Origin of the sequence: Effusibacillus dendaii (assembly GCF_015097055.1) — a bacterium.
Taxonomy (GTDB): Bacteria; Bacillota; Bacilli; order Tumebacillales; family Effusibacillaceae; genus Effusibacillus; species Effusibacillus dendaii.
Genome location: NZ_AP023366.1, coordinates 2,755,001 through 2,812,671, shown reverse-complemented (window position 1 = coordinate 2,812,671; position 57,671 = coordinate 2,755,001). Strand labels below are relative to the sequence as shown.

Below are 57,671 nucleotides of genomic sequence, written 5' to 3'. Positions count from 1 at the left end.
TTCCTCTACTTCAACCAGTGTTTCTCTTTCTTTCAGAAGAGTTATGATGCCCTGTACCGTCTTTTCCTGACCTTTATAAAGCGTCAGCAGTTCCTGCAATGTCGGCGGCTGATATAAATCGGACTGGAACCTGCCCACGATTTCCTGCAGCAACTGCTCTTCTTTCGGATTTAGCGGGACCTCATAACCAGCCAGTTTAATTCGATCCTGCCTGACTTCAATCCGTTCCGCCCGTTCGCCAAGCTCAAGGATCCCATCGTAAATTTTGGGCTTCAATTTCTTCGTCAATTGCGACATCACCTGCGCTTTGGCGACAAATGTATGAAACCGCTCCCGTTCATAATGCGCCTGAATCTTCAGTTCAATTTCATTCAGTACCCGATTCAGCGATTTAAAGGAAATAAATCCGTTTGTTCCGGGGATCTCACAAATCCCCTCCCGTTCCATCAGTTCTGTCAGCCAGGTTTGCGTTTGCTCTACAGTGGCTTTTAAACGGGTTGACAGCTCAGCCGCCGTCAGACCGATCTCTTCATCCAACAGTTGGAGAATCCGTTCCTGCGGCCCGCCTTTTTCCTTCGATTCCAGCTCTTCAATCACATATTGCCGATTGCGGCGGTACAGGCGAGCCGGGTGAGGGTCAATTACGACACCGCCGCCGATTGTCAACATGGGCGAGTAGGTCCGTAAAATAAAATGGTCTTTCGTTTCACAGACGATCGGCGACTCCAAGTCGAGCTGCAGAAATCCCTCCTGACCGGGCAGCAGTTCATCGCCTTCAAGCAGAACGACACGTCCTAAAACTTCGCTGGTACCGATATACAAACGAATTCGCATACGATTTTTTAACGTCCACGGACTGTCCGACAGCAGACGAAACCGTACGTCAAGCAGTTCGGATGGTTTGAAAAGCTTCGGTTTCGCAACGACATCACCGCGACCCAGCTCCGTCCGCTCAACGCCGACCAGATTAAGCGCCGTTCGCTGTCCGGCTTGCGCCCGTTCAGTCGTTTCCCCATGCACCTGGATGGATCGAACGCGGACCGGTTCGCCGCCCGGCAACACTTCCAGCGCATCTCCCACCTTCACTTGACCTGCCAAAATGGTTCCCGTCACAACCGTACCAAATCCCGGCAACGAAAATACGCGGTCAATCGGCATTCGAAACGGCGCGCTGACTTCCCTTGGCTGGATGTCTTTCGCCAATTCGCTGATTTGTTCGCGGAGTACATCTATTCCTTCGCCCGTATAGGCAGAAACCGGCACAATCGGCGCGTCCTGCAAAATCGTGCCTGCCAGTCCCTCTCGTATTTCTTCGGTCACCAGCGACCTCCATTCCTCATCCACCGTATCGATCTTGGTAAGCACCACGATGCCTTTTTGCACATGAAGCAGTTCCACGATATGCAGGTGTTCCTTCGTTTGCGGCATGATTCCTTCATTTGCGTCAATCACCAGCAAAATCAGGTCAATTCCGGCCGCCCCCGCCAGCATATTCTTAATGAACCGCTCATGGCCGGGCACATCAATAACCCCGATGCGTCTGCCATCGGGGAGCGTCAACGGGGCAAAGCCGATATCGATTGAAATGCCCCGCTCTTTTTCTTCTTTATGCGTATCCGTATCGAGACCGGTCAACGCCCGCACCAAGGTCGTTTTTCCATGGTCGATATGACCGGCCGTACCCACAATAATAAAATGATCCTGTGTCACCGCGTTCTCACCTTTCATTGCGAGACCGTCACATCTGCCTCAGTTTCTGCCGAATCCGCCAGCGATTCAATGTAATGATAAGCTGTCATGGCGGCGATTGCTCCGTCTGAAGCAGCCGTAATAATCTGACGCAACCCTTTATCCCGTACATCCCCGGCTGCAAATACACCCGGAATTGCAGTTTTCATGCTTTCATCCGTCACAATATAGCCGCCCTCGTTTAAAATCCTGGAACCGGACAGAAAATCGGTGTTCGGCTTCATACCGACATAGATGAACAGGCCGTTCGCCGGTTTTTCGTAAGTTTCTCCGGTTTTCAGGTTTTTGATGGTAACCGACTGCATCGCGTTTTCACCGTTCACCGCTTCCACAGTGCTGTCCCAAATAAAATCAATACGGGGATTCTCAAATGCGCGCTTCTGTAAAATCGGTTGCGCCCTTAATTTGTCTCTCCGGTGCACAATCGTCACTTTGTTGAACCGAGTGAGGAAAGCTCCCTCTTCGATCGCCGAGTCGCCGCCACCGACAACGATAATCCCTTTGTCCATACCCGGCCGTTTTTCGTTAAAAAATGCGCCGTCGCAGGTCGCGCAGTAACTGACGCCCCTGCCGCGAAATTCTTTCTCGCCTGAGGCGCCCAGCAATTTGGGCTCCGCTCCGGTGGCAATCAAAACCGTTTTGGCTTCCATGATCTCCTTGTCTGTGTGGATTTTCTTGATCGGCCCCTCTAATTCCGCTTTTTCTACTTCACCCGTTTTATATTCCACACCAAAATGCAGGGCATGTTCATACATCACCTGTGATAATTCCGGGCCCATGATCATTTTGATGCCAGTGTAGTTTTCCACTTCGGTCGTATTTTGCATCTGTCCGCCGGGAAGCCCCTTTTCCAAAACGGCCACTTTCAAATTGGCCCTAGCCGCATATACGGCAGCCGACAATCCGGCTGGACCAGCCCCGATAATAAGTAAATCGTACATGTTATCACCTCGTCTTTAGACTTCTTTCGCAGTAGCTAAACTTCTCCCAACAGTATATGAAAAAAAGAGCAGAACCAACCGATTCTGCTCTTAGTATACCTGCGCCGTTCAAGATCGACTGTGAGTCAGCTTACGTATCAATTGTATCCTTGATAGCACGTGAAATCTTTCCAACAGCAGAAACAGAAACCTGAAAAAGGTCGGCAATTTGCCGTTGTGTAACAGGTTTATTATATTTCTGCAATACAAAGTATGTCAATCCAGCCGCCCAAACTGCCGGTTTTGTCATTTTAGGCAGACGCGCTCCGCTTCTCATCAGAAATTCGGTCCACTGATCGCTTAATATCTGATACATATCGGAACCATGGGACTGTACAGCCGCCCAGGCCTGTTCCAGTACAGTCTGCCAATCGGTCGGCAGGTCCGACAATTCTGTATCCGACGAATAGGCAATATGGTGCAGAATATGGATGGCCATCAATTTCAACTGTACAATCTCATCCGGCCGAATGACAAACTGACGCAATGCTTCGACTACTTCATCGTCAGCAATCAAGGCAAATGTCTGCAGCACTTGAATTTTTGTTTCGATGTCGCCATTTTGCAGAGCCCAAAACAACGAAGAGCGAATCAACGGGTCGTTTCGCCAATTTCCCGATTTTCCGTTTTCCAATTGCTCCTGCATCTTTTTAAACTGCTCGTGGAAAGGAATCTGGTAGTAATAAGAAATGGTTCCCATCTTCTTGCCGCTTGCTTCACATTCGCCCAGCGCCTTCAGATAAAAGGGCGCCACTTCTCCCTTTGGGTCCAAAATCTGAATGTCTTGCCAGATTCGCTTGGCCAATTTGCTATTGCCGATATTGTTGGCCGATGCGGCCACACAATGCAGCAATGCAGGCTCCGCATCTTCACTCCAGCGGGAAAGCAGCAAGAACAGTCTGTGCGCCGTCCGGTGTTCTCCCAGAATCCCCATCGTCGTCGCCAATTTGTAACATTGGTCAAAATTAAGCGGGGTCACGTTGCGCAAACTGTCCAACAACTGTTTCAATTGTGCCCGATCACCTAAATGTTGGTAATAGACGGCCAAATTGCAACGCGCATGAATATTGGTCGGGTCTTTTCGCAAAACCTCCTGGGCAATTTCGATTGCCGTATCCATCTGGCCCAGATAGTAGTAAGCCAGCGACAGGTTGTTGCGCGGTGCCGTGAGGTCCGGATGTTCTTCAATGGCGTTTTTCAGGTAGGCAGTCGCTTCCAGAAACTTGCCCTGTTCAAGCAGTCTCCTGGCCTTGTCCTGTTCTTTCCGTTCCAATTCACGCTCTTTCACCCGTTGCCGAAGAACCTCACCGCCGCCGAACTCTTCGATCAGAATATCGAGCATTTCTTCCGCATCTTTGGAAAACTCGCCATTCGGATCCAGGTCGAGGTATCTGGCCGCATACTCTTCTGCTTTCTGGTAGTTGCCGAGATTCGCCCAGTTATTTGCCATATAAAAATAACATTCGTACATATTTGGATCGATCGAACGAACTACGTTTTCCAGCAGTTGGTTCGACTCTTCGAACAATCCCATTTCAGATAATACCCCGGCCAAATTGCAGTGGTTGACAGGATTGTCCGGTTCGTATTCCATCGCTTTCCGAAAATACTTCAAAGCACTTTGCAGGTTGTGACGGTCCAGATGTCTGACGGCGCGTTCGAAGAAAAAGGCTGCATCTAAACGAAACGGGATCACATTACTGCCCTGACGAGTACGCTTTAGTTGCTGATGCCGGTCCAATCAGGTCACCCCCCGCAGGAAATTGTCAACGCTTTGTTCCAGTATATCATATATGGCCCTGCGAATAAAAAAGGCAAATCCCTCATAAGATGGAGATAAATGACGACACAATCATACAAAATTCCGCCTTGCATACCTTGCTTCCTGCTGTCAAACCTTGAGTCCGTCAGCTCAGATCGATTTGTCGAAAAATCTCCCTCAAACAAGAACAGGTCTGGCCTCTCGCGAGAAATGTCACACCTGTGACGGTTAAAATTCCGATTCGCTGACAAATTCTTGAACGCAGCGATTGAAATCCTCGTCTGTCATCAAATTGTACTCCCGCTCTCGCATCGCTTCCACGAACCGGTCAACCAATTTCCGGTCGAAACGGATATCGGCGCTTCCGTAAAGACGGTCAATCGCCTGCTCAGCAGCCATTTTGGCGCGATAGGGCCGTTCCGATGTCATCGCATCGAACGCATCTGCAATCGCAATAATCCTGGCCGAGATAGGTATCTGCTTCGCTCGCATGCCATACGGGTAACCCGTTCCGTCAAGATTTTCGTGATGAAACGCTATCGGTTCAATTACATATTCCAAACCCGGGACGGCTTCCAACACCATTTTTCCAATGGAAGGGTGCAGTTGCATTTGAACCCATTCATCTGGCGCTAACTGGCCTTTTTTCAAAAGCACCGCATCAGAAACCCCGATTTTACCAATATCGTGCAGCAAAGCCGCATAGAAAAGCTGCTTTTGTTCTCGCCAAGTCAATTCGATTTCTTTCGCCAACAGGACGGCATAAGCGGCTACCCGCTGAGAATGCCCTCTTTTAAAGGGGGCCTTCCATTCGATTGCATTTGACACAGCCACCATTAAGCCAGCCAACGAACGCTCCGACTGGCGGGTTTTTTCTGCCATGTGCTGAAGCGATTTTTCCGTTTTCTCTGCCGCCTGCCATGAATTTCGCAGGATTTTCCCGATATATGCTGACCACAACAGAAAGAAAATCGGCAGCAGAATGCCTTCCATGACAATTCCCGTAAAATCCTCCCGCCTCTGTTCCATCAGATGTTGGAACAAAGGCAGTTGAAACAGCAGATAGGAAACGAACGCCAGCCAAATCCCTTTTTTGGGGCCATACACCGTGACAATATACGTAACCGCCATGCCGTAAAGGACAAACAAAGTTTCCAACAGCGCCATAGAATGAATGGTGAAAGCGATCGCAAGCAACAACAGAAAATAAATCCCAATGATCCATGGCGTCCACTTGCAGGGTTTTGCCAGCTTGAATATGGTTACAGTGAGCATTTGTTGAATCGCTTCCATTCGGGCCCCTCCTGCGGCTGTTTTAACATACATAATTCACAGCCCAGGAAGTATTTCCTACATTCTGCAAGCCGTACATTATTTCGTTTTATTGGGGATGTCCTTGCTACCATGCCGTCGCTGCAATTCGGCCAACACCGCTTGAAACGGAATCGATTGCTGTTTCAGCAAGACGAGCAGATGATAGATCAGATCTCCCGTCTCCGCCACCAGTTCTGCCGCATCTTGATTCTTTCCCGCCACCACGACTTCGGTTGATTCCTCTCCGATTTTCTTTAAAATTTTATCGAGACCTTTCTCAAACAGATAGGTTGTGTACGCGCCTTCCGGCCGCTCACTGTAGCGGCGGTCAATCGTTTCGATCAATTCTTGCAACACCGCAAAATTGAGCGGTAAACCGTTTGCTCCCGTTTCACCGTCTGCCGCGTCACCACCTGTTGAGACGTCTGCCGCCCGATTCGTGAGCGATTGGGCATTCGCGGGACTAAGCGGCGCCTCCTCAAAAAAACAGCTGTAAGCGCCCGTATGACACGCAACGCCTGTCTGTTCGACCATCACCAGAATCGTATCGCGGTCACAGTCGTACGAGATGTTTTTGACTTGTTGAACATGGCCGGACGTGGCCCCTTTGTTCCAAAGTTCATTGCGGGAACGGCTCCAAAACCAGGTGAACCCCGTCTCAATCGTTTTCTGCAACGACTCCCGGTTCATATAGGCAACCATCAACACTTCTTTGCCAGCCGCATCCTGAACCACTGCCGGTATCAGTCCGCGCTCGTCATATTTTAACTGGTCGATCCAATCAATAGGTCCCGTTATCCGTTTGGTTGCTGGCTGTTGGTTCATCGGATCGCCACCCCTTTTTTCTTCAAATAGCTTTTCACTTCGCCGACCGATGTTTCTTTAAAGTGAAAAATCGAGGCAGCCAAAGCCGCATCCGCTTTGCCCTCTGTAAACACTTCATAAAAATGTTCTTTTTTGCCGGCGCCGCCCGATGCGATGACCGGAATTGACACAGCCTCCGACACCAGCCGGGTAAGTGTTACATCATACCCGTCTTTTTGCCCGTCCTGATCGAATGAGGTCAGCAATATCTCACCCGCGCCCAGTGATGCCACCTTTTTGGCCCATTCGATGACGCTCATGCCAGTACCTGTCCGGCCGCCGTTAATCAGGACTTCCCAATCCCCTTTTGAGCGGTCATAGCGGCCGTCGATCGCTACCACGATGCACTGTTGTCCGAACCGTTTTGCACCCTCGCTGATCAGTTTCGGATTTTTTACAGCCGCCGTGTTAATGGATACTTTGTCGGCACCCGCCTTGAGAATTTCGCGGATATCCTCCATAGCCGAAATGCCGCCGCCGACTGTAAACGGAATAAATACTTGATCGGTGGTGCGTCTGACAATATCCATCATGGTCGATCGGCCCTCCACGGAAGCGGTAATATCGAGCAGCACCAGTTCATCCGCGCCCGCCTCTTCATAGTAAGCGGCCAGTTCCACCGGATCTCCGGCATCCCGTTCATTTGTCAGGAAGGAAACGTTCTTTACGACACGTCCGTTTTTTACGTCAAAACAAGGGATAATCCGCTTTGTCAACATTGCGCATTCCCTCCCTCATTCGACAGACCCTGTTTAATTCTCGCAAGCGCGTCTGCCAACTCAATGTTTCCCGCATACAGCGCTTTCCCGACAATCGCTCCCGCCACGCCATCAATTCTGTACTTGGCGAGTTCGATCAGATCGTTTGTGTCTTTCACACCGCCGGAGGCAATCACTTTCAGCCCCGTTTGCCGCGCCATTTCGATATTCGCTGCCAAGTTCGGACCCGTCAACGTTCCATCGCGGGCGATATCAGTAAAAATAACGCGGGTTGCGCCATGCGACTTCAGCTCTCGTCCCAACTCAACAGCGGTAACGTCGGACGTTTCCAGCCAGCCGTTGACCGCCACATAGCCGTCTTTCGCGTCGATTCCGATTGCGATTCTTTCCCCATATTCAACCAACGCCTGCTTTACAAATTCAGGTTCACGCACGGCTGCCGTGCCCAGTATGCAGCGGGCTACCCCGATCGAGAAAAGAGCTTCCAGCGTTTCGCCTGTCCGAATGCCGCCGCCCACCTGCACAGGCACCGGCACATGTTTCACGATCGATTCGATAACGGGGCGATTTTGCTGGGAACCTTCTTTGGCTCCATCGAGGTCCACCACATGGATAAAATCGGCCCCCTGCTCCACCCATTTCTGCGCAACAGCAGCCGGTTCGTCGCTGTAGACCGTCTTTTCCCCATAATCGCCGCGCAGTAAACGAACGGCTTTGCCTCCTAAAATATCGATGGCCGGATAGATAATAAACTCTTGCGCGCTCAAGATCGTACCCCTTCCTTGCACATCCGCCCGAAATTGTCCAACATGCGAAGACCGACTGAGGAGCTCTTTTCCGGATGGAACTGAATTCCGTACACGTTTTTAAAAGCGACAACCCCGGGCACTTCCCCATAGTAATCGCTGCTGGCGATAATCACCGATCGATCCGCCGGGTCCACCACATAACTGTGCACATAGTAGACATAATTATTTTTATTGAGGCCTTCCAAAAGCGGGTGCGGCTGTTTGACCACCAATTCGTTCCAGCCGACTTGGGGGATCTTAAACTTTCCCTTAAACCGCTTCACATTGCCAGCAATCAAGTTCAACCCGATATGGTGTCCATGTTCTTCCGAGGCGCTGAAAAGAAGCTGCATACCAAGGCAAATTCCAAGCAGCGGCTTGCCCTGTTTAACAGACTGTTTCAAACTGTCGAGCAGCCCCAACTGCTTTAAATGAAACATGGCGTCCCCGAACGCTCCCACCCCCGGCAGCAACACGCCATCTGCCGCCGCCACCTCTTGCGGACTGCTGGTGACGATGACCTCATGGCCGACTTTTTCAAACGCTTTTTGAACAGAACGAAGGTTGCCCACCCCATAGTCCACAATTGCAATCATATTGACCCCTCCACTACAGCGCCCCTTTGGTGGACAGCACGCCGCGAATTTTGCCGTCTCTTTCAACCGCTTCCGCCAATGCGCCAGCGAACGCTTTAAAAATCCCCTCGATCATATGGTGTGTGTTCACTCCATAATGTAAATTGATATGCAGCGTGACACACGCATTGGCGGCAAACGCTTGGAAAAACTCACGCACCAGTTCAGTCTGGAACGTCCCCACCTGCGGAGCCGGAAATTGTGCGTTGAATACCAGAAACGAACGACCGGACAGATCAACCGTTACCTGCGCTAGCGATTCATCCATCGGGGTGAACCGGTTACCGTAACGGCGAATGCCCGCTTTGTCCTGAGTTGCCTGTTTGAATGCCTGTCCCAAACAGATCCCGATATCTTCCACCGTATGATGATCGTCAATCTCCGTATCGCCAAATGCCTGTACGCTTAAATCAAACCCGGAATGTTTGGCAAACAGATCCAACATATGTTTGAGAAAGGGAACCGGCACGTCCAATTCCCGCTTTGCTTCCCCGTCCAGATTGAGCTTCACGACAATTTGCGTCTCCAGCGTATCCCGCCTGATTTCTGCTTTTCGCATGTTATCCATCCTGTCACACATCCTTTTCAGCCTGTCTGCCCCTGTTCAAATTCATCCTGTATCCGGGGCGGTTACAGTTTGTCGTCTTCCTTTTGCAACCGAATGCGGACCGCATTCGCATGTGCCTCAAGACCTTCCGACTCGGCAAGCGCGATAATTTTTTCGCCATGCTGCAAGAGGGCTGTTTTGCTGTACCGGACAAGCGATGTCTTTTTCAAAAAATCGTCTACGTTGAGTGGTGAGGAGAAACGTGCCGTCCCCTCTGTCGGCAGCACATGGTTGGTGCCGCAAAAATAATCGCCGACCGGCTCCGTTGAATAGGTGCCGACAAAGATGGCCCCCGCATTGACAATACGGGCCAGCCACGGATCCGGTTCCTCTACGATCAATTCCAGATGCTCCGGCGCAATCCGGTTCGCCATTTCGATTGCTTCTGCCAGGTCCGACGTGATAATGATCGCTCCCCGGTTGCGAATCGATGCGGCTGCAATTTCCTGACGGGGCAACCGGGCAAGCTGCTGTTCCAGCGCATACGCGGTTTGTTCCGCCAATCGGCTGGACGGGGTTACCAAAATGGCCTGTGACAATTCCCCATGTTCCGCTTGCGACAGTAAGTCAGCCGCCACATACTCCGGGTCTGCCGTATCGTCTGCCACCACCAGAATATCGGAAGGACCGGCGATGCTTTCGATGCTTACTTTACCGAACACCGCCTGTTTCGCCAGCGCAACGTAAATATTGCCGGGGCCAACGATTTTATCGACGGGCCGGATTGATTCGGTGCCATACGCCAGAGCCGCCACTGCCTGCGCACCGCCCACCCGATACGCTTCTTGAATGCCTAGTTCCTGCAACGCCACCAGTACACCGGGATGAACGTTTCCTTCTTTATCCGGCGGTGTAACGACTACGATCTCCGGAACGCCCGCCACTTGTGCCGGAATCACATTCATCAATACGGTGGACGGATAGGCCGCCGTACCGCCTGGTACATAGACGCCCACCCGCTGCAGGGGACGAATCAACTGTCCCAGCGTAGTGCCATGTTCATCCAGCAGCATATACGACTGTCTGCGCTGCGCCTCGTGATAACGGCGAATATTCTGAATCGCTTCCCGCAGTGCTTCAGTGAATTGGGGAGTTACCTGCTGATAGGCAGCAGCATACACATGCTGCGGAATTCGAAAATCGGTCAGATCGACTCCGTCAAACCGTCTGGTGAATGCCTGCAATGCAGCATCCCCATGCTGCCTGATCTGGTTGATCATATCGAGCACAATGTCCCGTTCTTTTTCGTATGATTGATCTACCGCAGAGACCGGTGTAAAGTCTTTTGCCGCCACGATCCGGATCACACGATCCCCCCCTTTATTCTCCGACTGTAAAAGATTTGGCTGTCACATCGCGCAGACGTGCTGTGATGTGATCTATCTGTTCGCTTTTTAAACGGAAACTCATCCGATTGGCAACCAGCCGGGTGGAGATCTGCAAAATTTCTTCGTGGATGACGAGCCCATTTTCAGCCAGGGTTCGTCCCGTTTCCACCAGATCGACAATCCGGTCTGTTAAGCCGATTAACGGGGCCAGTTCGACAGACCCGTTGAGAAAAATCACTTCTACCTGCTGCCCTTGATTGCGAAAATGGTCAGCCGCAATCCGCATGTATTTGCTTGCCACCCGCTTGACAGTGCCATGGTGGGCTTCCGGCAGACCGCAAACGCACATCCGGCAGCGTCCAATGCCAAGATCCAGCAGCTCATACAAATCACGCTCCGCCTCAAGCAGCACATCCTTGCCCACAATCCCCAAATCGGCCACCCCGTATTCCACATAAGTAGGAACGTCAACCGGTTTGGCCAGGATATAGCGAATGGATCCGTCGGGAGATTCCAGAATCAGCTTGCGCGATTCCTCCAAATCGTCAGGAACAGGAATGCCTGCCGCTTTCAACAACCGCAGCGTATCGGTCATAATGCGGCCTTTTGAGAGCGCTACGGTCAACTGGCTGTTCTCATTAACAGTCATGCGATTCCTCCTCCTTCCCCGCTTTGGAATTGAGCATATAATCGCAGCAGCGATGGTTCGTCAGCATGCAAGGTACCGTCCCGCAATTCAATCGTCAGAGAGCCGTCCGTTTGCGGCAGCGGCACTTCCTCATCCAGCAGAAATGTGGATACAAACTGTCCGTTGGCTCTCAGAAAAGCGGCGAACGGAAGCGCCGACTGACGGTCTTTCTCCCGGTAACAGAGCAAATAACGCTGAATTGGTTTGAACGCTTGCTGTTTTTCCAAAATTTCAAGCACCCGTTCGATGCCAATGATGAACCCGGTTGCAGGAGCTTTGCGGCCAAATTTTTCAACCAGTTCGTTGTACCGTCCGCCGCCGCATACCGGAAACCCGATCAACGGCGCATATCCTTCAAAAACGGCGCCCGTATAATAGTTCAGTCCGAGCAACAAACTGAGGTCAATCTGTACGTATTCGCTGACGCCTTGGATTTCAAGCACGTTCCAGATTTGTTGGAGGTTTCGAAGCGCCTCATGAGCCCGTTTGCTGTTCGTCAACTGACGGGCGGTTTGCAATATGTCGGCACCGCCGCGCAATCGCGGGAGTTGCGACAGCACGCTTGCCGCCTCCTTGTCCAGTTCGCTCCCCGCAACCCGTTCAAATTCAACGTAATCTTTATCTGCCAACGCGTTCTGCAGCCGTTCCCGCACATCTCCATCTACCGCATACTCTTCCAAAATCCCCTGCACAAAGCCGATCTGTCCAAGCGCCAAGCGGAACCCTGTCAGCCCAATCGCTTTCAGCGCAGACACGGCAAGCGATATCATTTCCGCATCTGCGTCAGGAGAGTCGTCCCCGATCAGTTCCACTCCTGCTTGTGTAAACTCGGTATCACGTCCTGCCACCAGCTCCTGTTGCCGAAAAATGCTGGCTGTATAGGAAAGGCGGATCGGCAGCGGCGAATTTTTCAGAAGTGAAGCGGCGACCCGCGCAATCGGCGCTGTCATGTCCGGTCGCAACACCAGCATTCGGCCTGAACGATCGACAAATTTAAAAACACGATCTTCCGCTCCCCGAATTCCTAACTGAAATGTGTCCATATATTCAAACGTGGGGGTAATAATCTCTCTATACCCCCAGCGTTCAAAGTGTTTTGCGATTTCCCGTTCGATTTGCCGTTTGTTGGCTGCCGTATCCGGTAAAAAATCGGTTACACCTTGTGGTTTCTCTATCAATAAAGGCTTTTTCATCGTTTCACCGCCGACGCTTTAGTCTGCTAATGCACTAAAGTAGTTGTTCACATGGTAGCACGAGTACAGTATGCTGTCAACGCCGGATAATTTGAATGGGATTGCCGGCTGCAAACGCTCCTGCCGGAATATCCCGATTCACGAGCGAACCGGCTCCAATCACCGCTCCGTCCCCAATTGTGACCCCCGGCAAAATAAGGGAATTGGCGCCAATCATTACGTTGTCGCCGATCCGCACATCGCCGAGTCGATATTCCTCAATTAAGTATTCGTGCGCCAAAATGGTGGTATTATAGCCAATGATACAGTTTCGGCCAACCTGAATACGTTCCGGAAACATGATGTCAAGCATCACCATTAACGCGAATGCGGTTTGGCCGCCCACCCGGACGCCAAGGAATGTCCGGTACATCCAGTTTTTAAGCGATAAAAACGGCGTGTAGCGGGCAAGCTGGATAACAATAAAATTACGAACGACTTTCCAAAATGAAACCGTTTTATAAAGCTGCCATAATGCGTTTGCACCTTTGACCGGATACCGTTCTGTTCTTCTCATCTTATCCTCGCGCAATTTTTAACAATTCGGTCATGTCGTCAATGATGTGGTCCGGCTGATAACTGGACAACGCTTCTTTCCCGCGCAAACTCCAGCCCACGCTGCAGGTAGCTGTACCGGCCGCTTTGCCACCTTGTACGTCGTACGGGCTATCCCCGACCATCAATGTTTGTTCCGGATGCGCCCCCAACCGTTTCATAGCCAGCAGCAATGGTTCCGGTTCCGGTTTGTGTTTCTCCGTATCCTCAATTGTGACAAGCGTTTCAAAATAACGCTCCAGATCAAAAAGGCGCAGTCCCCTTTCGGTCGTAAGGCGTATTTTGCTGGTAACAAGGGCTATTTTGCAGCCCATTTTCTGTAAGTCAGACAGAGTTTCTTTTACATTCGGAAAAATCGTAACCAGCCTGTCGTGGTTCGACAGGTTATACTTGCGATATTCGTCAGTCAGCAGCGGAATCTGCTCCGGCGCCGCCCAACGGGCAAATTGTCTGTTCATCGGTTCACCCATGAACGGCAGTAAATCTTCTCTCTTGAAAACGCCGGGAAAGAAGGTTCCCAGCGTATGTTCAAACGACTGCAGAATCAATTCATTTGTATCGAGCAGCGTACCGTCCAGATCAAACAGGATAAATGGATACCGCATCGGATTCCTCCTTGTTATGGATTGCCGTTAGGAATCGCCTGCTTCTGTACAAGGGTCGATTCCCGCCAAATTCGTGACAGACAGGCTGTCACCCCAATGGCCGCCAGCAGCCGCATCCCCAGCAGCAGCCATGCGTTTACGCCAAGCGGCACAAACAACAACGTGTCCTCCACAACCGCATGGCACAATACCAAGAACAACACTAACAGATACAATTCCCGCTTACTGAAATGTTCTTTTTGCGTTGCTTCTAAAATTACACCCGCCCCGTATGCCAATCCGAAGAAAATGCCCGCCAATAGAGGAATCGACAAATTCATGCGAATCCCCAATAGTTTCGTGACAGGCCCCATAATCCGGGACAATCGGTCAAGAAAATGGATCTCTTTCAAAATTTGAATCGCCAACATCAAGGGAATCACGATGATCGCTAACTGCCATACAGCTGACCACGCCTGATGCAACAACTCTCCCACAAACTGGAAAAGACCCATCTGCCAAAAATAGGGATCGAGCGGCACCTGGCCGATTTTCCCGTCGGCAGCCGCCTGACCTGATCCCGCAAACAACCGGATCAACACGGCCGAACCAAACGAGGCCGAGAGGCGAATCAAAAACACCACCGTCGCCGACAGTCCCATTCGCTTGGCGACAGCCGTTTCTACCAAAAGGTTGTGGCAAAAGCTCAGCATGATCGCCAAAACGAAAATGGCGTAACTGCTTAAAGGCAACACAAACATAGCGCCAATGGCAGCGTATAGATTTAGAATATAACCAAACGCGAGTACGATCGCCGCTTCCCCCGGCAGCCCCAACCAGTTCATGACCGGCGCGAATAAACTTACCACCCAGGAGATAACCGGGGTATGCTTCAAAAACGTCACTGCAATTGTGACCGGTACGATAATTTTGCTCAATATCCAGGTTGTTTTCAGGCCCGCTTGCAACCCGCGTTTCCAAACGCCCCACTGCATCCGAATTCTCTCCCTGTGCCATTCTCGGTTACAATTATTCTCATTATAACAAAAAGGCGCCTGCACGACCCTGCCGACAGGCACCTTTTTTCCCCTGTTTACATATAAGGCGTCGGATTCACTTGAACTCCATTCACGCGTACTTCATAGTGCAAATGTGGTCCGGTAGATTCTCCGGTGGAACCGACTCTGCCAATCAAGTCCCCTTTGCCGACCGTCTGTCCAACCGATACACCCACCACCGACAGGTGGCCATAAATGCTTACGATACCGTTTCCATGATCGATGCGAATACATTTACCATAACCACCGTTGTCCCATCCTGCAAAAATTACCCGTCCGTTGTTTGACGCATACACGGGGGTACCCATGGCAGCACTGATGTCTATTGCATTATGTCGACTGTTCCCCCGCCATTCGCCGTATGTAGAAGAAATCGTACGGGAAGCAACTGGCCATACCCAATCGCCTGATGCGACACCCGGAATTTTCACGCCACGCCGGATCACCTGGTCCGTCTTCGGTTGCAGCACCTGTTCCGACAGCACAACTTCCGCGTATGTGACTCCGTTTTTCTTGCGAATTTGCACTCTTTGCTGAGATTCGCCATCGTGGCCTTCGACGAGGACTTGTTGTTCCCCTTTGTTCATTGTCGCGTCATCCTGATAGACGGTTTCAAACTTAAGGGGTACGGTGCGATTCAACTCTTCCACCGTTTCCACCGTGACGATCGGTTCAGAAGAGTTAACCGCAATTTCTTCCCCTTCCTGCAGCGCATTCTCATCTGTAATCTGAGGATTCACCTGTTTTAACGTTTCTACGGATATATGATTTCTGTTTGCGATCGTCCAAAGTGAGTCTCCGCGAGACACAAGATACTTTTTCGGCTTTTCCTTGCTCTGCAGCAACGCAGCCACTGCCTCATCAATCGAGCGAACCTCGTCTCTGTTGACACGTTCCTTGACAAACGCGATGCTCTGTGAAATCTTGACTTCTTGCACCGCAGTGTCAGCAGAGGCGAATTTCGCTTTTAACTGATCGATAACCGCTTGCGCAGCCGCTTCGTCCTGGACGGCTACCGCATCGTCCCCATTCACTCGGATAACGACCGCATTTCGCTTCGCGTACAACGCATCATTCAGGGCCAGGGATACGGCCGCTTCCGAAGTGCTGCCGCGCAACCGCTCGTGAGCAGGCACCACAGAAACAGAAGCGTGAAATTTATCTCCTAATAAAGCGATTTTTTCATAGACAAAATTGGGATCTTTTACGTCACCCACATATTGCCCATCCACATACACTTTGTAATAAAGGGTTGTTTTGTTAACGGCGTGCTGAATGCCGAAAGCGCCTAACGCTGTGACCAGCACAATGGCCGCCGCCGCTGCCGTCTTTCCAACTGTAAACGTGTGGTGAATCTGTCCCTTCACATCCTGCAGCAGCTTTTTCCAATGAAGTTGCCTCAGTTGTTCTTTCGTGTAGTCTTTGTTGGCCACGGCAAATGTACGAAGATGTGTATGCCATTCGGGGTTTAAGTCTGCCATGCCCCACCCTCCTTCATCATCTAGTAAACTAGATTATGTAACACAGTTACAGTTTATTCGATAGAAATCGACTGTGTCCTCTTTTTTAATGTTACTTTTCTGTTACAATTTTGCTGGTAATTTTTTAAAAAAGGCTTAATGGAGCATGTTGAAATCGACTTAATGGTTTTCCTGTTCTTCAATCATGTGGAGCAGTTTCTCCGAGAGGTCTTTCGCTGCGTTGTATCCAATCCTTTTGAGGCGGTGGTTCATGGCGGCCACTTCGACCAACACCGCCAAATTTCGGCCGGGCATAACCGGCAGGGTAATGCAGGGGATATCCGTATCTAAAATTTTGGTGGTCTGCTCATCGAGACCTAACCGGTCAATTTCGGTTCCTTCCTGCCACATTTCGAGCCGAATGACCAACTCGATCTGCTTCCGGGTGCGAATCGCGCCTGCGCCGAACAGGGTCATTACATTGATTATGCCAAGCCCCCTGATTTCCAAAAGATTACGCAACAACTCGGGCGCTTCTCCGACCACTATATCCTCTTCCGTCTTTCGGATTTCAACCGCATCGTCAGCCACCAGCCGATGCCCCCGCTTGACAAGTTCCAAAGCAGTCTCACTTTTTCCAATACTGGAAGATCCCGTAATCAGAATACCGATCCCGTATATATCCACCAGCACACCGTGCATCATCGTCTCCGGCGCCAACTGAAGATCCAAATAGCGCTGCAATTGCCCCGCCAGTTTGGTCGTGCTGACTCTGCCGCGCAGGATCGGCAGCTTATACATGCTTGCGATCTCGATCAATATATCCGGTACGGTCTGCTCCCTGGACACAACAAGACACGGCGTTTGTTCAAATTGGCATAGCGCTTCCGCCCGTGAGCGCTGATCCGTTTCCTGCATGGAATTGAAAAACGCCAATTCCGTTCTTCCCAACAATTGAATCCGTTCGGCCGGGTGATATACCAAAAATCCCGCCAGCGCCAACCCGGGACGATTTATGTCGCCGACTGTAATTTCCCGCTCAACGTCAGCATTCGGGTTCTGCAGCACCAACGGGAACTCTTCCAACAGTTGTTTGGTTCGGATTGTTTTTGGCACCTTGTTCACCCCGTTACGATTGACTTTTGACCCATTCGACCGTTCGCCGCAGACCTTCTGCCAGCGAAACGGAGGGTTTCCAACCGAAAGCGCGTCGGATTTTTCCATTTGCGAGAGTGGAGTGTCGGATATCCCCCAAACGAGGGGGGCCGTAGCACGGTTCTCTTTGATCGTTCAGAACATCTGTCAGAGCGAAGAATAATTCGTTTAAAGTGACGGCCGAACCTGTCGACACGTTAAAAATCTGGTTGTCGCCGCCCGATAAGGCAAGCAGGTTGGCACGGGCCACATCCTCTACATAGACATAGTCTCTCGTATCGGTTCCATCTCCAAAAATAGTGGGCATTTCCCCCCTGCAGAGCCGATCCGTAAAAATCGTAATCACGCCGCTTTCACGGCTCAACGATTGGCGCGGACCATACACATTGGCATATCGCAAAATCGTATAGGGAAGCCCATGCAGCGCTTGATAAATCCGCAGATATTCCTCCCCTGTTTTCTTGGTCAGTCCGTAAGGAGACAGGGGAATCAACGGATGTTCTTCCGAAACAGGCAATTCGATCGGCGTTCCGTAAACTGCCGCAGAAGAAGCGAGTACAATTTTCTTGACCGCATACTTTCGGCAAGCTTCCAGTACCTGCAGCAGTCCATTTATGTTCACGCTTGCATCGTGCAGGGGGTCCCGAATGGAATCGGGAACTCCCACCTGAGCCGCTTGGTGAATCACCGCATCAAACCGCTCTTTTGCAAAAACGGGCGTCAAGTCGGATGCCACGTCCTGTTCAATCACTTTCACATCGGTCGGCAAATTGGCCCGACTGCCAGCCGACAAATTATCCAAAACTACCACTTCATGACCGTCAGCCAGCAACTGATCGACAATATGCGACCCGATAAACCCCGCTCCGCCTGTAACAAGCACTTTCAAAAATAATTCCTCCCCGTAACCTTCTGGCACCTTAAATATATCGGACTTCCTTGGAAAAGAAAAGACAGGGGGTTTTATAGTCATCGTTGCAGGACTTGCTTCGTACTTAACGGAATGGAAGAAGGGTACAATGATTCGGGGGTATACCGGTGAAGTTGTGTGATGGTTTTCACCCGTTTTTATGTTTGTTTTGATATGGAGTTCTCGATGGCCTTCAAAATGGCCTGCTCTGAATATGGTTTGATAATAAAATCTTGAGCACCCTCCAATATGGCTTCCGAAATTAAAAAACTCTGTCCCATTGCCGTGCACATAATAACGATTGCGTCTGGATCTGTCTTTTTGATTTCTTTCAAGGCGCTCATTCCGTCCATTTCAGGCATCGTAATATCCATTGTGACCAAATCAGGTCGAAGTTGCTTGTATTTTTCTATTGACTCAATTCCGTTTTTGGCTTCACCAACAATCATGTGACCCGCTTTTTGGAGTATGCGGGCGAGAACTTTTCGAGCAAATAGGGAGTCGTCTGTTATTAAAATCTTTGCCATGTCGGAAAGCCTCCAAGAGGATCTAATACACGGAACAAATCATCAGCCCCTAATGTTCATTTCATCAGGAACATTCCCAATTAACATCCAAGCAGTCCGTTGTTTCAAGAATTTTCTTTCACAAGAATTTCCTTACTATTGACAATATCGTTGTTTTGTGGGTGTAAACGGATAACCAAGAAAAAATCCCTGCCCATACGCAACACCCAATTCTACTAAAATATCTCTCTGTTCTTCTCGTTCAATGCCTTCAGCGATCAGGATGGTATTGACCTTTTCAGCAAACGACACCATTCCTTCCATAACTCTACGTGACTGAGCCGAATGATCTAATGATGAAATGATTGATCGGTCCAGTTTGATAAAGTCAGGTTGGAATGCTTCGACCAACGCAAAATTTGAAAATCCAGCCCCAAAATCGTCAAGAGCGACCTTTACACCTTGTTTCCGGAGCACATCTAACTCCTGTTTCAAAACTTCCATATTTTCAATTCGTGTTTGTTCCGTTATTTCTAATACGAGTTGGGTAATCGGCACTTCAAGCTTTGAGATATCTTCAAAAACAAATCCTGCCTGTAACGACAGAACATGGCAGTTGAGAAACAGAAGCGAGGAGTCTTTTATCAGCGGAGCTGCCTCTCGAATTGCAATATGGCGTGCTTTATAATCCAGAAACATCTGCTCTTTTCCTGCCTGTCTGAATAAAACGGAAGGTGGAATCTGCTTTCCCGAAGGTGTCTTCCCCCGAATGGTCGCTTCATAGGCGAATTCTGTTGAAGGCTCCATCAATTTCACAATTTGCTGGTATAGAGGAAACAATTCAATATTTCTCCACAAAACTGCATTCATTACTTCACCCCAGATCGACTCATGATACCTGACAGAAGATGGTTCTGATACTCGAAAAGCGCATGATCAAGCTGCACGCTTAGGCGATACACCTCCGGATCAGAAAATTTACGCTTGCCTTGAAAAGCGGCGTGAAGTTGATTCCTTATATCCTCTATCTGCTTCTTGAGATGTTCCAGATCATTCAAGATTTTTTACCCTCTCTCGTACAGATGTATACATCCAACAATCATTCAACGTCCTTTTTAACATCTAAAATATGTTAACCAAATTAAAAAATTGGTAATATTAAATTCGTACAATGACAGTTGTTCGACATATAAAAGGGAGGAAAGTTTTATGGAAGGGCAAGGACTTATGACAATTGATATCCTAGATGACAGAAACAACATCGAAGAATATTCTGATGAACAAATCATCAAAGATTTCTTTTAAGTAGTCTTCCACATATCGCCACCGTTTCGAAACTACTATCAAGCTATTCATAGATTCCGAAAATTTATTGCCTACAAGCGCTTACGTGAAGTCACTTGGAGGGAAATTGAAGTATATAAAATTGCCTTAGAACAAGGATTCGGGAATAAAAACCGCAAACCTTTAACATCGGCTACCATTGCAAGTCTAATCGCCCCACTTCGATCTTTATATAAATGGGGAAGTGATTCGAATAGAGGCGTTTTTGCAAACAATCCGACAACCTCCGTACAAACGCCAAAAGTGCAAGTAAATAGTAAAAATCACTATCTGACCAAACGGGAAGTTATACAATTATTGAATCAACTAAGACACCAAGGATACCGCGATTATCTGATCGGGGTAAGTCTCGTTTTATTGGGACTGCGGGTATCCGAGTTGGTTTCCATTAAATGGGGGCATTTTCATAGCGATCCGGCAGAAACCTCTGTTTGGTTAACTGTGATGGAGGGACAATAGGAGGAAAAACAACGTGAGTCAAAGTGCGCAATCTCTGTAATATGTACATCAACTGATCGGCGGTTCTCGTCAAACATATAAAAAACGAAAATCTGATCAACTCATTTTTCCTATAACAGTTAGACAAGTAGAGCGCATTATTCAGAAGGCCCGCGAGCAAATCAAATTAAAAAAGAAAGTAACCCCTCATTGGCTTAGACATACCAGTGCTACATTAGCCATACTGCATGGAGCTTCCCTGCAACAAGTGCAGGAAACGCTTGGCCATTCTCGAATAACTACCACCCAGCGTTATTTGCACACTGTAGAGCAGATGGAAAAAGCGGCGCCGGATTATGTGGAAGACTACTTAAAAGAAATCTTTTAAATTATATTGATTCACTTATAATTTCGAATATATTACTTCACTTTGTGATATAATTAGCGTGGAATTTAGTCGTATATTGTAAAAACATGTCGAACAACTGTCATTGTACGACGTGCTTTCTTCTCACTTGTCCCCCAAAAAACCGAAGTGCATGTATCAACAGATAATTATAATCCCGTTAATTCTTAATATTGTAATTTAAACAATGTTCTTCCCTTAATTATTTTTCTAACCCTGTTCCCATATATGCAGTTCAGTCTATGCTGCCTGCAAGTTTTGATCCTATCCTTTCCTATTTTATCTTATTTTAATACGAGGAGATCAGTTTCTCGTTTGCCGATCAACCCCTGAGACTACGCGATACAAAAACCGCATTTGTGACGTACTTACACCACACAGAGTAAACGGAGTCGGAAGTCTGAAATCCATGACAATCGAACGAAGCTAAGAAATGAGCATGCCAAATAAGCCGTACACAAGACGACCTGTTGGAAAATAATGTATTCCCCTAAGGGGGGACGGGAATTAGGTTGTAGCCGCCATAATTCGGTAACCCTGAGCTTGTGCCAATAAAATCGCTTGTTCTACCGTGATTTCACGGTTTGCTGGGCGAACATCGGATTTCTTGTACAAATCCGGGTTATAGGGCACTTTGTTCTTCAAGATGTGATAGATGGCCGTTAGCAGCATTCGGGCAATGGCTATGATGGCACGTTTGTGGCCTCTGCGGTTCTTCAGTTGCAAGTAGCGGTTTCGGATTTCGGGATGTTTTTCGCTTTTGACTACAGCGGTCGCACACTGTACCCAAAGAGGCTTGATGTAGCAGCCGACTCTCGAAATCCTTGATCTTGAGCGGAGCAAAGGGAATGGGTATAAAAATGAAAATCGAAAGCTCTGCATCCGACTCCCGGCTCTCTCGATCTCTGTTTCATCACGAATACTCCGCTTTCGGAGGTAATTGACCATCTCACTAAACAAGGTGTCCGCATTGAAGAAGGACCGGCAGAAAAAACCGGCGCGCAGGGAAAGATTATTTCGGTCTATATGCGGGATCCGGATCAGAATCTGATTGAAGTGTCAAATTACCTTTAATATCCGTTATGTATTATGCATTATACGGTTGGCACCGTCTTTCATGAAAAATACTGGGGATCACTTCAAACAAAAACAGTACATTTTATGTAAATAAGAACTGCCGGTCACGGTCAGGAAAGGTAAAATTTGACCGTGACCGGCAGTTTTACTTATTGAGAAAAACACCTTAAACGGCACCTAGACAGCCGCACCCGTCTTCGTTTTTTTGCCTGCCGTTTTTTTCGTTTGTCCTTTTGCTGCCGGCAGATTCATCCGTTGTCTGTCCCGTTCAAGGATCGGCTGCAAAAATGCTCCTGTATGGGAAGCTTTTACCTGCGCAATCTCCTCCGGCGTGCCTGTGGCCACGATGGTACCGCCCCCATCGCCGCCTTCCGGACCCAGATCGACAATATAATCAGCTGTTTTAATCACATCTAAATTGTGTTCGATCACCAGTACGCTGTCGCCTGCATCGACCAGGCGCTGCAGCACGATCAACAACCGTTCGATATCGGCAATATGCAGACCGGTCGTCGGCTCGTCCAATATATACATCGCCCGCCCGTTGCTGCGCCGGTGAAGTTCCGATGCCAGCTTGACGCGCTGCGCTTCACCTCCGGACAACGTGGTAGCCGGCTGTCCCAGCCGTACATACCCTAATCCTACATCATGCAGCGTTTGCAGCCGCCGTTGGATTTTCGGTACATTTTTGAAAAATTCAAGCGCATCTTCCACCGTCATATCCAATACATCTGCAATACTTTTTCCTTTATATTTCACTTCCAGCGTTTCCCGGTTATAGCGACGGCCTTTGCAAATTTCACATGGCACGTAGACATCCGGCAAAAAGTGCATTTCAATTTTGATAATGCCATCACCGCGGCACGCTTCACAACGACCGCCTTTGATATTGAACGAAAATCGGCCTTTTTTGTAACCGCGAATTTTTGCCTCGTTGGTGGTCGCAAACACGTCCCGAATATCGTCAAATACCCCCGTGTAGGTCGCCGGGTTCGATCTTGGGGTGCGTCCAATCGGCGATTGATCGATATCGATCACCTTATCCAGATGTTCCAAACCGGAAATTTTCTTGTGCGCCCCCGGTTTTGTACGGGCACCGTTTAACTGTTGGGCCAAAGATTTATGCAAGATTTCATTCACCAAAGTCGATTTTCCCGAGCCGGATACCCCCGTCACGCAGGTAAAAACGCCAAGCGGAAACTTGACTGTAATGTTTTTCAGATTGTTTTCCGTGGCGCCTTCGATCGTGATCCATTTGCCATTTGGCTGACGCCGTTCCTTTGGAAGCGGGATCATTTTGCGTCCCGACAAATATTGACCGGTTAATGATTCTTCGCAGTCCATCACTTCCTGCGGAGTTCCCTGCGCCACAATTCGACCGCCGTTCACGCCCGCTCCCGGTCCAATATCAATAATGTAATCGGACGCCAGCATCGTATCTTCATCGTGTTCGACGACAATCAGCGTATTGCCCAAATCCCTCATATGCTCAAGCGTTCGGATCAGTCTGGCGTTGTCCCGTTGGTGCAGACCGATCGACGGTTCATCCAGGACATACAGCACACCTGTTAAAGCGGAGCCGATCTGTGTTGCCAAACGGATGCGCTGCGCTTCTCCACCCGATAAAGTTCCCGCCGCACGGCTTAGATTCAAGTAGTCCAAGCCAACATTCCGCAAAAATCCCAACCTCGATTTGATTTCCTTCAAAATCAGCCGGGCAATTGCCTCTTCCTTTGGTGTAAGCGGCAAATTTTCGAAATAATCGAGCGCGTCGTTCACCGACAGGCGAGTTACCTGCGCAATATTTTGTTCATGAATCCGGACCGCCAGCACGTCCGGCTTCAACCGATCACCGTTGCAGGCAGGACAGGGCTTCGCGCTCATAAACTCTTCGATAAACTCTCTTATATAGTCGGATGCTGTTTCCCGGTATCGCCTTTCCAGATTGGGAATCAAACCTTCATAAAACACTTCCGCCACTTTACTAATGCCAAAATCGTTCTCATAGTGAAACCGGATTTTTTCGTTCATCGATCCATACAAAAGCGTGTCCAATTGTTCTTTAGGAAGTTGATCGACCGGCACATCCATCGGAATGCCAAAATGCTTACAAGCGGACGCCAACAATTGCGGATAGTAGTTGGAAACGGTTCCGGCCCAGGGCACGAAAGCCCCTTCCGCCAGGCTTTTAGAGCGGTCGGGAACCACCAGATCCGCGTCCACTTCCATATTGATGCCAATCCCCGAACAGGTTGGACAAGCTCCATACGGAGAGTTAAAGGAGAACATGCGCGGGCTCAATTCCTCAACGGAAAATCCGCATTGAGGGCAGGCCAGATTCTGTGAAAAAAGCATTTCTTCGCCATCAATAACGCCTACCAATACTGTTCCTCCCGCCAGATTCAAAGCGGTTTCCAAAGAATCGGCCAAACGGGCCGCTACATCCTCTTTTATCACAATACGGTCAACAACTGCTTCAATCGTGTGCTTTTTGTTTTTCTCCAGCACAATTTGTTCGGAAAGGTCACGAATTTCACCGTCGACACGAACTCGCACAAAACCCTGTTTACTAATGTCCTCCAATACTTTACCATGCTCCCCTTTACGTCCCCGAACCAACGGCGCAAAAATCTGGATTCGGGTTCGTTCCGGCAGTTCCATAATTCGATCCACCATTTGTTCGATTGTCTGTGAGGCGATCGGAATATCGCAGTTCGGACAAAACGGTTGTCCGATACGGGCAAACAGCAAACGCAAATAATCGTAGATTTCGGTGACTGTGCCGACCGTTGAACGAGGGTTGCGGCTGGTCGTTTTCTGATCGATTGAAATCGCAGGGGACAATCCATCAATCGAATCGACATCCGGTTTATCCATTTGTCCGAGAAACTGCCTCGCATAAGCGGACAGCGATTCGACATAACGCCGCTGACCTTCTGCATAAATCGTATCGAATGCCAACGATGATTTTCCCGATCCGCTGAGCCCCGTCAAGACTACCAGTTTGTCCCTCGGAATTTGCACATCTATATTTTTGAGATTGTGAGCTCTGGCTCCCTTAATTACAATATAATCCTGTGCCATACAGTTCTCCTTTTCTGCACGTTTCTACATTTCCCGGGAAAAACGTCGAAAGCAGGCAACATTGGTTCATGTATCTAACTAAAATCGACAAGTTCCGGCTCAATTGCCTTTTTCACGTACTGTCTGCCATGAACCTGCCGATACGGGCAGAAATTACGATGCGGAAAGTTCCAAAATGATATCGCGCAGTTCTGCCGCCCGCTCAAACTGCAGCGCTTTGGCCGCTTCTTTCATTTCTTTCTCCAGCGTCTTAATCAACTGTTCACGATCCTTCTTCGACATTTTATTGACGTTTTTCTGCAGGTTGTATTCTGTTTTGCTTTCTGCCGCTTTTGTTGCTTCAATTACGTCTCTTACCGCTTTCCGGATCGTTTGCGGCGTAATGCCATGTTCTTTATTATACGCCTCCTGAATGCTGCGGCGACGATTCGTTTCGTCAATCGCCACCTGCATCGAACGGGTAATTTGATCGGCATACATAATGACTTGGCCTTCCGCATTCCTTGCTGCGCGCCCAATCGTTTGGATAAGGGAGCGTTCCGCCCGCAAAAATCCTTCTTTATCAGCGTCCAAAATCGCTACTAAAGACACTTCCGGCAGATCCAGTCCTTCCCGCAGCAGGTTGATGCCAATCAGCACATCAAACACACCCATTCGCAAGTCGCGTAAAATCATCATCCGTTCCAATGTCTTAATATCGGAATGCAGGTAACGCACCTTAATCCCAAGGTCTTTCAGATAATCGGTCAGATCCTCCGCCATTTTCTTCGTCAGCGTAGTCACAAGCACCCGTTCATCCCGTTTGATTCGTTTGTTAATTTCACCTACCAAATCGTCAATCTGACCTTTGATCGGCCGAACGTCAATCTGCGGATCGATCAGACCAGTCGGCCGGATAATCTGCTCCACGACTTGTTCCCCGTGCTCCAGTTCATAGGGGCCGGGAGTGGCCGACACATGAATCACTTGATAAATCCTGGATTCGAATTCCTCGAATCGGAGCGGTCTGTTGTCAGCCGCCGAAGGCAGGCGAAATCCGTGCTCGATCAAAGTCAGCTTACGGCTGCGGTCTCCGTTGTACATCCCGCCGATTTGCGGCACCGTCACATGCGACTCATCAATGATGATCAAATAATCATCCGGAAAATAATCGAGCAGCGTGTTGGGTGCCGACCCGGCGGGACGCCCCTCCAAATGACGGGAATAGTTTTCGATCCCGGAACAAAATCCGATTTCCGCCATCATTTCAAGGTCATAATTGGTTCGTTGTTCCAGTCTTTGCGCTTCCAACAGCTTGCCCGCGCCGCGCAGTTCCTCGAGTCGTTCTGCCAACTCGGCCCGAATGCTCTCGATTGCCCGCTGCATTTTATCTCCGGAGGTGACGAAGTGGGAAGCCGGAAAAATGGCAATGTGCTGCCGGGTACCCACTACCTCCCCTGTTACCACATCGATTTCTGTGATGCGGTCAATCTCATCGCCAAACAGTTCCACCCGGAACGCTTTCTCGCTGCGGGATACAGGGAATATTTCCAGCACATCGCCTCGTACCCGAAACGTTCCGCGAGTAAAATTAATGTCGTTTCGTTCATACTGTATTTCGACAAGCCGCCGCAAAATGTCGTTACGCGGTTTTTCCATACCGACTCGGAGCGACAATACGTGTTCCGCATACTCGGTCGGACTACCCAAACCATAAATGGAGGAGACGGAACCGACTACAATCACATCGTTTCGCTCCAACAGGGAACTGGTTGCCGAATGGCGCAGTTTATCAATTTCGTCGTTGATTTTTGCATCTTTTTCGATATATGTGTCGGAAGACGGTATATACGCTTCCGGTTGATAGAAATCGTAATACGAAACAAAGTATTCGACCGCGTTGTGCGGAAAAAACTCTTTGAATTCGGCCGCCAATTGCGCCGCCAAGGTTTTGTTGGGTGCCAACACCAAGGTCGGCTTGTTGACATTTGCAATCACATTCGCCATTGTATACGTTTTGCCAGAGCCGGTCACACCGAGCAGAACCTGCTGTCTTTTGCCTGCCAGAATCCCTTCGGTCAACTCTGCAATCGCTTTTGGCTGATCCCCGCGCGGAGCATATTCAGACACCAATTCAAACTTTCCTCTTTGTTCCGCCATTGTCCCCACCCTTCCGATAAATTTTATTATACTAAATGAAGCCCGCCAGGTAACATAACATTTCTAACTAGTAAACAAAACCCTGCTTCCGAACTTATGTTCTATTGTATCGAAACTGCTCAGCGAAATCCAGCGACAGGTTGGAAGCAGTAAAAAACGACCGTTTCCGGTCGTCTTGTTACCACTTGCATTTTAATTCCCGTAGTTTCTCAGAATGATGATGTTTACCCGCCGATTGGCCGCACGACCGGCCGCCGTGTCATTGCTTGCAACGGGCTGATATTCCCCGTATCCAACCGCCGACATGAGTTCCGGCTTGATATTCTTACTTTCCAAGTAATGAAGCACGTTTAACGCCCGGGCAGCCGACAGGTCAAAATTGGACGGGAACTGTCCATTTGCAATCGGCACATTGTCCGTATGTCCCTCAATCGATATTTTATTGGGAAGCTCTTTCAGAAAAGGCGCAATTCCACCCAAAACCTTTTCGGCCTGCGGTTTCAATGCAGCAGATCCGGGATCGTACAAGGCAACATCGCGAAGTGTGATCTGCACCCCTTTGCCGTTCATCTCCACCAGCACATTATCACCAAGTCCATTTTGCTGCACGTATTGTTTCAGCTTGTCTGCAGCCGCCTGCAACCGTTGGTTTTCTTCCGCCATTTTTTTGCCGGCTTCCAACACATCCTGGCTGACCGATTGCCCTTTTTCATTTGGCTGCCCCTGCGGCCGGTCGTACTTCGTCTGTATAACTCCGGTTGACCCGTCATAAAACGACTGGTTTAACGAAATGGCCAACTGCGAATATTTGGTAACGTCCACTTTTGATAGAGCATACATGACTACAAAAAAAATCAAAAGCAGCGTAATCAAATCCGAATAGGTCAAGAGCCAGCGTTCATGATTTCCGCTGCTTTCCTCATGTGCCCGTCCGTTACGTCGTCTCCGCATTTACTTCGCCCGCCTCTCCCGTCGCATTCGCCGGTTCTTCGCGGTTTTTCGGCGCTAGGAACACTTTTAGCTTTTGCTTGAGAATATTCGGGTTTTCCCCGGCCTGAATGGAAAGAATCCCTTCAATCATCAATTCGCGAATCAACACTTCCTGTCGGCTGCGCGTTTTTAATTTATTGGCTATCGGCAGGAAAATCAGATTGGCGGATGCCACACCATACAATGTCGCAATAAACGCTACTGCGATGGAGGGCCCCAAACGGCTTGGATCTTCCAGACTGCCCAACACGTGCACCAACCCCATAACCGTCCCGATAATTCCCATCGTAGGTGCAAAACCGCCCGCCTGTTCGAAAATGCCTGCCCCCTTCGAATGGCGGTCTTCAATGAACGACAGCTCTGTTTCCATAATGCTGCGAACCAGTTCCGGGTCGACCCCATCCACCACTAACCGGACCCCGTTTTTGAAAAAATCGTCATTATACGTTTCAATCTTTTCCTCCAACGCCAATATGCCTTCCCGCCGGGCAATGGTCGCCAGCGACACCAGGTCGTCAATAATTTCCAATGGATTTCGCGGTTTATAACGAATTGCGATTTTCAGGATTTTCGGCAGTTCTTTAATTTGTTCAAGCGGTGTGCTGACCAGAATCGCCCCGACGGTACCGCCAAACACAATCATGCCTGCCGTCAGTTCAAACAGTGCTGTCGCTTGTCCACCTTCCATCAGGAAACCGCCGACCAGAAATCCAATCCCCAGAAGCAACCCTAAAATTGTTGTGATATCCATACGCGTTTCCTCCTGCTGCACAACATCCTATTGTTTGTGTAATGCAGAATCAACTTTTCCTTTTGACGAACGAAAAATGGAACTCCAGAACTGACGCCAGATTGGAATCGTATCCAACCTTACATATTCGCGAACCGTTTCATCCGGGACCAAAATCAAGCCCAGGCTATGCGGTTCACCATCAAATCGTGGTTTGCTCGCAAACCGAATCTCGCCTTGTTCATCCACTACTTCCAATTTGATAAACGCCGGATTCTGGTTAAGAGCAAAATGCAGTTCAAACGGAGAGTTAACCGGCACACCATTCGCTTTCGCAATGATTTCACCCGGTTTCAGCTGCAGCGATTCTGCCGGGCTGCCAGGAATTACAGACAGAATGCGAAGTCCCTGCAGGGGTTTGACGAATCGATGCGGCTTGCTTTTTTCATCTTCCATTTCAAACCGGATCAAAATCTCATGGGCGACCGGTGAAAAGACGGCTGCCACCCACAACAGAACCGGCGCAAATTTTGCCCCGGTCAATGTAAAAAAAAGCAAAAGCAGGGCATAAATCGCCAGATACTTGGATGTCCGGGCCGTTTTTTCAGCCGGATGACGGGACAATGCAACACCGGAATACCCTAATACGGCAGGAATGGGAACGATCTGCAAGCCGGACAAACCGGTAACCGGAAAAATCGTCCACCAAGCAGGCGGCTCAAATCCATTCGTACCGGTTGCCACAACGGCCGCCAGCGGCAGCACCCACAATTTTTGCAAGACAAATCCACCCACCAATCGGCCCCGTTTGCTTTGCACAAACACCGGTGTGACGCCGTCCTGCCCCTGCAAAAAGACAAGCAGCGCCTCTACCAAATGGAGAATCGCCACCAATGCCAGCAAATGAGAGACTGATAACGAGCGAATATCACTGTAGATACTGGCTGCCCACTCCCACTCGATTGAAATCCACGGCAGTGTGTTCAATAACAGGGATACGATGGAAAGAATGCCCCCCGCATAAGCAAAGCAGATAAACCGGACGTTAAAAACCAAAGCCAGGATCACAGCCAGAATCCAGACATAGACGAAGTCTGTCGGATGAAACACAATCCCTGTGCCTGACAACAAAAGGGAAGTTACGATACCGCCCAAAATGCCATATAAAAGCGATTTTAGCGTTTGGTTTTCGGCGGAAGTCACGCGAACGCCAAACAGTTTTCGTTCCAATGAAACCTGTTTTTTGTATTGTAGATACACCAGCAGAATGGCGATATAAAACAACGGAGTCAATAGAATCTGAATGAACCCTTGCCCCAGCTGAACCAAAAAAGGCCAAGCAGACATGCGGAGGTCCCCTCCCAAAATAAAAAACCCTTGAGGACATTGCCCTCAAGGGAATATTCGACAGAAAAGTTGTATTACCTTCTATTTGATCATGGAGTGTAAAACGGAAATTGCCTTTTCTATCTGCGTATCATTTGTTTTCATTTTGGCGCGGATTTGTTCGTTCAGCTTCACGGCGGTCTGCCCTTCCACTACGCCTGTCACTGACAATCCATTGATGCGCTGGAACGTTTTTACCGCATCTTCCGTTTGTTGGCTGAAGTATCCGTCTTCCCGGCCGGGAACCAATCCGAGTCCGATCAGCATTTGCTGCACGTTTTTCACACCGGTTCCGTTCATATCGCGTTTCAACGGCGTATCCGGATTCAGCGCTGTCAGTTTGAAGTAATCGGGCAGCGCAACCGGATAGTCCGGTTCAATTCCCTTCATGTGAATCCAGTTGCCCTTTGGCGTCAACCATTTGGCAATCGTATATTTGAGGTCCGATCCGTCCGCAAATGTCTGACTGGTTTGCACCGTTCCCTTACCGAACGTTTTTTCTCCCACCAGCGGGTATCCGCCCGCTTCCTTCAAAGCGGCTGCCAGGATTTCCGACGCACTGGCGGAACCACCGTCTGTCACGCAGACGATCGGATATTTGGCGCTTCCCATTTTCGATTTAAAAATTTCCTTTTTCCCTGTACGGTCTTCCATCTGCAAAATCACACCCTGATTCGGTATCAGCAGGTTGCCGATTTCCGTGACCGCTTGCAGATATCCGCCCGGGTTGCCTCGCACATCGATGATCAGACCTTTCATGCCTTGCGCTTCCAGTTTTTGCAGTTCTTCCGCAAACCGCTTGGCCGTATTTTCGGAGAACGAGGTGATCTGAATCTTGCCAATGCCGTCTCCCAAGTTCTCTGCATATACGGTTTCCAGCGGGATTTCGTCGCGAATGACCGTCACATGAATGGGATCATTCGTGCCCGGACGGGTGATTTCCAACTCCGCCGTGGTGCCTTTCTTGCCGCGAATCAACAGGACCGCTTCGTTAACCGGTTTGCCGTCCAAGACCTGCCCATTCACCTTGCGGATTTGGTCGCCCGCTTGCAATCCTGCCTTTTCCGCAGGTGATCCTTTCACAGGAGACTCGACCGTAATGCGTCCGTTGATCGATTGAACGGTGGCCCCAATTCCTTCAAACGAAGAGGACAGCGACATTTGAAACTGATCGGCGGTTTGTTTATCCATGTAAGTGGAATAGGGATCTCCAAGTGCCTGAACCATCCCGGCAATCGCACCGTCCACCAATTTCTGGTCGTTCACATTTTGATAATACTGGCTGTGAATCAATTGGTACGCTTGTTCCAATTTGGCAAAATTGGCCGAGTTCTGACCAGATAAACCGGAGCCTGCGCTGAATCCGGCGATCGGCAGCCCGCCCATTTTATAAGAAATCAGTCCATAAGCGGACACACCGCCTGCAAGCAGTGCCAGCACCATCAGAATGGCCAATGTTCTTTTGCGCAAGTGCAAATTTTTCCACCACCTTTGCTATGTCTCAATCGATTATATGAGACAAGTTGTTTGTCTAGTACATATTCCCGAAAACCGGATTTTTAGTTTTAGATTTTAAGAAACTTGCGAACAGAGAAGGCCGATCCGAACATTCCAATCAGCGCCCCAATCAGCAGCAGTGCGGCACCTACTTGGAAAATCACCGCCGTCAGCGGCAAAATGAGAATCAATGTATTTGACATCAACCTTACGACATACGAGTATCCAAGCGCTATGATCAGAATCGGAATTAAAGCTCCGAGCGCCCCCATAATCAGTCCTTCGATGAAAAACGGCCAGCGGATAAACCAGTTGGTGGCCCCCACCAGCTTCATAATTTCAATCTCGCGGCGGCGGGCGAAGATCGTGATGCGAATGGTGTTGGAGATCAGGAAAATCGCCGTAAACATCAAACCGATGACAAGCGCCCCGCCTACAACCCGAACGATATCGACCACATTATACAGTTTTTGAACCACTTCGCGGCCATCCTGTACTTTTTCCACGTTCGGGAACGTGCGGATTTGGTCGGCCAGCGCCAGCGTATTTCGCGGGTCAGCCGCTTTCACGACAAATTTGTCAGGCAGTGGATTTTCCATTTCCAACCCGTTCAACAGTTCCGCATTTTCTTTTAACTGTTGGCGAAGGATTTGAATTCCGTCCTCTTTTGACACAAACTTTACTTCCTTAATCCCGTTCGTATTTTTGAGGAGCGTTTCCAGTTTACTGATGTCCGCACGCGACACGCCCTGCTGGACAATGACATCCATCTGCACCTGCCCCTCAATTTGTTTGGTAAACGCCTGCAGGTTCATCGCCAATGTCAAAAAAACGCCGAGAATCATCAGCGACACGACTACCGATCCGATGGCGGCAACCGTCATCCACGAATTTCGGCCAATATTTTTAAATCCTTCCCGAACATGACGAAGCAGCGTTCTAATCATCGTATCCGTATACCCCCCGTTGTTCGTCACGCACAATTTGTCCGCCCTCGATTGCAATCACGCGACGTTTCATTGTGTTCACGATATCCTTGTTGTGTGTCGCCATCACGACCGTCGTGCCTTGATCGTTGATCTTATTAAACAGGTTCATAATCTCCCAGGATGTTTCCGGGTCCAAGTTGCCGGTAGGCTCGTCCGCTATGATAACAGCCGGACTGTTGACCAGTGCCCGGGCAACAGCCACACGCTGCTGTTCCCCACCGGAAAGCTGGTTGGGGAAATGCTTGCTTTTCTCACCAAGCCCCACCAGCTCCAACACTTCTTTGACGCGCGTTTTCATCTTTTTGCTCGGGGTACCGATGACTTCCATCGCAAACGCTACGTTTTCATACGCGGTCAATTGCGGAAGCAATTTGAAATCTTGGAATACAACGCCAGTTTGTCGGCGCATATAGGGGATTTTTCGATCTTTTAAACGATCCACGTTAAATCCGTTAACAAAAATCGTCCCTTTGGTCGGCTTTTCTTCCCGATACATCAATTTAATAAAGGTGGATTTTCCCGCACCGCTGGGACCGACCACATAAACAAATTCACCACGGTTAATTTTCACGCTGATTCCTCGCAGAGCGGAAACCCCGTTCCCATACGTCTTCCACACGTCATGCATTTCGATCATGAACGTTTTCCACATCCTTTTTTTCGTATTGAAACGTTACACGCACGATTTCCTGAGCCCAATCCTTTTCAAATTTCGACACTTCCCGGCAAAATCCTCTCTATCCATGAATTATACAGGACATTTTACGTGTGAAGGTCAGGTATTGTTTGGCAAAATGATGGAAAACCCGATATGGTCGAAAAACCCCGACAATAAAAAAGGGTCTGTCAACTTGGCAGACCTCTCGTCCTTCCATAGATTCCACTGTTTCTCTCCTTTACTCAGGGCCTCCTGTCGCGCCGATTTTTGGATCCGCCAATTGAATGTGGCCTTCTATTTCCACCTGCGTGGAAAACGGAATCTGCTGCATGTCGCCCAAAACAAATGCGTGCATGAACGGTGGCTGCGGCCCCCCTGCCTGAGGAAGCAAAGATTCCAGATAGCGACGGTACAAATTCGGTAAATCGGTTTTTGACAAAGGAAGCAGCGGAGTATGTTTGCCGGTGTGCGACATCGCGGCGGCCGCCATCGCCATTCGCCAGTCTGTGGGCAGGAACGTAAACGCATCCCCTTTCCCCGGCGTATGGCGGCCAAACCCGATTTGCGTCGCTTTACTCTTGGCTCGGGCAAAAAGAATTGCCATCTCCTGCGGAGTACTGCCTGAAAAACGCTCCACCGTACCATTCACAACACTTCTGCACTCTTCTTCCACCCGTCTCGAAATGATCGATTCCGAACCGATAATCGTCACATGGCGGTGTTTTTCCCTTTGGAGAAACCGTCTGGTCAAATCCGGCAGGGAGTCCCGCTGCGCATACAAAATCGGGGTTCCCATATGGGCGGCAAAACCGAACACAGGCAGCGACTCCTCAACCGTCTCGGAAGAAATCAGAAATGTGTTGCCGGTGATCATTTCTGGCATCGTATCCGGCAAATATCTTCGTCGCCAATCCGCGATATGAACCATTTGCACATACGGATCATTCTGCTCAAAGTGGAGCGTCGAATAGCCTGCCCGATGCAACTGGCCGATGGCCGCCGCTGTGAAGGGCCCGACTAACAGCACAGCAGCAGGCGCATTTTTGCCGGTCGGTTGAATCCTGTTTATCTCCCGCATCAACTGGTTGGACAGATCCCCGTGCCATGAAAACAGCACCATCGCGTGGATTGGAAAATGAATCAGGGAAACTGCCGGTACCACTGTGCGAAAATCATTCCCGGTTGCCAGCAAAACCGCATTTGGCAACTGTTTCCCGCCGCTCGGAAACAACAGTTGGCTGATCGCAATCGACAACCGTTCCGGATCCCCAAACGGAATCCGTGTTGTAGCTACCGTGTTCATGAAAGTCCTCCTGTAGGCATTGTTCCTTTCAGCCTATGAGGGGGACCAAAGTGGTGTGATTGAAAATCATTCCAGCAAAACTTCAAAATGGGAGGGTCTCTTTTTTGGAATGTTTGTTATAATATCTTTTGATACAATTAATAGCAAAGGAGGCGATTCCCGAATGGCTGATGAACAACAACAAAAGTTTGATATGATGAAACAACTGATTGCCATGGTGGCAAAGAACAACGAAAAGATTGATGAAAACAACAGGAAGCTTGATGAAAACATAGAGAGGATTGATAAAATCAGCGCGAAGCTCGATGAAAACACCGGGAAACTTGATAAATTAGCTCAGGAATTTACGGAGTTTAAACACGAAATGAATGAATTTCGCAAGGAGACAAACGACCGTTTGGACAGGATTGAGGACCGTATGGAACATCTTACGCAAAAATGGATCGATACGGACCGCGAAGTATATCGTCTGAAGCAAAGACAAGTTAAATAAAGGCTTGCTGCTTGTCAAGTCCAAAACTCAGGCCCCTCATCCGCAAAGTAATCCAAATTGAAGCGTGTACGCTTATATGCTGCAAACGGGGACACTCCCAGGTTGTAATCCATCACCAATTGAGCTAACTCTTCACCTGCCGACCTCTTTTCCACTCATTTTACCAACTGCTCCCATACAATGAATTTGGTCGAAGCATATTCCACTGTTAATCCTGAATAGAACTGAACCCGCACTGGAAGATGTTGTTGTGTCCAACTGCGGCAATCAAACACAAAAAACCGTTTACCGCTCCAAATGATTCTGAAGAGGTAAACGGTCTGTTCGTTCTTAGGATCTTCCAATGTATTTCATACAAATCTTTACAGATGGCGACAAGTTTCCACAACAAAAATGCAATACGGCTTGTTATACCAACAACTTTCAGTCAAAAACCCGGTCTGACCTTTGCGTCAGATTTCCCCTTCTAAGGCCTGTTCGACCCACTGTCCAAGGGAAGTGATCTGACCTTTGGCGCGTTCCAGCGCCTGCCTGACCTGCGGACCGGCTGTGCCGCCCAACACGTTGCGCGCATCGACCACCGTCCGAATGTCGATCACCTGATACACATCCGACTCAAACAGTTCGCTGTGCTGTTTGTACTCGTCCATACTCAGATCGGTCAGGAACTTCCGATTCGAGATGCAGTACAACACCAGTTTGCCGATCACTTCGTGCGCCTGGCGGAATGGCATATTTTTCCGCACCAGATAATCGGCCAGATCGGTCGCGTTGGAGAAGTCTTCTTTAACCACCTGCTGCAGCCGCTCTTTGCGCACTTCCATCGTACGGATCATGCCCGCCAACAGAGCAAGCGATCCTCTGAGCGTTTCAACCGTGTCAAACATGCCTTCTTTGTCTTCCTGCAAATCTTTGTTGTATGCGAGAGGCAAACTTTTCAGCACCGTCAACAGCCCGAACAGATTGCCATAGACCCGTCCCGATTTGCCGCGGATCAATTCGGCGACATCCGGATTTTTCTTCTGCGGCATAATCGACGATCCGGTGCAGTACGCATCATCCAGTTCGACAAAACCGAACTCGGTCGAAGACCACATCACCAGTTCCTCACAAAATCGGGTCAGGTGCATCATCAAAATCGAGGCGTCACTCAGAAACTCCAGAATGAAATCACGGTCGCTGACGGCATCCATCGAGTTTTCATAAATACGGGCAAAACCCAGTTCCTTTGCGACCAACTGACGGTCGATCGGGAACGTCGTACCAGCCAATGCGCCGGCGCCAAGCGGCAAAATGTCGATCCGTTTCAATGCGTCCTGCAGCCGTTCCGCATCGCGTGAGAACATCCCGACATAAGCGAGCAGGTGATGCGCCAACAAAACCGGCTGCGCCCGCTGCAGGTGCGTATAGCCGGGAATCACCACGTCTAAATGAGCGTCTGCCGTATCCACCAACGCCTGCATCACATCTGCCAGCAGCGCGATAATCTGTTTCACTTCCCTGCGCAGGTACAGATGCATGTCGGTGGCCACCTGATCGTTGCGGGAACGCCCCGTATGCAGTTTGCCGCCGACCGGCCCGATCCGCTCGATCAGGTACTTTTCAATGTTCATATGAATGTCTTCGTTTTCCACCGCATATTCCAGCCTGCCCGCCCGCACATCCGCCAGAATCGACAAAAGCCCTTCCCGGATTTTGTCTGCATCTTCCTGTGGAATGATGCCGCAGGCACCCAGCATTTTCACATGCGCAAGAGAGCCGCGGATATCATCCACGGCCAATTTTTGATCAAATCCGATAGAAGCGGTAAACTCCTCCACCAGCTTGTCTGTCTGTTTGGTAAAACGCCCACCCCATAGTTTTGACACGTCCAGCCTTCCTTTCGGGACATATGGTCATCGTTGCAAATCTCTACTTACTTACCCGCGTTCTGCCTGACTCCGGAAGCCACCTTCAGACGCAGCGCATTGAGACGGATAAAGCCAGTCGCATCCGATTGATTGTACGCTTGAGTCGGATCGGCTTCCATCGTGGCAATGTTCGGATTGTACAAGCTGACCGGGCTTTTTACACCAGCCCCGATCACGTTGCCTTTGTACAGTTTAAGTCGAACGGTGCCGGTCACATTTTTCTGGCTTTCGGTGACAAGCGCCTGCAGGGCCAGTCTTTCCGGCGCGAACCAGAAACCGTTGTACACCAGCCCGCTATAGCGGGGAATCAGAGAATCCCGCAACTGCATCACTTCCCGGTCCATCGTCAGCGATTCCATCTTCCGATGTGCCGTAAACAGAATGGTTCCGCCCGGTGTTTCATAAACGCCGCGGCTCTTCATGCCGACAAACCGGTTCTCGACCATGTCCACCCGACCGATTCCATGTTTGCCGCCCAGTTCGTTCAACGTCTCCATCACTTGCAGCGGCGACATGCGTTTGCCGTTTATCGCCACACAGTTTCCCTGCTCAAACTCCAGTTCCACATATTCCGCCTGATCGGGCGCATCTTCCGGCGCTACACTCAGCACGTACATCTCTTTGTTTGACTCGTGGCTGGCGTCAAACCACGGGTCTTCCAACATACCGCTTTCAAAGCTGATATGGAGCAAATTGCGGTCCATCGAATACGGCTTTGCCGCAGTAGCCTGCACCTGAATTCCGTGCTTCTCCGCATAGGCGATCATTTCCGCCCGGCCCGGGAATTGCTCACGGAATGATTCGAGCCGCCACTGTGCAATCACTTCCAGTTCAGGAGCCAGTGCGGCTGCCGTCAGTTCAAAGCGTACCTGATCGTTTCCTTTGCCAGTCGCTCCGTGCGCAATGGCAGTTGCCCCTTCCGCGCGTGCAATCTCGACCATCCGCTTGGCGATCAATGGGCGCGCAATACTGGTTCCCAGCAAATACTGCCCCTCGTAGAGGGCTCCCGCCTGAAACATCGGGAAAATAAAATCACGCGCAAACTCGTCTCGCAAATCGTCAATATAGACTTTGCTGGCGCCCGTTTTCAGCGCTTTTTCCTCCAAACCGTCCAATTCATCCTTTTGGCCGATATCGGCTGTAAAAGCGATGATTTCCGCATCATACGTCTCTTTCAGCCATGTCAGGATTACGGATGTATCCAATCCACCCGAATATGCCAATACAATCTTCTGCTTCGCCATCTTTCCCCGCTCCATTCCATCATCAGATCCCGTTTGCCGCCGAAACGGAAACATCATCCTCTTTGAATATAAAGAAACACACAGCCGTTTGCAAAACATATTTGGATTTTTGCACCGTTGCAGTTTTACGCCATTGAAATCTTACGCCATTGTTGCTACCAGGATCGCTTTTTGCACATGCAGACGGTTCTCCGCCTCATCAAAAATCACCGAGTGCGGTCCGTCAATCACCCCTGCCGACACTTCTTCACCGCGATGGGCAGGCAGACAATGCATAAACAGAAAATCCGATTTTGCATGTTGGGCGAGCGCTTCATTCACCTGAAAATCGGCAAACTTCCTGACCCGTTCCGCCTGTTCCGCTTCCTGTCCCATGCTGGCCCAGACATCCGTATAAATCAAGTCGGCATTTTTGACCGCTGCAACCGGGTCATTTGTCAACATCAGCTCGGTCCCGAATTGCTGTGCCAACTGTTTTGCTTCCTCTACAACTGCGGCATCACATTCATACCCCGGCGGTGTTGCCACCCGCATATGCAAGCCAAATTTCGGAGCCGCCTGAATCCAGGAGTTGGCCATGTTGTTGCCGTCCCCCACGTACGCGACAGTCAATCCTTCCAAACGGCCCTTATGTTCTTTTAATGTCAGGATGTCCGCCATCACCTGGCAGGGATGGTGCAAATCCGTCAATGCGTTAACCACCGGAACGGTCGCGTATTCGGCCAATTCCCGCACATTCTCATGCGAGAACGTGCGGATCATGATGCCGTCCACATAGCGGGACATCACCTGCGCCGTATCGGGAATCGGTTCTCCCCGGCCAATCTGCGTGTCGTTACCCGACAGAAAAAGCGCGTGGCCGCCCAATTGGAACATGCCGACTTCAAACGATACCCGCGTTCGGGTCGACGCTTTCGTGAAAAACATGCCCAACGTCTTGCCTGCCAGCGGATGGTACACTTCCCCACTTTTTTGTTTGTGTTTGATTTCCTCTGCCAGTTTGATCAAGTATTGCAATTCGTCCGGCGTATAATCAGTAAAATCGATAAAGTCGCGTCCCTTCAACCCTGCTTGTAACCCGCTCACGACAGTTGAATTAGTCATGCAGATGGCTCCTCCCCCGTAAAAGTCAAGTTTCCTTTCCCGTTAAACAACCTGTTGTACCGGTGACAGCGGCCTTGGCTGCGGCTGTGTTTGATGTTCCACCGCCTGCAGCAGCGCTTGTGCCGTATCGAGCGATGTCAGACAGGGTATGCGCGTTTCCACGCTGAACCGTCTCAGCCAGAACCCCAGCCGCTCGGGATTCTGTCCGCGCGTCGGGATGTTCAACACCAGCCGGATTTTGCCCGACTTAAGCAGCTGCTCGATTTCGTCCTGTTGTTTCTCCACCCGCTGGATGTTCTGCACGCCGTTTTGCGCCAGCGATTGAGCTGTCTGCGGCGTTGCATACAATGTATACCCCAGTTCAGCAAACCGCTTGAGCAGCGGAACGGCTGCCTGCTTTTCCCGTTCGGTGATGGCACAAAACAAACCGCCCGGCTGCAATCCGATTCCCACACCCGCAAACGCGTTCGTCACAGCCTGGATATAACCGTCCCCGATTCCGAGCACTTCGCCGGTCGATTTCATTTCCGGTCCAAGATGAATATCGAATCCGGTGATTTTTCCGAACGAAAATACGGGTGCTTTGACTACTACATAGGGCTGGTTTTGGGCGAGACCGGTTCCGTATCCGCTGTTCACCAGCCGTTCCCCCAGCGATAACCGCACAGACAGCTCAATCAGCGGAATGCCGGTCACTTTCGAAATAATCGGCACCGTACGCGACGCACGAGGGTTCACTTCCAGCACATACACATGGCCTTCGTAGATCACAAACTGAATATTGACAAGTCCGACCACCGGCAAGTGAAGGGCGATTTTTTGCGTATAGTCCACAATCGTCTGAATTTCTTCAGCCGACAACGTTTGCGGCGGATAAACCGCCATCGAATCGCCGGAATGAACACCCGCCCGCTCAATATGTTCAAAAATGCCGGGAATCAGCGCGTTCTCCCCGTCACAGACCGCGTCAACTTCCACCTCTTTGCCAGCCAGGTACTGGTCGATCAAAATCGGGTGTTCCGGATTGACATCGACCGCTGCCCGCATATAATCCCGCAGTTCCGTTTCATTGTGAACCACCGCCATGGCTCGACCGCCAATTACGTAGGACGGACGAACGATCACCGGATACCCGAGCGCGGTTGCCACTTTTACGGCGCCTTCCACGTCATGCGCGGTGCCCCCGTCGCTTTGCGGAATGTTTTGTTCCAGCAAGAAGCGTCGGAACGCATCCCGGTCTTCCGCCCGGTCAATCGCTTGCAATGAGGTGCCGGCGATCTGTACACCGGTTCCGGCCAGCGCCTGTTCCAGTTTTACAGCCAGGTTGATCGCCGTTTGTCCGCCGTACTGGACAAACACACGTTCCACACCCTCTTTTTCAATCACATTCAATACATCTTCCAGTGTCAGCGGTTCAAAATACAGACGATCCGCCGTATCAAAATCGGTCGATACCGTTTCCGGATTGTTGTTGATAATAACCGTCTCGTATCCCAGCCGTTTCAACGCCCACACAGCATGCACCGAACAATAGTCGAACTCGATGCCCTGCCCGATCCGGATCGGTCCCGAGCCGACCACCAGCGCCTTTTTCCGAGTGGAGGGGACCACTTCGTCCTGGCTGCGATAGGTCGAATAATAATACGGGGTCGCCGATTCAAATTCGGCCGCACATGTATCCACCAACAGATAGGAAGGTACAATTCCTTGCGCCAAACGTTGCGCCCGAATTTGGTTGCCCGTCACCCCCGTCAGGCGTGCGATCCGGTCATCGGAGAAACCGAGTTTCTTCGCCTGCAGCAGGAGGTCTCGCGGCAAGGAGACAGACTGTTGCTCTCGCCCGGTCGCCTCCAGTTGTTGTTCAAACCGTATCAGTTTCGCTAACTTGCTGACAAAAAACGGATCGATGCCTGTCAGCTCACAGATCTGCTGCGGAGCCCAACCGCGCCGCAACGCTTCCGCCAAAGCAAACAGCCGGCGGTCATCCGGTTCCTTGGCCAGAATCCGCTCGACTTCCACATCCGTCAACTGATCGACGCCTTTTAACGCAAGTCCGTCCAGACCGATTTCAAGCGAACGGAGCGCTTTTTGCAGTGCCGCTTCAAACGAACGTTCAAGCGCCATCACTTCGCCGGTCGCTTTCATTTGTGTACCTAGCGTCCGGTCGGCGGTCGGAAACTTGTCAAACGGCCAGCGCGGGATTTTCACCACCACATAATCGAGCGCCGGTTCAAAGGAAGCGTATGTTTTGCCGGTGACCGGGTTCAAAATTTCATCCAGCCGTTTGCCGACCGCGATTTTCGCCGCCATTTTGGCAATCGGATAACCGGTCGCTTTGGATGCCAGCGCAGACGAACGGGAAACGCGCGGATTCACTTCAATCACGCAGTATTCGCGGCTGGTCGGATGCAGCGCAAACTGCACGTTGCAGCCGCCTTCGATTTTCAGGGCCCGAATGATGTCTACCGCCGCCGTACGCAGCATCTGATATTCCTGATCGGTCAACGTCTGGGACGGGGCCACGACGATGCTGTCACCCGTATGTACGCCCACCGGATCGATGTTTTCCATATTACAGATGGTAATGCAGGTATCTGCCGCATCACGCATCACTTCATACTCGATTTCTTTCCATCCTTTGATGCTTCGTTCCACCAGAATCTGGCTGATCGGGCTCTGCTTCAGCCCGCGTGTCGCGATCGATTTGAATTCCTCGATTGTCTCCGCGATGCCGCCACCCGTTCCGCCCAGTGTATACGCAGGACGGATAATCACCGGCAGACCGATTTTTTCGACAAAATCTAACCCTTCCTGCAGCGATTCAACCACTTTGGACTCCGGAATCGGCTGTTTGATCGAATACATTAAATCCTTAAAAAGCTGGCGATCTTCCGCCTGTTTGATCGATTCCAACTGAGTGCCGAGCAGTTTGACTCCGAATTGGTCCAGCACGCCCGCTTCATGCAGATCGACTGCCAGGTTCAAACCGGTCTGACCGCCGAGCGTCGCCAGCAACCCATGCGGCCGCTCTTTTTCAATAATACGTGCCAACGAAGCGACGTTTAGCGGTTCAATATAGACAACATCCGCCACATCCAAATCGGTCATGATCGTGGCCGGGTTGGAGTTCACCAGTACGACACGATATCCTTCTTCCCGCAACGCCTTGCAAGCTTGCGTTCCGGCATAATCAAACTCCGCCGCTTGGCCGATCACAATCGGCCCGGATCCAATTACAAGAATCGTATCTGAAGGCTGTATATTTGACACCTTTGCTGTGTTATTTGCCGACGAGTGCAAGATAATGCTCCCCCTGTTCCGCCATAAGCTGCATGAATTTCATAAACAGTTCTTCCGAATCGCGCGGTCCCGGACAGGCTTCCGGATGGAACTGCACGGAAAAAGCAGGCAGGCCTTTTACACGTACCCCTTCAATCGAACCGTCGTTCACATGAATATGGGTCACTTCCAACGCGTCCGGGAAGTTCTCATCAAGCACCGCATATCCATGGTTTTGCGAAGTAATCCAAATCTGCCCGGTAGTCAAATCTTTCACAGGATGGTTGGATCCCCGATGACCGAACAGCATTTTCCCCGTGCTGGCGCCAAACGCAAGCGACAACAACTGATGTCCCAAACAGATCCCCATCAGCGGGTACGTTTCCGCCAGTTTGCGGATGGTCGGCAAAATATCCGTACACTCGGTCGGATCGCCAGGCCCGTTTGACAACACAATGCCATCCGGCTGCAATTCCTGGATTTTGTTAAACGAGGTGCGGGCCGGTACCACCGTCACCTTGCATCCCAGATCTACAACCGACTGAATAATATTTGTTTTCGCTCCAAAATCCATCACAACCACATGGTAACGCCCTGCGATAGATGCCTGGTACATTTCAGGCGTGGTTGCTTTCTGCACATGCCCCTGCAAAGGCAGCGAAAAATCAAACTGTTTCGCATCCGGCACTTCCGCTGTTTCCGCCGGCACAATCCAGCCTTTCAATGATCCTTTATCGCGAATCAGCCGAACAATCGCTCTTGTATCGACTTCCGTCAAACCGACAATTCCATTTTCCTGCAAGTAGTCGAAAAGCGTCCGATCGCTCTGCCAATGGCTCGGCTCGTCACACGATTCTGCCGTAACAAACCCTGACAACCACGGCTTACGCGATTCAAAATCGTCGGAATTGATTCCATAATTTCCGATCAATGGATATGTCATGACCACAATCTGTTCCGTATAGGAAGGGTCCGTCAAAATTTCCTGATATCCCGTCATACCGGTATGAAACACAACTTCTCCATATCCTCGGACCGGGCGGCCAATGATTTTTCCTTCAAAAATATGCCCGCTCTCAAGGATCAAATAGCCCTTTTCCTGCATCCCGGTTCCCCCTCCCATGATGTCAACTTTTTTCTACATTGTATATAAATGCAGCTCCTCGAATTATTATACGTAGCAATGCATAATTTTGCAATGTTTTTTTCACCTTGACGCATGAACCTTTCCTGAACACCCTGCATATAGTGCAATTACCTTAAAACACCGCTCCAACCCATACGGAGGTGCATAGACAGGGGGACGGAGCGTTGATATAGATGGTCCCTTTCAAGGGCATTTCATCTTAAGGCCGCGCGGGCCTTTTTTGTTTTTAATGCATTTTCTGTTTTTGGGCGTTTGTATTTTTTGCGCGAAAAAAAGATGCCCTGTTTGCAAGGCATCCCGGTTGCATGACTGGCTTTTCGATTCGTTTTCTTATCAGCGGTTACGCTTCCTGACGCTCGTTTTTTGGCAAGAATAGAATCAGGAGGAAACTGAGCAGAGTCAAAATCATAACTCCCCAATAAACACTATGCAGCGAGACGGTTAACCCGTCTTGCAGCAATGTAAGCACTTCTGCCGGAAGCGCCTCCCGTTTGGCAGGGTCCAAGAGGGAATTTGTGACGTCCAAGTCAAGCGGCACATCCAAGTTTTTCCCCTGCGCCTGCAAATACGAATGCATCCGAATATTTAAAATCCCGGCCAACAGCGACGCGCCTACCGTACTGCCCAAAATTCGCATAAACATATTGGACGCGGTCGCCACACCCCGTGTCTGCCAATCCACGCTGCTTTGAATCGAGACGATAAATGTGGTCGTCGCCAGCCCCATCCCGACCCCAACGAAAAACGAACCGACTGCTGCCCAAACGGGGCCATACTGCGGCTGCAGCGTGACAAAAAAGGCGGACCCAATTAACAAGGCAACGCCACCAGCCAACGCAACGCTGCGAGAACCCAATCGAATCATCAACCGGCCGCCAACCGTAGAAGCCAGTGGCCAGCCGACTGACATCATACCCAATGTAAAACCGGCAATGGTCGGCGGACGCTCCATCACCCCTTGTACAAACGTCGGCAAAAACGAGGATACTCCCATCATTACGGCACCGGTTGTAAGGGAAGCCAGGTTCGATACGGCAATCAGCCTATTTTTCCAGATTCCAATCGGCATCAGCGGTTCTACCGCCCGCCGTTCCTGCCATAAGAACAGAAGCAGTCCCACGACGAACAGAAGCAGTAAAAGCAGGACTTGCGTCGATGTCCACGCCCAGGTAACACCGCCCTGTATCAGGACCACCATCAACGAACTGATCGAAATCAGCAGCAAGGCGGAGCCAAGATAGTCGATCTTATGGCTTTTTTTCTCCACCCCTTCATGCAAAAACAGATGGATTCCGGCAATTGCTGCAATTCCAATCGGAAGATTGATCCAAAACACCCAGGACCAGTTTATGTACTGTACAAAAACACCGCCCAATGTCGGTCCAATAACGGAAGAAATGCCCCATACGCTGGACAGATAGCCTTGAATCTTGGCGCGTTCCTCCATGGTATAGATATCGCCGACAATCGTCGTCGCGATCGGCTGCACCGCCCCTGCTCCCAAACCTTGCAGAAGACGGAAAACAATCAGGGCGGTCATCGATTTAGCCATTCCGCACAAAAGAGACCCAATCAGAAAAATGATCACCCCTGCCGTAAAAACCGGCTTCCTGCCAAATAGATCGGACAGCTTGCCGTAAATCGGAACCGAAATGGCCTGCATCAATAAAAACGAGGAAAATACCCAGCTAAATAAGGAAAAGCCTCCCAACTCCGCCACAATGCTCGGCATCGCGGTTGAAACAATCGTACCCTCAATGGCGGCCATAAACATGGCTAACATCACCGCGCCGAGTACCAGTCCACGTCGGGTTGCCTTCTGTTGATTTATGGCACCCTGCTGCGCTCGCTCCAATTGTGATTCCCTCCGTTCCTTTTTCCTGAATAACAGTTATTATGATACCATAATTTGCCTTGCTTCGATGTGCCTGTCAAATCGGAAGCAGACGCACAGGCACCGCATCTCGCTGACGGACGTTTTCCGCTATGCGGACGCACAGGCACCGCATTTGCGGAAAGATGCGAAAAGCCTTGGCACCAACGGCCAAGGCCCCGACAAACCCTTTTATTGGGAGCGCAACACAGATCGGTCAGATCGCTTACAGCACCATCACAATACGGGATGCTTCGCCTTTATGTAAACGGTCAAATCCTTCGTTAAGCTCTTCCAAAGAAACGGTTCCTGTCAAAATCCGGTCTACCGGCAGACGTCCCTGTTTAAAAAGTTCGATGTAGCGCGGAATATCCCGGGAAGGAACACAACTGCCGACATACGATCCTTTAATTGTTCGTTCCTCTGCCGTTAACGTCACCTGCGGAAACGAAAACTGATGGCTGGGATCAGGCAATCCGGTCGTGACAGTGGTCCCTCCCCGGCGAGTAATCTGGTAGGCAACTTGCATCGCAGGAACTGCACCCGCTGTTTCAAATGCATAATCGACACCACCGTTGGTGGCCGCACGAATTTTCTGCACCGTTTCCGGGTCACGCGAATCAAACACGTCGGTGGCACCCAACTGCTTCGCCAGTTCCAGTTTATTCGGGTTCAGATCAACCGCCACAATTCGCCGGGCACCTGCTACAACCGCTCCCAGCAAAGCGCTCAAACCAACACCGCCTAAACCGACCACTGCCACCGTGCTGCCCGCTTCTACACGAGCCGTGTTGATCACGGCTCCGACTCCCGTCATCACGGCGCAACCAAACAACGCCACCTGTTCAAACGGAACATCAGGATCTACTTTAACCAGTGAATTGCGCGCGATAACCGCATATTCGGCAAAACCGGAGACGCCTAAATGGTGATGAATCTCCTGATTTCCAGCGTGAAGTCTGCGTTCTCCGCTTAACAACGTGCCAGCCGTATTGCTTTGCGCGCCTGGTTCGCACAGCGCCGGACGTCCTTCCTGACAAGGCAGACAGTGCCCGCAGCTTGGTACGAATGAACAGACAACATGATCACCCGGTTTCAGATCGGTTACCCCTTCGCCTGTTTCTACCACAATCCCGGCTGCTTCATGTCCAAGCGCCATGGGCATCACCCGCGGTCGCGAACCGTTGATAACAGAAAGATCGGAATGGCACAGACCTGTAGCTTTGATTTGCACCAATACCTCGCCATACTTGGGAGCATCCAGTTCCAACTGTTCAATTTTTAACGGTTGGCTGATTGCATAGGGAGCTTCCAGTTTCATTTCGTGCAGCACGGCGGCTCTGATTTTCATACTTATATACCCTCCTTTACCCTCTCTTAACGATCAATATGAAGTTTTCTAATTCTACATTCTCCATCGGGTTGATATATCCTAGCGAATCGCGGATAATTTTTTAATTTCCTGCCAATCGAAAAAAGGCGACCACAAGAGCCGCCTCACCACCAGTAGCCTCCCCACCCCCATGCGAATGCAAAGAAAAAGGCAAATGCAATCAGAAACACGATGGCCCAAGCGGACCATCCAGCACCAAATCCCCAGGGAGCCCCGGCCACTCCGCCGGGTGCTCTGCCGACTCCGTACGGAACCATGCCATCCCCTCTTTTCTTTTCACGATATTACACTATAGCCGTTCATACCCTTATCATATGTCAGACTTCGTTCAAACGGCTGGACTGCCGCCTGTATACAGAGAATTGGGCTGTGTCAAAAACCTGCTCGTTTCCGAAGCGTGACAAATTTCGAGTAGACGAGACATGCTGCCGCATGTATACTTATACTTGATTTTGTATATTCATTTAGGAAGTGACGTTCTATGCAATTCCGCAAAGCCGTAATGGCGGACACAGAGGCAATCTATGAACTGATCCAGTCCCACGCGGATCAAGGACTCCTGCTGCCACGGCCGCGTATTTCACTATACGAAAACCTGCAATCTTTAACAGTCGTGGAAGAGGAAGGGCGTATCGTTGGTGTTGGCGGATTGCATATTCTATGGCAAGACTTGTCTGAAATCCGTTCGCTGGCAATTGCGCACGACAAAAAAGGGATGGGCCTTGGCCGCGAGCTGGTCTCCATCCTGGTAAAAGAATCGCAGCAGTTAGGAATCCCGCGCATATTGTCGTTGACTTATCAGGTAGAATTCTTCCAAAAGTGCGGCTTCCAAATCGTACAAAAAGAAACCCTTCCGCAAAAAGTATGGAAGGATTGTGTAAACTGCAGCAAATTTTTAACCTGTGACGAAATCGCGATGCTTCTGACCGTGCCGGTTACTCGTCCGTTACCGGTCAAACCGGATGAAACAACTCCAATTCCTTTGAAAGTTCTATAAAGCAGCCATAAAGAAAACTTGGCTTTCGTTAAGCCTTTGGCGCAGACGGAAGCCTAGTTGAACTTATACTATCGCACGCTTTAAATTACACTTTCCGATAGTGAAACGAAAGCCCTGGCAAAGCAGAAATGTACTTTCCCGGGGCTTTTACTTATGCTTTCGTTTCCGGGTGCATTACGGCAGAGGTTGTTATATCCACAAGGGTCGGTTTATTGCGGGAGAGCGCTTGTTGTAAAGCTGTGTCCAGTTGATTATCCCGATCGACACGAATTCCTTGCCAGCCACACGCTTCCGCCAATTTTACAAAATCGGGGTTGGTCAATTCCGTGCTGCCCGTATCTTGAAATCCACCAGCCTGCATTTTGTCCCTTTCCATTTGCAGCGAATGGTTGTTCAACACAATTACGATGATTGGCAGCTTGTAGCGGACAGTTGTCAACAACTCGGCTAACACCATTTCAATGCCGCCGTCACCGACGATACACACCACTTGTCTTTCCGGATAGACCAGTTTTGCTGCTATGGCAGCAGGCAGTCCAAAGCCCATCGTACGCCATTCACCGGAAAACAGAAACTCTTGCTTCTGGGCGCGGAAATTTCGATTGATCCAAACGGTATGGTTCCCTGTATCCAGCGCAATGATCGCATCCGGCTGTACGGCCATTTCAACTGCGCGGACAACCCGTGCCGGGTGGATAGGAGAGCCAGACTGCTTTCCTTCCTGCTCGTTTTCCTTCTGCCACCTCTGCTTGACCGATTTCCACCTGGAAATCCAATCGTCATTTTCCTTGTAACTGGATAAACTTTCTGCCAACAACGGAACCACCGTTTGTGACTGAGCCACAATGCCCACTTCTACAGGGATTCCCTTGGCGATATTGACTGGATCATTGTCGATCTGGATAATCCGCGCATCTGTAGGCACATACCCTTCCGGCCACCATGTATCCCCAACAAGCAGCACAACATCTGCCTGTTTGAAAACATCTGCCGCATATGGATTGCCGCCCTGACCAATGCCGCCCAACAGATAGTCGGAACTCTCCGGCAGAATGCCTTTGGCCCCGAGGCTTAGCAATATGCCGGCCCCCCACTGCCGGGCCAATTTTTCAAGCTGGGAAGCGGCCTGTTTCGCTCCGATTCCTGCCAAAATCATCGGTTGTTTGGCAGATTCCATGATTTGCAGCGCTTGTTGCAGATCCTCCTTTTGGAATGCCGCCGCTCCCTTTATGACCGTGGCTTTCGGGCGCAGCTTTGAAGGAATCAACATCGTAAACATGTCTTTGGGGATGGAGAGATGGCTGACTGCCCCCTGTGTAAGAGAGGTTTGCATCGCTTTGACCAGGACTTCAACAACCGCGAAAGGGCTTACGAGCTGTGTGCTGTAAGCCGCAAGCGGTCTGATCAGTTCCTGCTGGTTAATATACTGTTTGTATTCGGTGCCAATCTTATCAGTCGGCGCTTGCCCGGTAATCACCAGAACAGGCGCTTTATCCAGATAGGCGTCACCCAATCCGTTCAACAGATTGCCCAACCCCGGCCCCATAGTAGCCGCACAAACGGCCAGCGCACCTGTCAACTTGGCCTCCGCAGACGCCATCATGGCTGCCGCCGACTCATGTTTCACAGCAATAAAACGAATCTCGTCCTGCTTGGCGATCGCATCCAGCAGTCCTAAAATCGCGTCACCCACAACACCGTATATTCGCTTTACTCCCCACAGCTTTAACTGATCCAGAATCAACTCGGCAACCGTTCGGTTGTTCCATGGCGTTTTCAGTTTGTTTGATGTCGGCTGCGCGGACTCAACTCCAGCACCGCTGTTTTGCAGTGTTGGGTCGGTTGAATTTATGTCCATGATCCCGTCTCCTCAATCGCGGTTTTCGGCTTCTTCCTTAACCTGTCTCGAAAGACGGGGATTTATGCTTATACCGATGCGGTCGACTCCGCCAATACCGATTCCAGTATGGATACCGCCTGATCGATATGTTCCTTTTCTACGATTAAGGCAGGCGTAAACCGCAGCGCACTGCCGCCAGCCACCGTCAACAACAGCCCTTTTTCCAGACAAGCTTTTACAATGTCGGCAGCCGGACGGTCCAGTTCCAATCCGACCAACAGGCCCAGTCCGCGAACTTCTTTTGCCATCGGATATTTTGTCACGAGCGTCTGCAATTTCTCCATCAGATAATGGCCCATTTCCTGGACATGTTGCATAATATGCTGTTCCAGCAAGGTTCCGACGGTTGCAAGCGCAGCCGTTGTGGCCAGCGGATTGCCGCCGAATGTGCTGGCATGTGTGCCAGGCACCATCACATCCGCAATCTTCTGTTTGGCCAGCACCGCCCCGATCGGCACTCCATTCGCCAATCCTTTCGCCAAAGCGACGATATCCGGCTCCACTCCGAATTGTTCATAAGCAAAAAATGTGCCGGTTCTTCCCACGCCCGTCTGCACTTCATCAAAAATCAACAGTGCTCTGTGCCGGTCACAAAGTTCCCTTACCGCCTGCAAAAATTCTGCTGTAAAAGGCCGTACTCCACCTTCTCCTTGTACCGGTTCCAGCAAAACGGCACACGTTTTGTGCGAGATCAGCGATTGCACCGAATCCAAATCACCCGATTTGGCATACAAAAAACCGGGTACCAGCGGCCCGAATCCTTCCTGGTACTTCGGTTGACAGGTAGCCGATAACGCCCCCATCGTCCGTCCGTGGAAGGAATGTTCAAATGTGATGATTTCGTATTTTTCCCGGCCATATGTCTGACTCGCGTAACGGCGGGCCATTTTGATCGCACCTTCGATCGCTTCTGCCCCCGAATTGGAAAAAAACACTTTGTCACAGCAGGATAACTCTACCAATTTGTTGGCAAGTTCGATCTGGCTGGGAATATGAAACAGATTGGAACAATGCAACAGTTGGGTCGCCTGTTCGGAAATCGCCTTTGCCACAACCGGATGTGCGTGTCCCAATGCGGTAACCGCAATCCCGGCTGTAAAATCGAGGTATTTCTTCCCCCCCGTATCATACAGCCAAACGCCTTCCCCCCGTGCCGCCTCAATCGGCCAGCGGCCGTACGTCTGCATCACATGATTCTCACTCATTCGGATTTCCCCCGATCACCATAGTTCCAATTCCTTTATCCGTAAACACTTCAAGCAGCAGCGCATGCGGCTCTTCACCATTCAAAATATGCACATGCTTGGCCCCCGCTTGCAGCGCCTGCAAACAGGCCTCCACTTTCGGCACCATACCGCCTGTGATTTGTCCTTCCTCAATCAATTGTTGAATCTGTTTCGGCGTCACCTGGTTGAGAATCTGTTTTCCATTCGCCGTATCCCTCATAATCCCTGGCACATCTGTCAACAACACCAATTTCTCGGCATGCAGCGCGCCTGCAATGGCACCTGCCGCCGAATCGGCATTTACGTTGTAGCGAACACCGTTTTCGTCGACTCCAATGGGAGCAATAACAGGCACTACGCCCGCATTCAGAAGCTGGTCGAGAAAATCATGATTGACGCTGACCACTTCCCCTACCTGCCCTAAATCCTGCCGTTTCTGTCTGACTTTCAGCAACCCGCCGTCTACACCGGTCAAGCCTACGGCTGCCGCCCCATTTTTGTAAAACGTAGCCGCAATCCGTTTGTTGATACTGCCGCCCAGCACCATTTCGACCGCATTCATCGTTTCCCCGTCTGTCACCCGCAAGCCGTCAACAAACCGCGATTCCACCTGCAGTCTTTGCAGAAAGCTGGAAATCTCTTTTCCGCCGCCATGCACGACAACGGGACGAATTCCCGCCTGTTTCAACCAGATGATGTCCAGAATCACCTGTTCAAACGGTCCCCCCATGGCAGAACCGCCGTATTTGATAACCATCGTTTTGCCGGCAAACCGCTGTATGTAGGGCAACGCCTCAATCAGCACCGACGCCTTTTCCGCCCATTCCTGCATGTTCCGTCTCCCCTCGCTTATGCCCGTTCCCAAACGTTTGAAATCACATGAGATGCCTGCTGCCTCACATGCAATTCCCGTCACCAGCCGGATCAGGTTCTGTAACTGCCATTAATCTTCACATATTCATAAGTCAGATCGCATCCGTAGGCAGTTGCCTTACCTTGACCGACATTCAGATTGATTCGAAAAACAACCGGATCTTGCTGCAGTTCTTTCGTGGCTGCTTCTTCGTCAAAATCCAGTCCCATCCCGTTTTCCGCCACTTTTACAGATCCAATCCATATCTCTACCTGGTTGGGGTCTACGAAAGCACCCGATTTTCCAACCGCCATCATTAATCGTCCCCAATTGGCATCTGCACCGAATACAGCCGTTTTGACGAGACTCGACCCGACAATCGTTTTGGCCGCCATTTCCGCATCGGATTCCGAGCGGGCGCCCGTCACTTCGGCGACAACCAGCCGAGTCGCGCCTTCCCCATCACGGGCAATCGATTTCGCCAGATAAAGCGCTACATGTTCAAACGCCTCGACAAATTGGCTCCACGCCGGATGAGAAGGGGACAATGTCTGGTTTTTCGCTTTCCCGTTGGCAAGCACAATCACCATGTCGTTCGTGCTGGTATCCCCATCGACTGTGATCCGGTTAAATGTTCGAGTTGTAACCTGCCGCAACAGTTCTTGCAAGTCGGTTTGCCCGATTTTCGCGTCTGTTGTAATAAATCCAAGCATCGTGGCCATGTTCGGGTGGATCATGCCAGACCCTTTCGCAGCACCGCCAATGGTTACCGCCTGTCCGTCAATTTCCAACTGGACAGCGATTTCCTTCTTCACCAGGTCGGTCGTCAAAATCGCTTCCGAAAAATCAGAGCCGCCTTCCAGGCTGACCATTTTGCCTGCTTCCGCAATACCGGCGGATACCCGGTCCATCGGCATTAAAACACCAATTACACCTGTCGATGCAACGGCTACATGTTCCGCTTTGATCTGCAACGCTTCTGCCGTTAATTCCTGCATCCGGCGGGCGTCCTTCATACCCTGCTCGCCTGTACAGGCGTTTGCATTGCCGGCATTGACAATGACTGCCTGCAGGAGCCCATTTTGCGAGACTGTTTCTTTTGTAACAAGCAGAGGAGCCGCCTGAACCGCGTTGGTGGTATAGACCCCGGCAGCAGCAGCCGGTACGTCCGACACGAGCAGCGCCACATCTCGTTTTTCTTTTTTTCCGTTCTTAATGCCTGCCGCTACACCGGCTGCCTTATATCCTTTAGCGGACGTGACCCCGCCATTTGCAAGAATTGAAAATGGACTGCCCATCTGTTTAGATTCCTCCTACGGATACATCGGTACAGACAACAAACCTTCCGTCTCCGGCATCCCCGTCATGATGTTAAGATTTTGCACCGCTTGACCGGAAGCACCCTTCACCAGATTGTCGATCGCCGACAAGACCGTCAGGCGCCCCGTCCGTTCGTCAAGCGACAGCCCGATATCACAGAAATTGCTGCCGGTCACTTCTTTTGTCTGCGGATAATTTCCGAACGGTCGGATCCGTACAAAAGACTTTCCTGCATAAACGTCTGTATACAAGTCCATCAAGCGGCGTTGTGTCCAGCCTTCCTTGACTTTGCCGTAACAAGTCGCCAAAATCCCTCTGGTCATCGGAACCAAATGGGGCGTAAACGTAACCGTTATCTGTTCGCCCGCCACCCGCGCCAACTGCTGTTCAATTTCCGGAGTGTGTTGGTGCTGATTCACTTTGTATGCTTTAAAATTCTCATTCACTTCGGAAAAAAGCGACCCGAGTGCAACGCCTCGTCCAGCGCCCGATACGCCAGATTTCGCATCCACTATAATCGAATCCGGTTCAATCGCTCCCGCTTTCACCAGAGGCAGTAAAGCCAGCAGCGTAGCTGTCGGATAGCAACCGGGGTTTGCAATCAAACGGGCATTTTGGATTTCATCGCAGAACCATTCGGAAAGACCATACACCGCTTGTTGCTGCACATCTGCCGGAACCGGATTTTTCCCGTACCAGGTCCGGTAGAGATCGGCAGGCAGCCGCAAATCGCCGCCTAAATCGATGACGCGAATGCCGTTTGTTAACAGCGCAGGCACAATCTCTGTCGCGTGACCGCTTGGCATCGCAAGAAACGCAATGTCCGCTTGTTCCGCTATTCGCTGCGGGTCTACCGCCTCCACCGTCTGCTGATAGATCTCCTGCAGATGCGGGTACACTTCGGTGATCTGTTTTCCTGCCGTTGAATCCCCTGTTACCATTGTCACCTCTGCCTGCGGATGGCGATGCAGCAACCTGAGCAATTCAATCCCCGTATATCCTGACGCTCCGATAATCGCGGTCCGAATCATATTTATCCTCTCCTGCTGATGGTGCTTTTTTCGATATAAAACGATATGAATGATTATACATTTATATGCATATTATTTCAATCACTATTAAAAAAATAAACCCCGGTCGCCCGAGGTTTTGTCGTTCCTTCATTTGTTACTATTTTACAACCAGTTTGGTGTGCATGTCAGCATGACCTGTTCCGCACATGGTCGAGCAGTACAGTTCATATTCACCCGGTTTATCCGGAGTCCAGGTAACCGTTTTGTCATTGCCCGCCGTTACCGCATCCACTTTAATGTTCGTATCTTTGATTGCAAACCCGTGCACGCCCTCTTTGGTTGAGAATACCAGTTTCACAGGCTGGCCAGATTTAATTTCGGTTGCAGGAACATCGAATTTATAGTTGGATGCTACGATTTTAACTTCCGCCGCGTTTGTTGCCGCGTTGTCAGACGTTTTGCCAGAAGCATTCGAAGTTTGACTGGAGCTCGCTGCAGGTGTGGACGCATTGTTAGATGTGGACGTATTATTGGATGCTGATTGCTGCTGCCCCCCACATCCAGCAAGTACGCCAACAGATACAACGGCAATTCCAAGTAATGTTGCCATTTTATTCATGTGTTTCCCTCCTAAATGGCCCGGCCACAATGACCGAGACAATGCTAGTACCTTTATTCCCATCGTATCACCGTTTACGTATGCAGTGATTGAACGTTTTATGAACGATTTGCCGGAATCATTTACCTTTTTACAGCAGTTGCCCTACCTTAGATACGACATTTTGCACCGTGAATCCATATTCGTCCATTACCTTTTCGCCTGGTGCGGATGCCCCAAAACCTGTGATACCGATCACCGTGCCTTGTTCTCCCACATATTTTTCCCAGCCCATCGGATGCCCCATTTCAATCGCCACTCGTTTCTTTACATTCGGCGGCAGAACTTCATCTTTGTAAGATTGGGGCTGTTTATCGAATAACTCCCAGCTTGGCATGCTTACGACCCGTGTCGCAATTCCTTTTTGATTCAGTTCCTGCTGTGCTTGCATCGCCAAGCTGACTTCCGAACCGCTCGCTATCAAAATAACCTGCGGATTCTCCACATCAGCCAGCACATAAGCGCCTTTCGCCAATTTTTCAGCTGCCAAGCAGTCAGTTCCCGGCAGTACAGGAAGACCTTGGCGCGACAGCACAACAGATACCGGTCCTTCGCTATCCGCCACGGCATATCGGTAGGCGGCCACCGTTTCATTTGCGTCGGCTGGACGAATCACCGTCATTCCCGGTATCACGCGCAGCGCCGCCAGATGTTCAATCGGTTGGTGAGTGGGACCGTCTTCCCCTACGGCAATGCTGTCATGCGTCAAAACATAAATGACCGGCTGTTTCATCAACGCGGACAGACGCATGGCAGGGCGCAAATAATCGGAGAACACAAAGAACGTTCCGCCAAATACTTTCACTCCGCCATGCAGCATCATTCCGTTCAGAATCGCTCCCATGGCGTGTTCCCGAACACCAAACCAGATGTTGCGGCCACCGTAACTATTGGCACTCAAATTCCCCATATCTTTCAAAGCGGTTTTATTGGAAGAAGCCAAATCGGCCGAACCTCCCAGGAAAAAGGGAACCGCTTTTGCAATCGCATTCAGCGCTTTTCCGGAGGCATCCCGTGTTGCGATTTTGCCGTCTTCCGGATTGAATTTAGGCAGAGAAGAATCCCAACCGACAGGCAGCCGATTTTCAATGGCGTCTAGAAAATCCTTTGCCAGCTCCGGAAACTCCTGCTGGTAACGTTTGAATTTGTCATTCCATGCAGCCTCTTGTTGCTTCCCTTGTTCCTGGAAGCCAGCAAACAGCTGCCGGACTTCGTCCGGAACATGGAATGGTTCATACGGCCAGTTATAAGCCTCTTTTACCAATTTCGATTCTTCCGCACCGAGCGGAGATCCGTGCACAGAAGATGTTCCCGCCCGATTCGGACTGCCAAATCCAATCGTGGTGCGGACTTCAATCAAGGTTGGACGCTCTTGCTCCTGTTTCGCTTTTTCCAAAGCCTGTGCAATTTCTTCCAGATCATTCCCATTTTCCACACGCAATACTTGCCAGCCATATGCTTCATATCGTTTCGCCACATCTTCTGTAAATGAAAAATGGGTTTCCCCGTCCAGTGATATATCGTTTGAATCGTACAGAACAATCAAGCGTCCTAACTTCAGATGGCCAGCTAATGAACAGGCTTCTGCGGAAATCCCTTCCATCAGATCCCCATCCCCGCAAATCGTGTAGGTATAATGATCGATCATCTCAAATCCGGGACGATTAAACAACGCCGCAAGGTGCCTTTCTGCCAGCGCCATTCCGACCGCCATGCTGATCCCTTGTCCGAGCGGACCTGTCGTAGCTTCCACACCGGGCGTATGACCATATTCAGGGTGACCGGGTGTACGGCTACCCCATTGCCGGAAATTTTTCAGGTCGTCGATAGTAACTTCATATCCAAACAGATGCAACAAACTATATAACAGCATGGAACCATGTCCGGCTGAGAGAACAAAGCGATCTCGGTCGAACCATTTTGGATTAACCGGATTGTGCCTCAAAAAGCGACTCCACAATACATATGCCATTGGCGCGGCCCCCATCGGCATGCCAGGATGGCCGGAATTGGCCTTTTCCACTCCATCAATAGAAAGGGTTCGTATCGTGTTAACAGCTACTTGATCCAAATTATTTTGCAAACTCATGTTTTTCCATTTCTCCTTCATGTTGTAATTCTTTTCCCCTATAGATTGGTGGGGTAACGGCTCACCAAGGGATCGCATACATCTCCGTTCGCCGGGGACACATGGGACACCCGTTTTCTCGTGGCTGGGGTCAGACTATGTAAATGGCTTGCGGTAAGCTTCTAAGATAATGAAATACCACGGATTTAGAAGATGGCACTAATCTCAAATTACAGTTCAACTGGCAATATGGCAGTT

Annotated in this window: 51 protein-coding genes (1 of these 51 cut by a window edge); 5 read left to right on the top strand and 46 right to left on the bottom strand. The window is 50.2% G+C overall.

Going from position 1 to position 57,671, the window contains the following annotated elements; genetic code table 11:
- The 21 genes from selB to skT53_RS14885 form a co-directional block, all read right to left on the bottom strand.
- A protein-coding gene (selB, locus tag skT53_RS14985; protein WP_200758474.1) for a selenocysteine-specific translation elongation factor crosses the window boundary here: on the bottom strand, positions 1 to 1,710 show its 5' portion. The gene continues 201 nt to the left of window position 1, outside the view; 1,710 of the gene's 1,911 nt are visible here — the first part of the coding sequence; it begins with the start codon at positions 1,708 to 1,710; the stop codon falls past the left edge of the window.
- Positions 1,711 to 1,724: 14 nt separating this feature from the next.
- Positions 1,725 to 2,690: a thioredoxin-disulfide reductase gene (trxB, locus tag skT53_RS14980; RefSeq protein ID WP_200758472.1), complete on the bottom strand. Its 966-nt coding sequence runs from the start codon at positions 2,688 to 2,690 to the stop codon at positions 1,725 to 1,727.
- A gap of 130 nt (positions 2,691 to 2,820) precedes the next feature.
- Positions 2,821 to 4,470, bottom strand: a complete 1,650-nt coding sequence (locus tag skT53_RS14975) for a tetratricopeptide repeat protein (RefSeq protein ID WP_200758470.1) — start codon at positions 4,468 to 4,470, stop codon at positions 2,821 to 2,823.
- 249 nt (positions 4,471 to 4,719) lie between these two features.
- On the bottom strand, positions 4,720 to 5,784 hold the full coding sequence (locus skT53_RS14970; protein ID WP_200758468.1) for an HD-GYP domain-containing protein: 1,065 nt from the start codon (positions 5,782 to 5,784) through the stop codon (positions 4,720 to 4,722).
- 78 nt (positions 5,785 to 5,862) lie between these two features.
- Complete coding sequence (gene hisIE, locus skT53_RS14965) at positions 5,863 to 6,630, bottom strand: bifunctional phosphoribosyl-AMP cyclohydrolase/phosphoribosyl-ATP diphosphatase HisIE (RefSeq protein WP_200758466.1); 768 nt, start codon at positions 6,628 to 6,630, stop codon at positions 5,863 to 5,865.
- Positions 6,627 to 7,388 carry an imidazole glycerol phosphate synthase subunit HisF gene (gene hisF / locus skT53_RS14960; protein ID WP_200758464.1) on the bottom strand — a complete coding sequence of 254 codons (762 nt, stop codon included), beginning with the start codon at positions 7,386 to 7,388 and terminating at the stop codon, positions 6,627 to 6,629. Before hisF ends, hisIE begins: the two co-directional genes overlap by 4 nt.
- Positions 7,382 to 8,155: a 1-(5-phosphoribosyl)-5-[(5-phosphoribosylamino)methylideneamino]imidazole-4-carboxamide isomerase gene (hisA, locus tag skT53_RS14955; protein ID WP_200758462.1), complete on the bottom strand. Its 774-nt coding sequence runs from the start codon at positions 8,153 to 8,155 to the stop codon at positions 7,382 to 7,384. Before hisA ends, hisF begins: the two co-directional genes overlap by 7 nt.
- A complete protein-coding gene (gene hisH / locus skT53_RS14950; RefSeq protein WP_200758460.1) occupies positions 8,152 to 8,772 on the bottom strand; it encodes an imidazole glycerol phosphate synthase subunit HisH in 621 nt (206 codons plus the stop codon). The genes hisA and hisH overlap by 4 nt, the downstream gene beginning before the upstream one ends.
- 13 nt (positions 8,773 to 8,785) lie before the next feature.
- The gene (gene hisB, locus skT53_RS14945; protein ID WP_200761010.1) at positions 8,786 to 9,370 is read right to left on the bottom strand and encodes an imidazoleglycerol-phosphate dehydratase HisB; all 585 of its coding nucleotides are present in this window, start codon (positions 9,368 to 9,370) and stop codon (positions 8,786 to 8,788) included.
- A 71-nt stretch (positions 9,371 to 9,441) separates the two neighbouring features.
- Positions 9,442 to 10,722 (bottom strand): histidinol dehydrogenase, encoded by a 1,281-nt coding sequence (hisD, locus tag skT53_RS14940; RefSeq protein ID WP_200761009.1) that lies wholly within the window; start codon positions 10,720 to 10,722, stop codon positions 9,442 to 9,444.
- A 16-nt stretch (positions 10,723 to 10,738) separates the two neighbouring features.
- Complete coding sequence (gene hisG, locus skT53_RS14935; protein ID WP_200758458.1) at positions 10,739 to 11,395, bottom strand: ATP phosphoribosyltransferase; 657 nt, start codon at positions 11,393 to 11,395, stop codon at positions 10,739 to 10,741.
- A complete protein-coding gene (gene hisZ, locus skT53_RS14930) occupies positions 11,392 to 12,627 on the bottom strand; it encodes an ATP phosphoribosyltransferase regulatory subunit (RefSeq protein WP_200758449.1) in 1,236 nt (411 codons plus the stop codon). The genes hisG and hisZ overlap by 4 nt, the downstream gene beginning before the upstream one ends.
- 76 nt (positions 12,628 to 12,703) lie before the next feature.
- Entirely contained in the window at positions 12,704 to 13,183 is a 480-nt protein-coding gene (locus tag skT53_RS14925; protein ID WP_200758447.1) for an acyltransferase, read from the bottom strand.
- Position 13,184: 1 nt separating this feature from the next.
- Positions 13,185 to 13,826: a pyrophosphatase PpaX gene (gene ppaX / locus skT53_RS14920; RefSeq protein WP_200758445.1), complete on the bottom strand. Its 642-nt coding sequence runs from the start codon at positions 13,824 to 13,826 to the stop codon at positions 13,185 to 13,187.
- Positions 13,827 to 13,840: 14 nt separating this feature from the next.
- A complete protein-coding gene (locus tag skT53_RS14915) occupies positions 13,841 to 14,800 on the bottom strand; it encodes a nucleoside recognition domain-containing protein (RefSeq protein WP_200758443.1) in 960 nt (319 codons plus the stop codon).
- Positions 14,801 to 14,898: 98 nt separating this feature from the next.
- A complete protein-coding gene (locus tag skT53_RS14910; RefSeq protein ID WP_200758441.1) occupies positions 14,899 to 16,344 on the bottom strand; it encodes a peptidoglycan DD-metalloendopeptidase family protein in 1,446 nt (481 codons plus the stop codon).
- Positions 16,345 to 16,503: 159 nt separating this feature from the next.
- Complete coding sequence (hprK, locus tag skT53_RS14905) at positions 16,504 to 17,439, bottom strand: HPr(Ser) kinase/phosphatase (protein ID WP_200758439.1); 936 nt, start codon at positions 17,437 to 17,439, stop codon at positions 16,504 to 16,506.
- Positions 17,440 to 17,452: 13 nt separating this feature from the next.
- A complete protein-coding gene (locus tag skT53_RS14900) occupies positions 17,453 to 18,361 on the bottom strand; it encodes an SDR family oxidoreductase (protein ID WP_226375453.1) in 909 nt (302 codons plus the stop codon).
- Positions 18,362 to 18,546: 185 nt separating this feature from the next.
- Positions 18,547 to 18,915 (bottom strand): response regulator, encoded by a 369-nt coding sequence (locus skT53_RS14895; protein WP_200758431.1) that lies wholly within the window; start codon positions 18,913 to 18,915, stop codon positions 18,547 to 18,549.
- Positions 18,916 to 19,050: 135 nt separating this feature from the next.
- Complete coding sequence (locus tag skT53_RS14890) at positions 19,051 to 19,764, bottom strand: EAL domain-containing protein (protein ID WP_200758430.1); 714 nt, start codon at positions 19,762 to 19,764, stop codon at positions 19,051 to 19,053.
- Positions 19,764 to 19,952: an aspartyl-phosphate phosphatase Spo0E family protein gene (locus skT53_RS14885; RefSeq protein ID WP_200758428.1), complete on the bottom strand. Its 189-nt coding sequence runs from the start codon at positions 19,950 to 19,952 to the stop codon at positions 19,764 to 19,766. The genes skT53_RS14890 and skT53_RS14885 overlap by 1 nt, the downstream gene beginning before the upstream one ends.
- Before the next feature lie 583 nt (positions 19,953 to 20,535).
- Between skT53_RS14885 and skT53_RS14880 the strand changes: the two genes are divergently transcribed.
- Positions 20,536 to 20,697, top strand: coding sequence for a hypothetical protein (locus tag skT53_RS14880; RefSeq protein WP_200758426.1), 162 nt, complete (start codon positions 20,536 to 20,538; stop codon positions 20,695 to 20,697).
- Between the two features lie 52 nt (positions 20,698 to 20,749).
- The gene (locus skT53_RS14875; RefSeq protein ID WP_200761008.1) at positions 20,750 to 21,064 is read left to right on the top strand and encodes a tyrosine-type recombinase/integrase; all 315 of its coding nucleotides are present in this window, start codon (positions 20,750 to 20,752) and stop codon (positions 21,062 to 21,064) included.
- A gap of 525 nt (positions 21,065 to 21,589) precedes the next feature.
- Here skT53_RS14875 and skT53_RS14870 read toward each other — a convergent pair.
- Entirely contained in the window at positions 21,590 to 21,808 is a 219-nt protein-coding gene (locus skT53_RS14870) for a hypothetical protein (RefSeq protein ID WP_226375238.1), read from the bottom strand.
- Positions 21,809 to 21,958: 150 nt separating this feature from the next.
- Here skT53_RS14870 and skT53_RS19245 point away from each other — a divergent pair, with 150 nt between their 5' ends.
- Positions 21,959 to 22,156, top strand: coding sequence for a VOC family protein (locus tag skT53_RS19245; RefSeq protein ID WP_404828967.1), 198 nt, complete (start codon positions 21,959 to 21,961; stop codon positions 22,154 to 22,156).
- A 180-nt stretch (positions 22,157 to 22,336) separates the two neighbouring features.
- On the opposite strand, the gene uvrA is transcribed toward skT53_RS19245, so the two are convergent.
- The 9 genes from uvrA to skT53_RS14825 form a co-directional block, all read right to left on the bottom strand.
- On the bottom strand, positions 22,337 to 25,243 hold the full coding sequence (gene uvrA / locus skT53_RS14865; protein WP_200758424.1) for an excinuclease ABC subunit UvrA: 2,907 nt from the start codon (positions 25,241 to 25,243) through the stop codon (positions 22,337 to 22,339).
- A 153-nt stretch (positions 25,244 to 25,396) separates the two neighbouring features.
- Positions 25,397 to 27,382, bottom strand: coding sequence for an excinuclease ABC subunit UvrB (gene uvrB, locus skT53_RS14860; RefSeq protein ID WP_200758418.1), 1,986 nt, complete (start codon positions 27,380 to 27,382; stop codon positions 25,397 to 25,399).
- 192 nt (positions 27,383 to 27,574) lie between these two features.
- Positions 27,575 to 28,333, bottom strand: coding sequence for a flagellar motor protein MotB (locus tag skT53_RS14855; RefSeq protein WP_200758416.1), 759 nt, complete (start codon positions 28,331 to 28,333; stop codon positions 27,575 to 27,577).
- Positions 28,317 to 29,123 carry a flagellar motor protein gene (locus skT53_RS14850; protein ID WP_200758414.1) on the bottom strand — a complete coding sequence of 269 codons (807 nt, stop codon included), beginning with the start codon at positions 29,121 to 29,123 and terminating at the stop codon, positions 28,317 to 28,319. Before skT53_RS14850 ends, skT53_RS14855 begins: the two co-directional genes overlap by 17 nt.
- Positions 29,124 to 29,150: 27 nt before the next feature.
- On the bottom strand, positions 29,151 to 30,449 hold the full coding sequence (locus skT53_RS14845; RefSeq protein ID WP_200758412.1) for a PDZ domain-containing protein: 1,299 nt from the start codon (positions 30,447 to 30,449) through the stop codon (positions 29,151 to 29,153).
- 81 nt (positions 30,450 to 30,530) lie between these two features.
- Positions 30,531 to 31,958 carry a S41 family peptidase gene (locus tag skT53_RS14840; protein ID WP_200761007.1) on the bottom strand — a complete coding sequence of 476 codons (1,428 nt, stop codon included), beginning with the start codon at positions 31,956 to 31,958 and terminating at the stop codon, positions 30,531 to 30,533.
- A 95-nt stretch (positions 31,959 to 32,053) separates the two neighbouring features.
- Positions 32,054 to 32,932, bottom strand: coding sequence for a permease-like cell division protein FtsX (gene ftsX / locus skT53_RS14835; protein WP_200758410.1), 879 nt, complete (start codon positions 32,930 to 32,932; stop codon positions 32,054 to 32,056).
- A complete protein-coding gene (ftsE, locus tag skT53_RS14830) occupies positions 32,925 to 33,611 on the bottom strand; it encodes a cell division ATP-binding protein FtsE (RefSeq protein ID WP_200758408.1) in 687 nt (228 codons plus the stop codon). The genes ftsX and ftsE overlap by 8 nt, the downstream gene beginning before the upstream one ends.
- Positions 33,612 to 33,870: 259 nt before the next feature.
- Complete coding sequence (locus skT53_RS14825; RefSeq protein WP_200758406.1) at positions 33,871 to 34,935, bottom strand: cell wall-binding repeat-containing protein; 1,065 nt, start codon at positions 34,933 to 34,935, stop codon at positions 33,871 to 33,873.
- Positions 34,936 to 34,990: 55 nt separating this feature from the next.
- On the opposite strand from skT53_RS14825, the gene skT53_RS14820 reads away from it, so the two are divergent.
- The gene (locus skT53_RS14820) at positions 34,991 to 35,428 is read left to right on the top strand and encodes a coiled-coil domain-containing protein (RefSeq protein WP_200758404.1); all 438 of its coding nucleotides are present in this window, start codon (positions 34,991 to 34,993) and stop codon (positions 35,426 to 35,428) included.
- Between the two features lie 452 nt (positions 35,429 to 35,880).
- On the opposite strand, the gene argH is transcribed toward skT53_RS14820, so the two are convergent.
- From argH to skT53_RS14780, 8 genes are all read right to left on the bottom strand, one after another.
- Positions 35,881 to 37,296, bottom strand: coding sequence for an argininosuccinate lyase (gene argH / locus skT53_RS14815; protein WP_200758402.1), 1,416 nt, complete (start codon positions 37,294 to 37,296; stop codon positions 35,881 to 35,883).
- Positions 37,297 to 37,343: 47 nt separating this feature from the next.
- A complete protein-coding gene (locus skT53_RS14810) occupies positions 37,344 to 38,582 on the bottom strand; it encodes an argininosuccinate synthase (protein ID WP_200761006.1) in 1,239 nt (412 codons plus the stop codon).
- A gap of 141 nt (positions 38,583 to 38,723) precedes the next feature.
- Positions 38,724 to 39,686, bottom strand: coding sequence for an ornithine carbamoyltransferase (argF, locus tag skT53_RS14805; RefSeq protein WP_200758400.1), 963 nt, complete (start codon positions 39,684 to 39,686; stop codon positions 38,724 to 38,726).
- Positions 39,687 to 39,728: 42 nt separating this feature from the next.
- Positions 39,729 to 42,986 carry a carbamoyl-phosphate synthase (glutamine-hydrolyzing) large subunit gene (gene carB, locus skT53_RS14800; protein WP_226375237.1) on the bottom strand — a complete coding sequence of 1,086 codons (3,258 nt, stop codon included), beginning with the start codon at positions 42,984 to 42,986 and terminating at the stop codon, positions 39,729 to 39,731.
- Positions 42,967 to 44,070 (bottom strand): carbamoyl phosphate synthase small subunit, encoded by a 1,104-nt coding sequence (locus skT53_RS14795; RefSeq protein WP_226375236.1) that lies wholly within the window; start codon positions 44,068 to 44,070, stop codon positions 42,967 to 42,969. Before skT53_RS14795 ends, carB begins: the two co-directional genes overlap by 20 nt.
- Positions 44,071 to 44,452: 382 nt before the next feature.
- On the bottom strand, positions 44,453 to 45,895 hold the full coding sequence (locus tag skT53_RS14790; RefSeq protein ID WP_200761004.1) for an MDR family MFS transporter: 1,443 nt from the start codon (positions 45,893 to 45,895) through the stop codon (positions 44,453 to 44,455).
- A 316-nt stretch (positions 45,896 to 46,211) separates the two neighbouring features.
- On the bottom strand, positions 46,212 to 47,336 hold the full coding sequence (locus skT53_RS14785) for a zinc-dependent alcohol dehydrogenase family protein (protein WP_200758396.1): 1,125 nt from the start codon (positions 47,334 to 47,336) through the stop codon (positions 46,212 to 46,214).
- Positions 47,337 to 47,482: 146 nt separating this feature from the next.
- Positions 47,483 to 47,635 (bottom strand): hypothetical protein, encoded by a 153-nt coding sequence (locus skT53_RS14780; RefSeq protein WP_200758394.1) that lies wholly within the window; start codon positions 47,633 to 47,635, stop codon positions 47,483 to 47,485.
- A 224-nt stretch (positions 47,636 to 47,859) separates the two neighbouring features.
- Between skT53_RS14780 and skT53_RS14775 the strand changes: the two genes are divergently transcribed.
- Positions 47,860 to 48,375: an N-acetyltransferase gene (locus skT53_RS14775; RefSeq protein ID WP_200758392.1), complete on the top strand. Its 516-nt coding sequence runs from the start codon at positions 47,860 to 47,862 to the stop codon at positions 48,373 to 48,375.
- Positions 48,376 to 48,526: 151 nt separating this feature from the next.
- Here the strand turns inward: skT53_RS14775 and skT53_RS14770 are convergent, their stop codons facing one another.
- The 7 genes from skT53_RS14770 to tkt form a co-directional block, all read right to left on the bottom strand.
- On the bottom strand, positions 48,527 to 50,233 hold the full coding sequence (locus skT53_RS14770; RefSeq protein WP_200758390.1) for a thiamine pyrophosphate-binding protein: 1,707 nt from the start codon (positions 50,231 to 50,233) through the stop codon (positions 48,527 to 48,529).
- 68 nt (positions 50,234 to 50,301) lie between these two features.
- Positions 50,302 to 51,480 carry an aspartate aminotransferase family protein gene (locus skT53_RS14765; protein WP_200758388.1) on the bottom strand — a complete coding sequence of 393 codons (1,179 nt, stop codon included), beginning with the start codon at positions 51,478 to 51,480 and terminating at the stop codon, positions 50,302 to 50,304.
- The gene (gene argB, locus skT53_RS14760) at positions 51,473 to 52,333 is read right to left on the bottom strand and encodes an acetylglutamate kinase (RefSeq protein WP_200758386.1); all 861 of its coding nucleotides are present in this window, start codon (positions 52,331 to 52,333) and stop codon (positions 51,473 to 51,475) included. Before argB ends, skT53_RS14765 begins: the two co-directional genes overlap by 8 nt.
- Before the next feature lie 92 nt (positions 52,334 to 52,425).
- Entirely contained in the window at positions 52,426 to 53,652 is a 1,227-nt protein-coding gene (gene argJ / locus skT53_RS14755) for a bifunctional glutamate N-acetyltransferase/amino-acid acetyltransferase ArgJ (protein ID WP_200758384.1), read from the bottom strand.
- A 15-nt stretch (positions 53,653 to 53,667) separates the two neighbouring features.
- Complete coding sequence (gene argC / locus skT53_RS14750) at positions 53,668 to 54,705, bottom strand: N-acetyl-gamma-glutamyl-phosphate reductase (RefSeq protein ID WP_226375235.1); 1,038 nt, start codon at positions 54,703 to 54,705, stop codon at positions 53,668 to 53,670.
- 139 nt (positions 54,706 to 54,844) lie between these two features.
- Complete coding sequence (locus skT53_RS14745; RefSeq protein ID WP_200758382.1) at positions 54,845 to 55,306, bottom strand: cupredoxin domain-containing protein; 462 nt, start codon at positions 55,304 to 55,306, stop codon at positions 54,845 to 54,847.
- Between the two features lie 130 nt (positions 55,307 to 55,436).
- A complete protein-coding gene (tkt, locus tag skT53_RS14740) occupies positions 55,437 to 57,434 on the bottom strand; it encodes a transketolase (protein WP_200758380.1) in 1,998 nt (665 codons plus the stop codon).
- Between the last annotated feature and the right edge of the window lie 237 nt (positions 57,435 to 57,671).

Coding starts and splice junctions, on each gene's coding strand:
- trxB (WP_200758472.1), bottom strand. CDS start 2,690: ATGTACGATTTACTTATTATCGGGGCTGGTCCAGCCGGATTGTCGGCT.
- skT53_RS14970 (WP_200758468.1), bottom strand. CDS start 5,784: ATGGAAGCGATTCAACAAATGCTCACTGTAACCATATTCAAGCTGGCA.
- hisIE (WP_200758466.1), bottom strand. CDS start 6,630: ATGAACCAACAGCCAGCAACCAAACGGATAACGGGACCTATTGATTGG.
- hisF (WP_200758464.1), bottom strand. CDS start 7,388: ATGTTGACAAAGCGGATTATCCCTTGTTTTGACGTAAAAAACGGACGT.
- hisH (WP_200758460.1), bottom strand. CDS start 8,772: ATGATTGCAATTGTGGACTATGGGGTGGGCAACCTTCGTTCTGTTCAA.
- hisB (WP_200761010.1), bottom strand. CDS start 9,370: ATGCGAAAAGCAGAAATCAGGCGGGATACGCTGGAGACGCAAATTGTC.
- hisG (WP_200758458.1), bottom strand. CDS start 11,395: ATGACTGTTAATGAGAACAGCCAGTTGACCGTAGCGCTCTCAAAAGGC.
- hisZ (WP_200758449.1), bottom strand. CDS start 12,627: ATGAAAAAGCCTTTATTGATAGAGAAACCACAAGGTGTAACCGATTTT.
- skT53_RS14925 (WP_200758447.1), bottom strand. CDS start 13,183: ATGAGAAGAACAGAACGGTATCCGGTCAAAGGTGCAAACGCATTATGG.
- ppaX (WP_200758445.1), bottom strand. CDS start 13,826: ATGCGGTATCCATTTATCCTGTTTGATCTGGACGGTACGCTGCTCGAT.
- skT53_RS14915 (WP_200758443.1), bottom strand. CDS start 14,800: ATGCAGTGGGGCGTTTGGAAACGCGGGTTGCAAGCGGGCCTGAAAACA.
- skT53_RS14910 (WP_200758441.1), bottom strand. CDS start 16,344: ATGGCAGACTTAAACCCCGAATGGCATACACATCTTCGTACATTTGCC.
- skT53_RS14895 (WP_200758431.1), bottom strand. CDS start 18,915: ATGGCAAAGATTTTAATAACAGACGACTCCCTATTTGCTCGAAAAGTT.
- skT53_RS14890 (WP_200758430.1), bottom strand. CDS start 19,764: ATGAATGCAGTTTTGTGGAGAAATATTGAATTGTTTCCTCTATACCAG.
- uvrA (WP_200758424.1), bottom strand. CDS start 25,243: ATGGCACAGGATTATATTGTAATTAAGGGAGCCAGAGCTCACAATCTC.
- uvrB (WP_200758418.1), bottom strand. CDS start 27,382: ATGGCGGAACAAAGAGGAAAGTTTGAATTGGTGTCTGAATATGCTCCG.
- skT53_RS14855 (WP_200758416.1), bottom strand. CDS start 28,333: ATGCGGAGACGACGTAACGGACGGGCACATGAGGAAAGCAGCGGAAAT.
- skT53_RS14850 (WP_200758414.1), bottom strand. CDS start 29,123: ATGGATATCACAACAATTTTAGGGTTGCTTCTGGGGATTGGATTTCTG.
- skT53_RS14845 (WP_200758412.1), bottom strand. CDS start 30,449: ATGTCTGCTTGGCCTTTTTTGGTTCAGCTGGGGCAAGGGTTCATTCAG.
- ftsX (WP_200758410.1), bottom strand. CDS start 32,932: ATGATTAGAACGCTGCTTCGTCATGTTCGGGAAGGATTTAAAAATATT.
- ftsE (WP_200758408.1), bottom strand. CDS start 33,611: ATGATCGAAATGCATGACGTGTGGAAGACGTATGGGAACGGGGTTTCC.
- skT53_RS14825 (WP_200758406.1), bottom strand. CDS start 34,935: ATGAACACGGTAGCTACAACACGGATTCCGTTTGGGGATCCGGAACGG.
- skT53_RS14810 (WP_200761006.1), bottom strand. CDS start 38,582: ATGGCGAAGCAGAAGATTGTATTGGCATATTCGGGTGGATTGGATACA.
- argF (WP_200758400.1), bottom strand. CDS start 39,686: ATGACTAATTCAACTGTCGTGAGCGGGTTACAAGCAGGGTTGAAGGGA.
- skT53_RS14795 (WP_226375236.1), bottom strand. CDS start 44,070: ATGCAGGAAAAGGGCTATTTGATCCTTGAGAGCGGGCATATTTTTGAA.
- skT53_RS14790 (WP_200761004.1), bottom strand. CDS start 45,895: ATGTTAGCCATGTTTATGGCCGCCATTGAGGGTACGATTGTTTCAACC.
- skT53_RS14785 (WP_200758396.1), bottom strand. CDS start 47,336: ATGAAAATCAGAGCCGCCGTGCTGCACGAAATGAAACTGGAAGCTCCC.
- skT53_RS14780 (WP_200758394.1), bottom strand. CDS start 47,635: ATGGTTCCGTACGGAGTCGGCAGAGCACCCGGCGGAGTGGCCGGGGCT.
- skT53_RS14775 (WP_200758392.1), top strand. CDS start 47,860: ATGCAATTCCGCAAAGCCGTAATGGCGGACACAGAGGCAATCTATGAA.
- skT53_RS14770 (WP_200758390.1), bottom strand. CDS start 50,233: ATGGACATAAATTCAACCGACCCAACACTGCAAAACAGCGGTGCTGGA.
- skT53_RS14765 (WP_200758388.1), bottom strand. CDS start 51,480: ATGAGTGAGAATCATGTGATGCAGACGTACGGCCGCTGGCCGATTGAG.
- argB (WP_200758386.1), bottom strand. CDS start 52,333: ATGCAGGAATGGGCGGAAAAGGCGTCGGTGCTGATTGAGGCGTTGCCC.
- argJ (WP_200758384.1), bottom strand. CDS start 53,652: ATGGGCAGTCCATTTTCAATTCTTGCAAATGGCGGGGTCACGTCCGCT.
- argC (WP_226375235.1), bottom strand. CDS start 54,705: ATGATTCGGACCGCGATTATCGGAGCGTCAGGATATACGGGGATTGAA.
- skT53_RS14745 (WP_200758382.1), bottom strand. CDS start 55,306: ATGAATAAAATGGCAACATTACTTGGAATTGCCGTTGTATCTGTTGGC.
- tkt (WP_200758380.1), bottom strand. CDS start 57,434: ATGAGTTTGCAAAATAATTTGGATCAAGTAGCTGTTAACACGATACGA.